The sequence below is a fragment of the Chthoniobacterales bacterium genome (genome assembly GCA_018883245.1).
Taxonomy (GTDB): Bacteria; Verrucomicrobiota; Verrucomicrobiia; order Chthoniobacterales; family JACTMZ01; genus JACTMZ01.
Window position 1 is genome coordinate 1 of the sequence record VEQL01000014.1, and the last position, 56295, is coordinate 56295.

The following is a 56295-nucleotide window of genomic DNA, read 5'->3' on the forward strand; positions in this document are numbered from 1 at the left end:
GTTTCGACTGTTTTCACACTGATCCCAAGTTTGTCGGCTGCCTCTTTGTTGGATAGGCCCTCGGCGAGCAACTGAATTAACTCCCTTTCCCGCGATGTCGGCTGCTCGTCGTTAAGCTTGGCCGCGTGCGGAAGGTTGCCCATTCTCAAGCTTTCGAAGATAACCTCGGAGATCTGCGAACTGAAGTAGTGCTTGCCTTGGAGAACGCACCTCACCGCGTCGAGCAACTGCCGACCAGCGTCGGACTTCAAAATATAGCCGTGGGCACCGGTGCGGAAGATCTCGACCACGACCTGTTCAGCATCGTGGACAGTAAAGACCAGAACTTTTGTATCTGGGCAGAGCTTGAGCACCTGCTTGGCAGCCTCAATGCCATTCAACTCGGGCATGGTCACATCGAGGATCGCCACGTCCGGTTGGAGCTGCTCAGCCATTTTAACCGCCTCCCGCCCCGTGGAAGCCTCCCCACAGCAACTGTAGCCCCCAGCCTCGATCAAATTGCGCACTCCGGCACGCACGATCTCATGGTCGTCGGCAATCAGGACGGTGGGTTTCTTCTTAGCCATGGAATCAATCTTTGACCACGGATATCACGAATTCCACCGATACCGCAGTAAGTGGGTTAGAATACTCTTGCCGAAACATTATTCCTTGCTGACCGATAGCGTTTCGACTCTCGTCCCAGAAGATCAGTGCCATCTGTGCAATCCGTGGTTAAATCTTTTCGGAATTGTGGCTATTCCTCCGCCACGGCCAGTTTTTCATCGACCGCCGAATACTCCACGCCGCGAAAAAGCCGTCCGGCCAACTTCGAAGTCGTCCGCTCGTCCTGAACTCCCCCGGCTTCGCACCACAAGCGCAGCACATCGCCTCCGTAGTCCAAACCCGTCGGGAAAACGAGCGATCCCGCCTCGAGTCTCACTTGACGAAAAACGTCCTCTTGCCGAAGTGGCTCCACCAAACACCCGGACAAACCGCGCAGATCCGGCCCCAGATCCAATACGTAGTTCGCCCCGTCAGCGAAGCACAACCTTAGCGTCGTGCCCTCGACCGGCACTGCCTCAACCAGCCGCAGAGATGATAGTTCTCTTTGCATTTCTGAGCGTTTAGTTCAAAGGCTCGATTGTGGGTAGTGGCTTCATTTCGCGAGCCGACTGCCAACAGCCAACCAATTCATCTTCGTGCAGCATAGCCCACTCCATGACCAGCGCAACAGCCCTCGGCGAAAGATCACCGTAAAGGTAGGACAAGGGCCGAATGGCAAAAACACCTTCGCACCCCGCATGCCAAGCGTGAAAGTGCGGCGGGTTGTGTTCACCCCGATAGTTGAAGGTGATCTGGATTCCAAAAAACTCCGAAACCTTGGGCATGGAGCATTTCTAAGCCACGGATGAGGGAAGATAAACGACAAGATTTTTTGGAAGCACCGTTTCCTCCCGTTGTCCAACGGGAGGAAACAATCCTTCTTAATCCGCGTCAATCCGTGGCTAAGAACCTCCGTGCCTCTGCGCGCCTCCGTGAGAGATGTCCCAGCATCCCCTCACTCCAGCGCCTTCTCGAGCGTCTTTAGAAGAGCGGGAACGTCTCGCGTCGCCGTTTCCCAGACCCTTTCGAGATCTACCTCCCCGTAGTGATGAGCGATGATGTTGCGCATTCCGCGGATCTCCCGGAAAGGAATGCTGGAGAGTTCCTTTTGGACATCAGGCGAAATCCGTCCTGCCGCCTCGCCGATGATTTCCAATCGACGAAGGACAGCATCCTGTTTTTCACCATTGTCGTAGAACGCCATCCAAGTATCTGTGTATCGCCGCAGCCGAATCCCGCATATCGACGAGCAAGCTCGTCTGAAACTTATCGCGCATACACTGGAACCGTGTGACTTAGGATAGACTCGCGACGAATAGCGTTGCGGCTTCGCTCGACGGCTTTACGACTCACAAGATCGACATCTACCCCCAGCCGTTCGACTAAATTCTCGCGGATCGAACCCAACTCGAAGAGCCCGATCTTGGCATCAGTATCGAAATCCACCAACAAGTCCACGTCACTGGACCGATGAGAAGTTCCAGCCGCACGTGAGCCGAATAATTCGACGCGCCTAATCGGGCGCCCAGCACAGGCAGCCCCAACAGCTACTCGAATTTCCTCAAGACCGATTAACTGCGAGACCATGATCTACCTCTGGAGCAAGAAGCAGGTCAGGGCAAGTCCCTATTCACACTGGGAAACACTTTTTGCTCCCGTTGTCTAACGGGAGCAAAAACATCCTCCTTAATCAGTGCTAATCGGTGGCCAGCTCTGCTGATTTATCCGCGGCCCGCACCCGACATTTCACCGACACCCCATACGGCGACGAATCCACCTCCAACTTTCCTCCCAACTGCTTCATCCGCTCGCGCATACCGGCCAAGCCGACGCCGACCGATTTCGTAAACGAGAACTCCTCGGGCAACCCCTCTCCATTGTCCCGGACCTCCAGCAACACCTCCCCGGCGTCACTGCGTTGAAGCGTGATCCATACCTTCGTCGCGCCGGCGTGGCGGTAGATGTTGCTTAGCGCCTCCTGAACGATACGAAAAAGGGCTGTTTCCTCGTCGGCCTTCAGTCGGGGAAAATCCTCGGGCAAATCAAGAATTACCGGGATGTTATTTCGCTTGGTGAAGCCGTCCGCAAACCACCGCACTGCGAACACCAAACCCTCCTCTTCCAAAAGCGGTGGGTGCAACAAATAGGAAATATTTCGTAGCTCTTGGCAAACCTGCCGGCTGATCGATGCTGTATCCGAAGCTAAGCTGCGCGTCCTCTCGTCGGTCGCCGTGGACTCCAATAAGCTGGTGTTCATCTCCAAGGCTGACAGCGCCTGCGCCGTCGAGTCGTGCAAATCGCGCGCGATGCGCCGACGCTCTTCGTCCTGAAGGCTCATGAGCCGCCCCGAAAGCTGTGCCAGTTGCTGTTGTGATTCCTGCAACTTTTTCAAGGCCAGCACTTCGGAGGTCACCTCTGCCGCGATCCATTGGCCACCGACTCTTTTACCCTTTGAATCGAAATTAGCTCTCAGCGTGTGCCGATACCAAACCGGACCAGCACCCCCTTTATTCATTGCGTAAGTGAAAGAAGTCACCGGCGATTCTGGTGTCAGACCATCCAGGGTTCTGCGGATCAAACCAAAAGTTTCGGAGTCCAGGCAGTCACGCAATTGGGGGCGGGGACCGATCGGTGAATGCACACACAGCGCCTCGAACGCACGATTGGAAAACGTGATTTTCTCAGCTGCGTCGAAACGGCAAATGCTTTCGGTCTGATCCTCGACCACGTTTCGATACTCTCGCTCTGCTTGTTGCACCAACCGCGCCAACTCTTCAATGCTTCCGGCGAGTTGGGCAATTTCGTCGTCGCCGGGGACGTCGAGTTTGACAGGCAGTCGCTCCGACCGCTTCTCGTTCTCCACTTTGTCAGCGAGCAACTGGATCCTTCCTAACACTGTGCGATCAACAACAAAGAGCACAAGAAGCAGGGCCACACCGCCGCCGATCGCCAGCGCCACCAACACAAGACGGGCGACCACAACCCCAGTTTCGTAAAAGGGTCTGGCGCCTGCGACCACAACCTCCGCGCTGCCGGACTTCACCGGAAAGACTGCTTCAACCTCCCCACCCTCGTGCTTCCGGATAAAAATCGGTGCGGCAGCATTTGTGCCATCGATCGAGCGAAATTCCCGATATTCCACCCTTCTTCCCAACAGGGTGCTCGCGTCGCCCAAGTCTTGCACAGACGGCTTCCCGGACAAGTTGCGCCCTTCAAGAAATTTCTGAACGTTGCGCGCCGTTTCCAACGCTTCCTGCCTGTCGGCCGCATCGAATTGCCGGAAAAGACCGAACCAAAGGCCGGAGATAACTAGACCACCAAGCGCAAATAGCAGGAGAGTCAGCAGCAGGATAGCCCGCGAGTAAACAGTTTCGGACCGCAAGCCAAGCAGCTTGCCCAGACTCGCAAGGGCGCGGCCCGAGGGAGACTGCGCTTCGGGAACAAAGCGGATCATTTCAGCGGCCGGGCACAGCCGGAGCCGATGCGCCCGGAGGCCCTTTTTTCTGTGGCATTAGGACCTTGCCCAAACTGAACATCGGGCCGTAAATCGCATAGATAATGCCCCCTACCATTGTTCCCAGAATAACGAGGATGAACGGCTCGAGCAATTTGTCGATTTGCGCCGCCATGGTATCGAGTTCCTCCTCGTAGTCCGTGGCCAGTTCATCAAGCACTTCGTTCATACTGCCCGTTTCGCTCGCCATCTGGACGACAGCGGCAATGTTCCGGCCGTCCGCTCCAAGCCGGTGCGACTCCATGAGGAAACTCTCGGGCATCGAGAGCCCGTCCTGAATGTGGTGTTTCACCGCGGTAAAAAACTCTTCGAATTCGACATGATTCGAACTTTTGCCTGCGATCTCGAGAGCGGTGGCTACGCGAACGTTGGCTTGCAACAAAAGAGCCAGGATACGGAAGCTGACCATTGCGGCGGTTTTGCGGATCAGGTTGCCGACCGTCGGCACCCTGATGAAAAACCGCTGCACCTGCGGAATGGCGTAGATTTTTCCCCAATTTTTGAACAGTGCAAGGAGAGCTACGATTGGAACGGCAGCCATGTAAGGTTGGTTGACCAAAAGGTCCGAAAAAGCGCTCATGACACGGGTGGCCAAAGGCAGATCGACGTTCATCGACGAGTAGAGTTTCGACATTGACGGCACGAGCGTGAAGCTCATGACGATCACGACAACCACTGCCAGCATGATGACAATCACCGGATAGATCATTCCCGAGCGGAGCTTGCGCAAAATCCGCAGAGATTTTTCGCGCCCGCTCGTGATCTGACGGAATACTTGGTTGATTTGCCCAGATTCCTCCCCAGCCCGGATGAGCGCCAAGACATCCTCGGTAAACAGATCGGGGTGCTGGGCAAAAGCGTCCCCCATTGTCTCGCCGGCCAGAATGCTTTGGTTGATATCAGCGACAGCGCCGCGATAGCGCGGGGACTTGAGACGTCCGGCCACCAGTTCAAAGCTTTTGTTCAGCGAGATATTGCGGTCCAGACACCGGGCCATGCTGCTGAAAAGAGCTACAGCCTCGTCCAGTGAGCCCTTCTTGAGACTTATACGGTGGACATACTCATCTGCACCCATGATGTCCGTGACTTCTGCCGTCTCGTTGGGTGCTTTGCCCGCGCCGAAAACAGCTTTGCCGTCGCTGTCGGTGTCGACAATAACCTCCGAGGTCTTGTCATTGTAAATATTAGTGAGCTTGACTTTCTTGAGCATGATTAGATTCGTCAGCGACTAATGCGGATAGTCGGCTGGACGATGAAAACGGAGTTCGTCAGATATGCAACTTCGGCGCCTCCGGCCGCCGACGCGTAGACCAGAGTGCATTGGGCCACCTCGTAGGCAATGGCGGCGCTCCCCCCATTGGTCAGACTCACGGAGTTGGTCACGATCGTGCTGTTGCTGAAACTCAATGACGAAGCGCCGACAGAAGGCACTACCCCTGCGCTACAGGGCTCGGGCAGGATACCGACGAGGTCCGAGACGTTGGTCACGCCAAGCCGATAGAGCGCGACTGCTTGCTCCTGTAGGTTGGCTGCGCGCAGAACCCCGGCGCTCTGCTCGCCTTGGACGACAAGAGCGCTCATCAGCACCCCAGCAGCAGCAACACCGACCGCCGCGATTGCGGCGGCGATCACTACTTCAACCAAGCTGTAACCCTCCCTATTCATTTCGCACACGCTGGTCCTCAAGCCACATGAGACGGTCGGCAACGGCGTCATAGTCGGCCGTGGGAGCCATTTCAGAAACAAAAGTTGGAGCATTGGCGGACACTTGGACAAGCTGACCGCCGGTGCGGATGCCACCAGTGATGGTAAGTAGACCCGCAATATCAAGATTAGCATTACCCTCCAGCGTCGCGCCGAATCGCCAATTCCTCGTGGAACCGCTGGTTGTCCGAATGAGGGTGTTGACGTTGGTTCCCTTGCGAAACAGATAAACCGCCCGGCGGTTGTCGCCGCTCAACGTGACATTGGTCAAATTGAAGCTGCTGGCAGGAACATAGACTTGGACCGGCGGTAAAGCGCTATTTGTGGTGCCGACCAAACGCAGCTGGTGAATGGCGTTGGCATTGGTGCCGGAGAATTCCCAGTTGGGAACTTCATAGAAAGCCAAAGTGTTGGCAATTTGCTCCAAATCCAACTGAATCTCGTTGTTTGATGTGGTCACGCCGGGCTCACCAATTTCGAGCAACTCGCCGAAAGCGGCTTCGGCCCTCGGAACATTCAAAGCACCGAGAGTGGCCATGGTCACAATCCCCGGCGCAACATTCGTATTGGTGATCGAGCTTACAGGCATCCTAGGCAGCGCGGAAAATCCGACCGCATAGTCTGCGTAGTCGTTGGTCCGCATATAGATCCGACGTTCGGGCGCCCATACATTGGTCGCAGGCAGATGATTTACAAAAGCGAAGCCGGCGACGATCGGGCTGCGCGTCCTTATTTGAAAGCCCCACGGCACGTTTTCGCTGGCCGCAACCAGTGATCCGGAGGCCCAAGCGGATTGGAATCCGCCTCTCTCGAAAATATTGAAGGGATTGATGCGGTTGGTCGCCGTCGGCTGGTCCAACGAAAGCCAGAACCCCAACTCAGGATCGACATTGGTAATGGCGAATCCGCCAAGTCCACCGGTCGCGCTTGCACTGAGCGAACCGCTAGGCAGTTCGCCGTAACCGCGCCAGCACTGGGTTAGGATATACTGCCGCGCCAACGCACGGCTGTTTTCGAGTTGCACCCGCCGCGCGACGGCATCCCACTCGCTTTGGCTCGCCCTCACATGAGTGACTGCCACTTGGGTGATGCCGCCGAGAATCGTCGCACCGACCACCAGTAACAAAAGCGCAAAGACGAGCACCGCGCCTCGAGGATGGTTGCTCTTCGTCATCATTGACCGGGAAACATAGGCACGATCGTGAATAAAGAGGTCCTGCCTGCCATATTCGTGTAGGCAGAACGCAAAGGAGGAGAGCCCGCAACTGGCACCGGCGCACCTCCGAGTCGCGTGACAAGAGGATCGGGCCACCAGAGAAAAGTAAACGGATGATTCGGAGCAACGTTGTAGGTCCCGCCTAGCGCAGCGCGTCCAAAATTCACGGCCAATGGCCGGAATCCGCCAGTCCCATTGTCTTCCCCGGGATAAAAAGAGTGGTAATAGTCCGTCGGTTTCGCGTTACCCCCGACATAGCGGCGCACCGAAGCATAGGTTCCGGGCGGACTTGTGGTTGAAACAAAATCCACCTCGTAAGTTGCCACCACGCGCAGAGAGTTGGACGCGCCGGCGAGGATACTCTGTGACTCGAGCCCTCCCAGAACAAATATCGTAGCATTGGTCGCGGTGAGCGGGCCGGTCTGGTTGGTCAGGAATGTTGCCGCCCCCGCCATCCCCTCGCTCACAAGCAACTTACGAAATCCTTCGGGAAAAGCCAGACCGCGCAGATCATTGGTGACGGTGAGGTTCAGAACGGCAATTCTGTTGTTGGTCCACTGCGCATTGCGGCCCAAGGCAAACACGGCTGTAGCGGCGGAGACGTCCTCCATGAGTTTGTCGCGCAGTAGGCGCGCCTTGGCCGCCTCCGCGTAGTTCGGGTTGGGCCACATGGTGATATAATCACCGGCGCCACCGAAAAGGTTGGCATGCGTATTCCCCGGCAATTCGACGTCAATGCGGCCCCCTCTGGTCACGGCGTTGGAGATGACGGCAAAACCGATCGCAGTCGCAGCAATTACCACCGCACCTATGGCGGCGGCCACAAGCAACTCCACCAGGGAGAACGCGGCTTCAGGGTTGGGTCTTTGTTGTTCCATCGGCACCGAGCACGGCGGGAGCGTTGAGCAATTCGACCGGGCGCTCGACCAGCGACTGCAGGTCTCGGTCACGTGCGCCCTGCAAGACATCCTGCACCGACTGCGGCATAAGGGGCGGCAACTGCACGGCCCCATCCCGTTTGACCGGCACGAGCTTGAGAAACGCTTCCCCGGGAAGAAGTGAGTCGACCCCCGGTGCCACATTGTATGGAAGCTCGATCGTGCGCGCCTCAGCCTGCTTTTCCTGCTCTACGAATTCCAAGACTACTTCGCGCTCCGTGATGGAGCGGACCAGAAGCTTTTCAGCTTGGTTGGCAAAAAGGCGCGGCAGCTCTTCTCCCACACCGACATAGACAGAGCCTATGAGGATGCGGTAATTGCCGGGGGATCCGGCCCGGCCACTCACGCGCATTGTTTTGAGCACACGGATCAATTTCTCCGCAGCCGTTTCAGGCGCCAAGCTGGCCACACTGTCGAACATTTCTGTCACCATTCCGAAAGGGCTTGGCGCGTCGGTTTTGACTTCGGCGAATCCGGCGGACTCGCGGGCTTGAGGGGTGAGCGACGAGAGGTAGGATTCCTCCGGTGCGGGACCGCGCAGGTCACGTTCTTTTTGCTGCTCCGCACTCAACTGTGCGGCGGGCGGGGCAGTCTGCAGAGTGGCCGGGGCCTGCGCGGATGCCGGACTTTTGAACCAGACAAGCAGGCATAGAAAGCAAGCCAGTTGGCGGGCGGGCGCGTGGTGCGGTCTCATTTCTTGCTTTTGTTTTTGTCGCGCAGCGGAACCTCGAGCATGAGTTCCATCCTGATGTCGTTTCCACGAGCGCCGGCCGCCATGGCCACGCGCCCAACACGCATTGTCGGACGGATTCTCTCCATCATGCCCATCCAATTGACCAACTTGCCGTAGTTATCGTCGAAGAGCAGGGTCGCGCGCACGAGCAGCGGCAGATACTCGTTGGGCTTGTTGTTCATCGTGTGCGGAAGCTGCTCGTAGCGCTGCGACAAGTTCAGCATTTCGGACGCCCGGACTTTCATACTGATGCCGGTTTCTGCTTCGTTCTGTTCCTCGATCACCGCGAAATACGGGCGCCACAAATCGGCGAACTCGACCAAGCCCTTAACATCCCTGAGCTGCCCGTTGTAGTAATCCCTCTCGGCGTTGAGTTGGGTCTCCACCGCCTCCAGTTCCTTCGACGCGTCATCCGCCTGCTTCGCGGCGGCCGTCGCTTTGCCGCGCAAGGACAGCCCGAACTGGAACATCAGCACGATGCCGATGACGACGAGCAGGGCTGCAACCTGTTTGGCATTCATAGCGGCACAATGCCCCGGCTTCGATCAGACGGCGTTTGCTCCAGCAGATCGGCGGCCGTCCTGTTGCGGAGAAGCACCGCCCGGTATTCCAAGTTACCCTTGATCTTTGTCTGAGTTGGCGAGAACTCAAGATAACCCATGTCACGGATCGCGGCCACGGTTTTGACGATTTGGTCGTCGGTCTTGCTGTTAAAAGTCAACGCAAGCTTGATCTGCGCGGGGTTGGCCGCATCTCGCTCCAGCGTAAGGTCCACGATAACTGAACCCGGATCCATGCTTTTAATGATTTTAAGCAGTAATGGCTGAAGAGGCACGGAAGATTCCACCCAAGAATAAAGCTGCGTGGCCTCCCGGTAATTTCTTTCGAGTTCGGAGCGCGCCGCCTTCGTGCTGGCGATTTCGGCCTCCAACGCCGAGCGCTGCTTCATGGTGTCTTGGTAGCGCATGGTGGCAACCCGCGCATGCCACATTGCCAGGGAACCGACGACAGCGAGAAAAACCAGGGAGAGATAAAAGACGATCGGTATCAAACGAAAAACCAGCGGCAGAGGCGGGAGCAGGTCCTTGCGCGGCGTCTTGAAGTCGTCGATTTTTTGCGCGTCGATCAGCATATTCAGCTTTTGTAGATCAACTCCGCCAGCAGACCTGGAGATGTCAGATCGTTGATTTTTTGCCCGGGAAAAACAGATGCCATCTTTTCGGGCAACCCGGGCACCGGCTCGTCGCAGGCCACGACAACATCCGCTCCTTCCGGCAAGCGTTCGGCAAATGGAGAGATCAGCTCCACCAGCGGTTGCAAGTCGTCGAAGAAGACATCGGGACGCGAACGGATCTCCACCCAATTGTCTTTGATCTGAAGGAGAGCGCAGACAGAGCCCGCGCAGGTGGCAAGGTAAAGAGCACTCACCGGATTCTCCGTTCCTTTTTTGGTATTGGTCGCACCCAGCGCGTAGCGCAAAAGCACGTAGACACCGCATAAAAGACGTCCAACTTTGAGACCGCGCTCTTTGAGCGTGGCCTCGGTCTTCTTGATGAAGTCGGCGTCGTAGCTAAGGAGAAGGCTGGAATTGGTCTCCGGATTGTGGGTCACAGCATAGATTTTCCCGCGCTCGAAACGCCCGTGCAGAATGCTCCGCGCGTCGATCTTGATCGCCTCTTCCGAGCCCTTCTTGCGCGAAAGATTTGTCTCAATACTGACCATGTAGCGGGTGTCGAGGGACACGGCGCACCATCCATCGCTGGCGTTTTCCTTCACGATGGGAAGGACGTCGACGAAAAGATCGCGCAATTCGCCGCGGCGACGGTCGGTGAATTTCACCCTTCCTTTGGGGTCGATCACGGAGAAGCCCAGGCCCGCGCGCCCGATGTTGAGCAGCACGGTGTTTTTGCCGGCAAAGCGCGCTTTCCATGCCGCCTCCGGATCGTCCGGCTCCGGCCGGAAAATGGAGAAATTCAGGATGCCTTTGACGTAGTGCAGCATTTAGACGGTGATTTCTTTTTGCGAAGCGAGGTATTCCCTCGCTTCTTCCCATCCGAAGCCCGTCCTGCTCGCCATGGATTGGCTGGAAAAGCCCTCGTTGCGTCTTGTCTCGAGGCTCGCATCGAAGTTGAACATTCCGCGCTTCCATCCGGTCTCGAGTTCTTGGTCGAGTTTTTTGAAGTCACCTTGACGGATGATGTTGACCACGCCGTCGTATTGCAGCAGGACCTCGTGAATCGGGAAGCGCTTGCCCGCGCGGTCGTCGAGCAGAAGGCGTTGGCACATGATGAGTCGCAGCGAGTCGGCGAGACTGGCCTGTGAACTGTCCAGTCGCTCGCTCGGGATGAGTTTGAGAAAACGCTGCACGGTCTGCGAAGCCGAGGACGTATGCAGGGTTGCCACCACAACGTGGCCCGTTTCGGAAGCCTGCAAGGCAATCTCCGCCGTCTCACCGTCGCGGATCTCACCGATAATGATGACGTCCGGCGCCTGGCGAAGCGCGGCGCGCAGAGCCCCGGCGAAATCCACCTCGTCCGATCCCATCTCCCGCTGAGAGATCAACGTCGGAAGATTTTCGGGATAGACGAATTCGATCGGGTCTTCAAAGGAGATAATGTGCTCGCGGCGTCGCTTGGCCCGGTGCAGAACCATCGAGGCGATGGTCGTGGACTTACCGCTGCCGGTAGCGCCGCAGATGAGGAAGAGGCCATTTTTCGCTTCGAGAAAGCCTTTCAAGGCAGGCTCCGGAACTTTGATGGACTCCGGCGCAGGAATGTCCTGGGGAAGAAGACGCAAAACCCAACGAAGCCGCCCCTTGGTCACCATCTGGCTCACGCGATAGCGTCGTCCGTGCAGGTCGAGGGCGCTGTCCACACAGCCGGGCTCGAGATGCTGCGGCACTTCAACCGTATGCACGATGTCCTCGTAAACCATCTGCCCGTTGCGCTTGTAAGCAAGCCGTTCGTTGGCCGTGAGGTAAAAGTCGCTCACGCGGCTGTCTTGGCTCAGCTCTTTGAAACGTTGGCCGATCGGCGACTCGGGTTCGAGGTGGAGGTAGTTCATGGCGTGTTTGTGCTTGTGACGGAGTTGGTGTCGCTGCCGCCCGAGACATCGATGTATCCGTTCCCCGAGACAGCCACTTCGCTGGCAAATGCACTGCCGTAAAAGGCGCCGCCATTGCCGACCGAAATCGTGCTATCGCGCGCCTCGACCTGCCCATAGACCGTGGCGCCACTTCCAATGGAAAAGCTGTAGTTGCTCATCACGACAAACCCGGTCTGGTAAATGGTGTTGCTACTTCCGAAAGTAATACCGGACATGCTGACCGCCGAGTTGAAGTAAACCTGCACCGGACCGAGGATTTCAACTTTGCCGCCGGTCCAAGTGCTCCCGGCACCGAAGACGTAAGACGTTAGTGTCCCCGGCGAGCCCATTCGCAACACGGAATTCGTGTTAGCCAAAGTGAGGGCATAGGATCCAGCAGCCAGCGTATTGGTGCCCGTGACGGTCACGGCCGCATTGCTCAAGGCGATGCCCGAGGGCAGGCCGGGTTTATTGGTGCTAACCGGCGGCGGGTCGGCACGGCGGTAAACCTTGCCATCGACGCGCGAAGTTTCCGTGGCGCGAAACTCGTAGTTGCTCGTCGTGTTCGTGCCATAAAGATCGACAATTTTGCGCCTGTCCGCCTGCGGATCGGCAAGGACTCCCTCTGTGGTGTATTCGCGGCCGGTGATACGATTCGTGTCGATTCCGGCATCGTTGGCTTGGTTGTAGGCTTTGCCCTTTTGCGCAACCAATCCCCCGGCGCCCGGGAGGAAGACCTGCGGCAACCCAGGCAAATAAACATTTCCCTCCACAACGGCACCCGCGTTGAGCACAGCAAAATCGCCAGCCTGCATGTAGATTGAACCTTTGACTGTTCCGCCGATGTTGGCTTTATACATATTCAATCCCACGTATTTGAGTGGGACGGTGGTGATCGCGATATAGGTGCGGCTGACTGGCTCGCAAGTAAACCAATGTTCCGTTCCAAGCGGACCCGTAGCTTGGGCTACAATCGTGTAGGTTTTGTCTGTGTAGAGGCTCGGTTGATTGGCGCTTGTGTTTGTTCCTCCTGACACCGGGTTAAGCGGAGCGGAACCAGCATTGCCAGGCGTGGACGTGTAAAAGATGCGGGCACTGGGATTTGTCGGATAACTTCCGACGATCTGTATGCTGACATTGTTGGTCTGAGGCAAACCGATCGGCTTGAGTGGGAGGATCTCTACCGTCAGCGGGGTGGTTTGAATTTCGGTCGTTTTATCCAGCGGATCGGCCGCAACAAGAAAGTCCGGCTGCAAAGACTGCACGCTGGCGAAAAACCTTATCCGCTTGCTCGCACCGAATCCGGCGACATCGATGGAATTTGTGACGGGCGTAAAGGTGGGCGCAGAGAATGCCGCGTTGGTCGCGACAGCCTGCACATCGGTATAGCGCGCAGTCGTTGTTCTGGTGTAAAGCGCTTGCAGGTAGTTGCTGGAGCGATATTTGGCCGGGACTTGGTCGATGTTTTCCAGCCTGACAACAATCGGTGAGCGAACCACCGGCGTCACCCCGACCATTTGCCCGCCGGCCTGCGCATAGGTCATTTGCGGTGGAATCGCGTCGCTCGCCGGAAAAATCGGCGTAACAGAAACGGGCCGCGCACGGAGAGTCGAGGCAAATGGGTCACTGTCGACATAACGACTGGTGTCAGTGCTCTTGAATTTTGCAACAACGACCGTTTCCGGATCAAGATTGCGGATGACATACGGGTCGGCGAGGTTCTGAAATTGCCCGCCATTGACCGATACCTGCACCGTATATTTCGGCAAAGCGAAGTCGCTGGCCACTCGAATTTCCAGCGGGTAATTCGTCAGGACCAACTGCTCTCCATTATAGACCGCATAACCACCCGAGCTTCCATCGGTGCGTTGGAGGAACTGGCCTTTGGGCAACTTGACTTTGTCCTTTTCCTTCCTCGCCGCTTCATCCTGCACAGCTATTGCCTGCGGGGCTGCGGCACTGGCCGGAGCAAGAGCGGGACGATCGGTGTATGCGGTCAAGTATTCACCTGTCGGGGTATGCGGCATGGGTCCCTGCCTCAATTCCGTAAGCAGCGGCGAGGCTGGACCGTTGACGAAGTCCCGTATGCCGGGATCCCCACCTCTGCGGACGTAAAAGTAGCCGGAGTTGTCCGGATAATCGGCACGCCAAGCTTCCGAGGCTGCCTCCTCAGCGTTTTGCAGGGCCATCTGCAAACCCGGATCGATGAACGGTCCGGGAAAACCCATGGCAGTCGAATCGGGCGAGGCAACTGTCTTCAACTTAGCCAGAACTTCCGCGGGTGTGGCGTTTTCCGGAATCACACCTCCGGACGCGCGATATGCGTCGATGCCGTTGTTGAGCACAGCCACGTCGTTTTTCAAACGTGCCTCACGAGCGCTTTCGCGCAGACCACCGACCGCCACGACGCCTACGCCACCCAAGGCCGCGACCACAGCAGCCGCGATCAGGATTTCCACCAGCGTGAACCCGCGCCCCTCGCGTTGCTGACGGCTCATCTGATCCGAGAGCTCCATACTGCAAAAAGATAGCACGCTTCCGCGGCGCGCCAAAAAGGCCTCAAGGGAAGCCCTCCTTCATCTGGAACTGATCCAACTGCGCGTTTGCCAAGACCTTGTTCAGTTCGACAAGAAGCGCATCGGCCCGGGCGGAATTATCCAGAAGCGCAGTGGGTGCATAGCCGGCACCTTCCATGACTTGGGCCTGAAGATCGTTAGCAAGAGCACGAGCGCGCTGGATAACGCCGCGAAGTTCCGCGTTGGTCTTGGCATCATCGCGCGCCTCTTTGTTGATCTGACGGTAATATTTCAGTTGGTATTCAAGCCAGCTGAACGCCCCGGGCAACGCCCCCGCGCCGCCGACGAGCGTGCCATCGGGAGCGAAGGTCGGCGCTGGCGGAGGAACCCCGGGCTTGATCGGAATCACAGCTTCAGGATTTTCAGAAATGCCGGGCGTGCGCGAAGGATCGGAAATCACGTAGGGCGTGATGAAAATGATCAAGTTCGAGCGACTGCGATTGCGTCCCTTGTTCTTGAAGAGGTAGCCGACACCGGGGATGTCCTTGAGAACCGGTATACCGCCGGTGCTGCGCAGATCGGTGCTTTTCTCGAGACCGCCAACCGCGAGCGTGTAGCCGGAATCAACCTGCAAAGACGCGTTGTAAACACGCTCGGCCGTCACCGGATATTGGTTGGAGCCAGTGCCTAGGTTGATTGGGACCTGATCGATGATCGACGAAATCGTGATAGCCACTGTGAGGGCGATCTGATTTTTGCCGACGGCTTTCGGAAGGATGTTGATCTGCGTTCCGGTCGGCAAATAAGAGAGCGAACCGACATTCTGGCCGCCGACATTTCCGCTCGAGACATTCTGCACGCCGGCATTGACCGGTGTGTTTTCTGCCGAAGTAATCGCAACCTCACGGTTGTTAATGGTGAGAACGCGCGGGTATTGCACCAAGGAGCCTTCACGGTCGCGGGTGAACGCCTGGATGGCAAGAGTGGCATCCTGCACCGAGAGAACTGCCGAGTAGGGTGCATTGAACGTCACCGCCCCGTTGGAACCGCTGATTTGTCCGGAGGGACTGATGCTTCCGCCTCCGGTAACGCTCAAACCATCCCCGCCGAATACCCCCTCCCAGTTGATACCGAAATCAGACTGGGGATTCTTGTTGGTCTCGAAAAATTTGACCTCGATGGCGATGAGGTCCTGCGGTTTATCCACCTTGCTAAGATAGTCGCCCACCCATTTGTGCTGCTTCCGCGTGGCCACAACCCAGAGGATGTTGGTATCGGAATTGTAGATGACCTGCGGTTTCTGCGGGGGCACGTAAACCGGAAACAACTCGGGAACTTCGGAACCCGCCGAGGCCGTTGGCGCAGCAGATTGGCCCGCAGCGGAACCACCGCCCCCAACCCCGGTTAGAAGAGAAGCCAAGGCGCCACCTCCGCCAGACTGCTGGCCGGCGGAACCACTCGACGACGCCGATGACGACGGTGCGTTCTCGCCTACACCGTCAAAAGGCGGAACACGCATACTCTGCACCTCCGATCCCGAAGCAGCGTCGGGATCAACGACCGTGCCGTCGGCGTTGTATTGCAGAGGCTTCATGCCGAGCATGACGCGGATCTCGTTCACGATACGCGGAGCCTTGGCCTCAAAAACGCGCTGTGAATATTGCAGTGGCAACTGCGGAGTGGTGGCCGAGATATTTCCCGTGCCGCCGGAGGTTCCCCCCGTGCCGCCGGTTTGCTGTGTCGTAATGCCACCTCCTGATGCATTACCGCGAAACTCAACCTGATCGACAGGATCGTGCTTCAACTGGTAGATCACGCCGATAAGTTCATTCTCTTTTTCGGCCATTCTCGCGCGGGTCAGATTGGCATCGCCGATACCCATAAACCACACGCCGTCCTCGAAGCGCAGCTTGATGTCATTCTGTCGCGCGACACTCTCGAGTGCAGCGAAGGGACTAGCGTTCATTTTGAAAGTCACCAAGCGCTGTGCCTTAGGCGAATGTTCGGGAATGCCAACGTAGGGAATTCCCGTCTCTTCGGCTAACAAGCGAAGCACATCGCGCAAAGACGAACGATCGAAGGTGAAATTTTGCGGCGGCATAGAGCGCAACTGAAGCGCGCGGCGGTTTCCCATATCGCCGTAGTTGGCACGCTCGGCCGGACGGCCGTAAAAAATCGCCGGACCTTCGGCGGGCGTCGCCTCAGGCGTGGGGAACACCACATCCGCAGCGCGGGGCGGCGGCGTTGGTGTTGCCGAAGGCTGGGATGCGGGCTGCGGAATCGCTTCGGGCGTGGGCGCCGGGACCGCGGGAGACGTTGCGGCGATTTCCTCGGCCACCGCCTTGGCTTCCTCCGCGTTGGGTGAAGCGGTAGGTTCCGACTGTTGCTGGGCCATGAGGCCGGTCGCCAGAAGCAGATAAGCCACCAACGCGAGGAAGCCCGCACCCCCGTGGGTTGCTGGCGAGCTAGACGCGCGCGACAAGCGCAAATATGGAGGAGCCTTCAGAGACACAGAGTAGCAGTAAACGGGCACTTTATTCTGCTACGAACAGAAGAAGACGTCAAAAGCCAAAAGCGGCCTGACGGGAGCCCCAATTTCAGAAGAAATCGCTCGCAGCCAAGAGCTTGAGTCCTCCGCTGGCGCCACGGCCAATGACTTCGAACCCATCGACCGCCGGGGGCTTGGGGTCGATCAAGATCCGCTTCGCGTCGGCCGGCGCAAGGAAAGCCAGACTCGCCGCGGGATAAACCTGCAGCGACGTGCCGACGACGATCAGCACGTCCGCCGATGCCGCGATTTCCGCCGCGATTGGCATCAAAGGCACTTCCTCGCCGAACCAGACGATGTGCGGACGCAATTGCGATCCCTTTTCGCAGAGGTCGCCTTCTTTCAGTTCCCAGCCCCTCATCGGATAAACCAAGTCCGGATCGGCAGTGGACCGCGCCTTCGTCAGCTCGCCATGCAAATGAATGATCCGCGTTGAGCCCGCGCGCTCGTGAAGATCGTCCACATTCTGCGTGATGACCGTGACATCATGATCCTTTTCCCATCCGGCGATGATGCGATGGCCCTCATTTGGTTCCGCCTCGAGAAGCGCCTTGCGGCGCTCGTTGTAAAAGCGCAGGACGAGCGCACGATTGCGCCGCCAGGCCTCGGGCGTGGCAACGTCCTCGACACGGTGTTTTTCCCAGAGTCCGTCGTTATCGCGGAAAGTTCGCAAACCGCTCTCGGCGCTCATCCCCGCCCCGCTCAGGACCACGATATGCCTCTTCATCGGGCGCAATCCCAAGTCTCCGGATCGGCGTTGACAGAGCCCACGATCACTCGCATATTTGGAATCTTTCGCGGGTGTAGCTCAGTTGGTAGAGCACTTCCTTGCCAAGGAAGATGTCGCGAGTTCGAGTCTCGTCACCCGCTTTCCCCCTAATCCCCAAGGGTTTACGCAAACGGCAGGGGGTCAAAAAGGCCAAAAGCATAAGAAAAGCATAACAAACTTTCCCGCGCCAATTGCGTGTGCCGGTGTTTACCCGTGTGCAAAAAAGATCCCCGTGCATGAAGGCTTCCGCACGGATTTAACCCAAGTGGCCGTCACCAGCGCGAGAATTTCGCGTGTGTCCACTAGCGCGGAACGTGTCCCGTAAGCCGGCGCGGAACGTGTCCATACCCCCGCGCATGAAGGCTTCCGCCAGCCGGCGCCGCAAGTGTGCCCGGCAGGGCACATTTTTTGCGCGAGCTATAACCGTCAAACAAAGGTTGTAGCTTATACCCCAGCAGAGAGAACGGGCATAACAACCCACAACCAAGGTTATAGTTTCGGACATTTTTCGGGGATTCGCTCATAAAATCGGGGCGGGCGACACTCCAACCGCAGGATTCAGCCCCCTTAAAAGATTGCTTCCGTCCCCCCGTGTCACCCATGAAGGCAAGGGAACCTTCTGGGGTTCTAGAGCCGGGGTCGGTAGAGACTCCCAGCGTTTGAGAGCGAATTTATTACGAATCTCCCAACTTAACTTTACAGAGTAGAAGCCCCGTTTCGGCGCCTTAACTAAACTAAAGTGCCGTGCGTTTTCTGGGCATACCCCACACCCAGAACCCCCAATACCCCCAATACCCCGTAGGGAAGCAATCTTTTGCCCACACCCCGGGGCGGGGTTTCCCTGGCCGTCGCCTTCTCTGTAAGTGTTCACCGTGCGCGCAAACGGTGAACAAGTGAACGCTCCCGCTGTCATGGTGCCCGCATTACCACCTTGGAAGGCCGGCCGCCGTGTTCGTGTGTGCGTTCTTCGATTACCAGCGCGGCCGGCCACGCTGCACACAGCGCGCGTATTTCGGCTTCGGGGTAGCTGTGGGATTTCGCCGCGTCCCGCAGGGTGAGCGTGCCGCCGGCTTTATCAATCAGCCGCACGAGCCGTTCCAGGCGTTCTAGCTGCCGTTCGGCGCGGCCGGCGTGCAGGATTGTTAGTTGTTGTGCCACGCACCAGCGCGCAATCTGTATTGCCCGTTCGGCTACTTCGGCGCCGATAATGCCCAGCGGTATGTCGGGGTCATCCCCTACGGCCAGCACAGCGCCAATCCGTATTGCGAGTTCGCGCGCGCGTCCCAGCTGTTCCTGTATGTCTGGCACCTGCCGGCGTAGCTCCACGGTTTCGTTGTGATATTCCCGGAAGGACACCCGCGCCCGATGGTCGAATTGGACGGGCAGGGGAATAGCTCCGGGATTTACCGGCCGGCGTTCGGCTACATCGGCTATGAGCGTGCCCCACCGTTCAAGTGCCGCGCGGTCTAGCTGCCGGTCATGGCCTTCATCTAGCTGAGGCGGTATGTCGCACACCACGGGCAGCAGGCGGGCACAGAATCCACGTTCTAGGAATTCCCGGTTGCCGTAGGTTTCGCGCATTACGGAAGGCTGCACCAGCAGCAGGGCCGCAAGGCAGGGGTGAGCATCCACGCTTCGCATCATGCGATCTTGTTGGATGGGTTCGCAGGAAAAGCCTTTAAGCCATATTTCGCAATCGGCTTTGCTGTCCCCGCGATACCGGCCGGCCGCTATGCGTAGAACCTCGCCGCCTTCCACTGAATAGACAAAGGCCGCGCCGTCCGGGTTGCGTCCGCATATCTCAATCAACTTTTGGCTGGTGCAATCTTCCACCATGGCGCGCGGTGGGGGTAGTTCGCGTTCTATCCGGGCTAGTTCCTGTTCTAGCTCTACTTGCCGTTGTTCATCCTCTGCCGCAGAGCGTCCGCTGTTTTCTCGCCTTTTGGGATTGGCAAAGCGGGAACGTATGCCCTTTAGCTCGGATTCCAGCCGGCCTTTTAATGCGCGAAGATCGGGCTGGGTGAATTCCCGGAAGTGCTTTGCCCGCTGTTGGCTGAATTCCACCAATGGCCGCGCCATGATGGCCGCTGTGCCTTTACCCGTGCCGATGGGTGCCCCTATGGCCGCGTAAAGATTCCCGTGTGTCTCCTGCCCGTCTTTTGCTGCCCCGGTAAATGCCCACGTGCGCCCCATCGCGCCCGAAAGCGTAGCCAGCGCGCACAGCGCCGGCATTTCCACGGGCACGTTGTGAACGTCTGCCACGGTTGCCGCCGCGTCCCGTGCCGCCGGGGGTAGCGCATCCAGGGGAAAGGTTGTGCCGTAGTTTCCAATCCAGATTGTTTCGGCGTTTTGCTGTTCGCCTTCATCGGATTGCCGCCATGTTTTTGCCTTTTGTTCAGTCATAAAATCACCTGGGGGTTGAAGTAGTAAACGCGCTGCCGCTTCCCCGTTTTGGCGTTCAGCCCTTCGGGCAGGCGCACTAGCTGGCAGCGTGTGAAGGTGTGGTAATCGGCGCCCAGCCGGCACGCGCGCCGCATGAATAGACGTAGGGATTCTTCGGGCTGGCCGGCCGCGTAGAACCAGCCGTGCACGCTCTTGCCGCCGCTGTGCAGCGCCAGGGCCAGCGGGTAGTCCTTCGCCAGGTGCAGCAGAATTGCGGCTTGCTCGTCCGCTGTGCCGGTGTCCGCTTCAATCACAATGTAGCGCCGCGCCCCGGTGTTTTGCAGACAGCGCGGGGTTTCGTCTCCGTCTTGATTCAGCCCCGTGCGCGTAATCATCGGGCTGGGCACTACGTATTGCAGCCCGTTCAGCCGGCCGCGCCATTCGCCCCGGGGTAGCGTGGCCGCGTTGCTGTTGGCCTTCGCCACGCACAGCAGAGCATCAGCAGGGAAAAGCGCATCAGCGTAGAATTCCGCATCCATGCTTTCATCGGGCCGCACGGGGCTTTCTTCCCATAAGTCGCAAAGGCCGGCGCCGCTGGCTGTGATTGCTCTCCGTGCCGTTTCGTCCGCTTCGGGCCACGGTTTGCGCTCTTGCGCGTAGGGCTGCCGCGTATTGGCTGTGCGTTGTGCGTTCTTTATCGCATCGCCAATTTCCCGCCCGGGCACATGGCGCCCGCAGGCAGCAGCCGCGTTTTCAAGAATCTGCCGTATGTCGCCTTCGTCGCGCCCGCAGGTGAATAGCGCCCTGGCGCAGCGGAAAAGCCAGCCGTGGAAGCCAGCGCCGGCCGTAGGGGGTGAAGCCAGCAAATCCCGCGCCCAGGTGGGAAGCTGTTTGACGCTGCCCCCTGTAGTAGTAGATTGGCTTCGTTCAGTCTTTACCCCCGGGGCGCCGCCTTGCGTCTCGGGGGTTTCTTTTGCCGTCATGGCGCCGTGCCTTCGTGTTTGTGCACGTGGTCTTTCAGCCGCCGCACGCTTAGTTCGTGTTCCACCAGCGCGCCCAGCGCGCGGGCGTAGGATTCGCAGCAGTTGCGCGCGAGTTCAGCCTTGCGCCTCTCATACTCCCGGCGGGCTTTGTGCCGGCCGCCCTGCAGGATTTCCGCGCGTCTCATCAGTTCGCGCCTCCCAGGGTTTCAACCTGGCTGTGCAGGTAATTCAGCAGGCTTTCCAGGTGAACGAGCCGTGCGCCTTTCGCAGCGCCAGGGCGCCGCAAGCAAACGGTTTTCACGTTCCCGCCTTCCAGCAGTTGCCACATTTTGGAACGGGAAAGCCCAGTCCAAGGGCAGAGCGTGGAAGGCTTCGGAAGCCGGATGAATTCCGGCCGAAAGCCAGCCGGCAGTTGCGAGTTATCGGCAGCGCGGATTACTTCCACGGTGCCGCCGGTGTTGCTGTGTTTAGTTGTCACGGGCATATGATTGCCCGTGCGTGTCAAAGCGACTATTTGCCGCGATTAGGTTTTGAAACTTTGTTAAGTGGCTCTTTTTTCGCCGCCAGAACCGTTCGTAATAGCCCATTTTACCGTGCTTCTGTGCTGCCCCAGCATGAAGGCTTCATGCAGATTGTCATAAAGTAAGAAAGCAAGCTGAATTCCTGCTTGTATCACTCGTTCGGCATTTTGGCAGGCGCGCGCGCGCTGAACGGGATTAGTCACCTTTCCAAGGCCACCGGCTTTTTGAAAAAAAGGGCGCATCAATTCAGCGGTTTCTTTCATCGTAAGCCCCGCGCGTCGCGCGCGTAGAGCAACCAGATCGCAAAGTAATGGTGCTTTTGATTTTGGGCCGGTGCGTTGCGGCACCTTAAAAAAAATGGGGCCACCTCTTTTTTCCTTACGTCCGTCAGCTATCCATTTCTTGAAACCATTTAAAAGGGCGCCGTCTGTTGCGTTCCAGTCCACATCAAACACCACGCGCTCCGTCCAAGGGCAGGGTTTATGAGCAAGTAGGTTTGCCGGCCGAACCTCTGAGAGCGGGAATAAGGAGCTTTGTGCCACATACTTTTTGGCTCCATTGTGGAAGGCCAATTGCGTTTTACGTATCTGGGCGTCTAACTCGCCCCACTGGGGCTGATTAAGTGGGTGGGTGTCCTTAGGTAATGCCCGGTTTTCGAAGTAGTGATGCCAAAACGCCTTAGGCAACACTCTCTCTTTTTGTGTAGCTAAGGCGGTAGAAACTTCGCGGTGATATTCATACGAGCACGCCGCCTCCCACTCGTCCATGGGCACAAGGTGAAAGGCCCACTCCCCGGGCGGCGATAGGGTTTTGGGGGTTTTGGGGGTTTTGGGTTTTGGGGATTTAGATTTCACGCTTTTTTCTTCGCCTTCCGTTTTGCTTTGCCCTTCGGGCTGGGAGCCGGCGCCCCGGGCACGGGGATAGATTCCACGGCCGCCCGCAGGGTTTCGAGTTCGTAATGCGTATAGCCTTCATGCACGCGGTCATCAGCATGCCCCGTTAGGGCCTTGCGTGTGTCTGCCGCTACGCCGGCATTTGCCAGCAGGGAAGTTGCCGTGTGCCGCAGGCTGTGAAATGACAGCGTGCTAACCGTGCGCCCCGTGCGGGCCTTGTTTTCGGCCGTGTCCTTCACTTCATCGCCGGCGCCGTGGCGAATCACCACACCCATAACGCCGGCGCGTTCCATGATTTTGCGGAAGATTTGCGACAACCCCCGGCAGCCCCCGGTTTTACGTCCGTGCAGGTGGGGGAATATCGGCGCCTTGCCTATGCCGCGCGTTTGATTTTTCAGCCATGCAATGAAGGCAGGGTGCAGCGGGGTAGTTTGCTCCGCTTCGGTTTTCGTGGCAGCCGTCCGCAGCACACGGGCCGGCATATCAATCTGCCCCCAGGTGAGCGCGGCAATATCCCCCAGCCGCAGGGCTGTAGTGAGTCCGCAGAGTATGGCGCCGTGCCAGTCCGTGCCCTTCGTGGCGTCTAGCAGGGCTTCAAGCTGTTCGTGCGTGAAAGGCTGCCGACGGGCCGTGGATTTCGGCACGGTGTCCCGCACGGGCTTAATGGCAGCGCAGGGATTTACCGTCACGTAGCCCAACTTGCGCGCCGCTTCAAACGGGGCGCCCAGGGTTTTCCGTATGGCAAGATTGATTGTGCTCGCGGCCAGCCCGCGCTGCTGCAGCGTGTCGCGATAGCGCAAGATTTCCTTGGGGGTAATGCTCGCCAGCGGGGCACCATCCCGCTTGCCCAGGAATTCGCGGAAGTCATCAATCGTCCCCCGGTATTTTTCAAACGTGCCGCCCTTCACCGTGGCCTTCGTGTTCGCCAGCCATTCGCCCAGCCAGCCGCCGGCCGTGTGGAAATTCAAAGGCTCGCCCGTTGTGCGCTCGTAAAGTTCAGCCGCTACGCGCCGGTAGTGCGCTTCCGTGCTGTGCCCCCGGGCCATGCGTTCAAACTCCATTGCCACGGCCAGGGCTTCGGCGCGGTTCTTTTTCTTCGTGCTCTTGAAAAATGCTGTGCCGTCTGCAGATCGGAACGCTGCATACCAAAACGGGGAAGATTTGCCCTCCGTGCGGTGGACTTTGTGAACGCTTGCCATAAGGAAAGCATAAGAAAAGCATAACCGATACGGGTGTCAATCGTGTTTTCCGTGACAATCCTACAGAGAAAACGCCCCGCTAAACTTGATAGACTCGTATCGCGAGTTCGAGTCTCGTCACCCGCTCTCCCCTCACCTGTCTGCGCCCCCCTCCCCGATGCGCCTGCGATTCGCATCGTGCCGCATTTGCAGCAATTCGACAGCGAGCGCGAAACCCATCGGCAGATAAATGTAAGCCTTGGCCACGGGCTGATGAATTCCTTCCAGGAAAATGGTCACGCCGATCGTGACAAGAAAGGCCAAGGCGAGAATCTTGAGCGCCGGACGGTGGAGGATGAAGTCACCGATGGCCTTGGCATAGGCGAGGATGACGAGGAACGACACGATCACGGCAAAGCCGATGATAAGCAGGTTCGGCGTGAGCCCCACCGCGGTGATCACCGAATCCAGCGAGAAAACCATGTCGAGCAAAACGATCTGCACGATGGCCGCTCCGAAAGCGGAAGCTGCATGACCTCCCGCGTGTTCGTCCTTCAACTCGACCACGTGATGGATTTCTTTCACCGCTTTCCAGAGCAGGAACAGGCCGCCGGCAATCAGCACCACATCGCGCCATGACAGCGAAAAACCCGCGACGATCGGTTGCGTGAGCTGCACGAGCCAGAACGCGCCGGCCACGAAAATCAACCTTGCGACCAGCGCAATGACCAAGCCCAGCACCCGCGCCTTGTCGCGCTGATGCTGTGGAAGCCGGGAGACCACGATGGAAATGACCAGCACATTGTCGATGCCGAGCACCAACTCGAGCCCGATGAGCAGGCACAGCGTGGCAAGCGAATTGACCGTGAAAACGTCGGCAAGAAGAGAGGCAAAATCCATGGCGAGAGAGACGACTCCTACTCGGTGGTCACATCGCGCTGCCCGTCCAGCGCGGCTTCAAGCGCGCGCCAAGGGAGCATGGCGCATTTGATGCGGGCGGGAAATTTGCGAACTCCCGACAGCGCGGCAAGATCACCGAGGCCGGGCGGCGGCGATGCCTCCGAACCGAGCAGCATGTCGCGAACTTTCCCCGAGATCCCCCTCGCCTCGGCGGTCGTGCGGCCCTTCGTTTTGCCGGTCATGAGCGAAGCCGAGGCGCGCGAGATGGCACAACCTTGTCCCTGGAAGGCCACATCCGAAAGCCTCTCACCATCGAGGCTCACAAAAACTTTCACCTCGTCGCCGCAGAGCGGATTGCGTCCTTCTGCGCAGCAGGTGCACGAAGGAATCTCGCGGTAATTCCGCGGACGCTTGTTGTGGTCCAGGATAATCTCCTGATACAGCTCGGCCAAGTCGGACATCAGGCGAACATCTTGGCGATTTTCCGGACTGAAGCAACCAAGGCATCAGCTTCCTCGACGGTATTGTAGAACGCGAATGACGCACGTGCGGTTCCGGCAATACCGTAGTGGCGCATGAGCGGCTGCGCGCAATGATGCCCGGCGCGGATTGCAATACCATCTGCATCGAGAATCGTCCCGATGTCATGCGGGTGCACTCCGTCCAAAGTGAACGAAAGCACCGGCACTTTGCGGTCCACGTCGCCGTAGAGCTTCAGCCCGGGAATTTCTTTCAAACGCGGGGTCACATGCGCGAGCAATTCTTTTTCCGCCGCTTCGATGTGGCCGCTGCCGACCCGGTCGAGATAATCGCACGCGGCGGCAAGGCCGATGGCACCCGCGATATCCGGCGTGCCGGCCTCGAACTTTTCAGGCGCATCGCGGAACGTCGTGCCATCCTCGAATGACACACGGTCCACCATGTCGCCGCCCGTCTGATAGACCGGAAGACGCGCCAGCCAGTCGCCCTTGCCGTAGAGAACACCGATACCAGTCGGCCCGAACACTTTGTGCCCCGAGAAAACCAGGAAGTCGCAACCGAGCGCCGAGACATCGATGCGGAAGTGAGGGGCTGATTGGCACGCGTCGAGCAACACGACGGCACCGGCTTGCCGCGCACGGCAAATCATCTCCTCCGCAGGATGGATCGTGCCAAGGGCGTTCGACACGTGCATGAATGCGGCAATCCGCGTGCGCGGACCCAACTTGCGGCAAAAGTCCTCGAGGTCGATGCGGCCGTCAGGAGTGACATCGGCAACCACGATCCGCGCCCCGGTTTTCCGCGCCGCCATCTGCCACGGAACAATGTTTGCGTGATGCTCCATGCGCGTGAGCAAAATCTCGTCACCTTCGCGCAGCAGACATTCCGCGAGGCCATGGGCCACAAGATTGATTCCCTCGGTAGCCCCGCGAATAAAAACGATTTCGTGCGGATCCGCGGCACCGATGAAACGCGCAACGGTCGCACGGGCACAGTCGTAGGCATCCGTCGCCGCTTGGCTCAAATGATGCACGCCGCGGTGGATGTTGCCGTTGGTCGTCCGGTAGAATCCATCAACGGCATCGATCACCGCCTGCGGCTTCTGCGACGTGGCGGCATTGTCGAGATAGACCAGCGGATTGCCGTTGATTTCGGTGCGCAGAATCGGGAAGTCGGCGCGGATGCACTCGGTGTCGAACGGGCGATGCATCGGAGGAGCATAACATACCAGTTCCCCTTCCGTCGCGCACGGCGATGATCCTGAGGCACGCGCAGTCCAAACAAACTATTAGCATTGCTAATAAAAGAGCACGCGGGCAAAATTTTTGCCGAACATGAATCAAGCGCCTACCCAAAACAAAGACCTGCTCGCGTGGGTCGAGGAAATCCGCGAACTCTGCCAACCGAAAGAGGTCGTCTGGTGCGACGGGTCCAATGCCGAGGACAAACGCCTGCGCCAGCTTATGGTCGATTCCGGTTCGGCCATCCGGCTCAACGAAGCCAAGCGCCCGAACAGCCTGCTGGTCCGCTCCGACCCACGCGACGTGGCCCGCGTGGAAAAGCGCACATTCATTTGCAGCAAATCGAAGGACGATGCCGGCCCGACCAACAATTGGGAGGATCCGGCGAAAATGAAGTCCACCATGCTCGGCCTCTACAAAGGCTGCATGCGCGGACGCACCATGTATGTGATCCCGTTCAGCATGGGACCGGTCGGATCAAAGATCGCGCGCATCGGCGTCGAGATCAGCGACTCCCCGTATGTCGTCGTCAACATGCGCATCATGACACGCATCGGGAACAAGGTGCTTGATGCCCTCGGCAAAGACGGCTTCTACGTCAAATGCCTGCACTCGGTCGGCTTTCCTCTCGCCGACGGCAAAAAAGACGTGCCGTGGCCCTGCGATCCGGCCAACACCTACATCACCCATTTCCCCGAAGAACGCCTCATCATGAGCTACGGAAGCGGCTACGGAGGCAACGCTCTCCTCGGGAAAAAATGCCTCGCCCTGCGCATCGCTTCGGCCATGGGTCGCGATGAAGGATGGATGGCCGAGCACATGCTTATCCTCGGGCTCGAAACGCCCGACGGCAAAAAAAGCTATGTCACAGCCGCGTTCCCCAGCGCCTGCGGCAAAACAAATTTCGCCATGCTGGTGCCGCCCGCCGCGTTGAAGGGCTACAAGGTCACGACGGTCGGCGATGACATCGCGTGGATCCAACCGGGACCCGATGGCAAACCGCGGGCGATCAACCCCGAGGCAGGATGGTTTGGCGTCGCACCGGGAACGTCATACAGCACGAATCCCAACGCGATGGATTCCTGCCGCCGCGACAGCATCTTCACCAACTGTGCGCTGACCGATGACGGCGACGTGTGGTGGGAAGGAATGACCGACGAACCGCCGAAACATCTCGTCAGTTGGCTCGGCGAGGATTGGACGCCGGACTGCGGCAAACCGTCCTCGCATCCCAACGCGCGCTTCACCGCTCCCGCGGCCAATTGTCCGTGCATCGACTCCGAATGGGAAAATTCCGAAGGTGTTCCGATCGACGCGTTCATTTTCGGCGGACGCCGCATGAACGACATCCCGCTGGTCTTCGAGACGCGCGACTGGAACCACGGCACCTTCGTGGGCGCCACGCTCAGCTCCGAGCAAACGGCGGCGGCCGAAGGACAAGTCGGTGCGCTGCGCCGCGACCCGATGGCCATGCTGCCATTTTGCGGATACAACATCGGCGATTACTTCGCGCACTGGCTCAAGATGGGCGAGAAATTCGGCGCCAACAAACCGCGCATATTCCACGTCAACTGGTTCCGCAAGGACCGCAACGGCAAGTTCATGTGGCCCGGCTTCGGCGAAAACCTGCGTGTGCTCGCATGGATCGTCGGCCGCTGCCGAGGCCAAGCCGGCGGCAAGGAAAGCCCGCTCGGCACCGTGCCGGAATACGGGGATTTGCAATGGGAGGGCCTCGCCTATCCGGAGGCGCGCTTCGGCGAACTCATGGCCGAGGATCGCGGCAACCTTGCCTCGCAGGTGAAGTCGCACGACGAATTCTTCGCCCAGATCGGCGACAAATTCCCGTCCGCCCTGAAAAAGGAAGAGGAAAAGTTGCTGCAAAAACTGGCCTGACGCAGATCACACTCAGGCACTGCGGCGCGACGACACTCCGCTGCAGTGTTTTACGGACCTGTGTGCGTGAATCCGTCGCAGAAAGCGCGATCGAAAGCCCCCTTTATCCGTTCAACCGCTCGGCCACTTCGCGCGCGAAGTAGGTCAGGATCATGTCCGCACCTGCGCGTTTGATCGCCAGCAAAGATTCGTCTCGGCACTTGGCGTAATCCAACCAACCGGCTTTCGAAGCCGCGTGGATTTGGGCGTATTCGCCGGAAACCTGGTAGGCGGCCAAGGGAAGCCGCGTTGTTTCGCGGACGGCGCGGATCACGTCGAGATACGGACCCGCGGGCTTGACCATCAGCATGTCCGCGCCCTCGCGCTCGTCGAGTTCGACCTCGCGCAGTGCCTCGCGGACATTGGCCGGATCGAGTTGGTAGGTCGCCTTGGATATCGGCGTCGCCTGCGTGCTGCCAACCGCATCGCGGAACGGACCGTAATAGGCCGAGGCAAACTTGGCTGCATAGGCCAGAATGCAAGTAGTGATCAGGCTTTTGCTATCCAACGCCGCGCGGATCGCACCCACACGCCCGTCCATCATGTCCGACGGCGCCACGATGTCCGCACCGGCCTCGGCTTCCTTGACCGCAAGCTCGCACAAAATTTCTACTGTGGCGTCATTGTCTACGTCGCGCCCATCCGCCGTCAGCACGCCGTCATGGCCGTGGTCCGTGTAAGGGTCGAGCGCAACATCGGCGATGAGCACCAGGTCCGGCACAGCCGATTTCACCTCCCGCAGCGCGCGGAAAAGCAGATTGTCGGCATCGAGCGCATGGGTTCCCCGTGCATTTTTGCGTCCGGTATCAATCACCGGAAAGATTGCCACCGCCGGGATCCCGAGATCGAACGCCTCGCGACACTCACGCACCAGATCCTTCACGCTCCGCCGCTCCACCCCCGGCATCGACGCCACCGACTCATTCGCCGACCCCGCGCGGACGAACAACGGATAAATCAAATCCGCCACATCCAGGCGCACCTCTCGCACCATCCGCCGCAAACCCCCCGAGGCCCGGTTCCGCCGCATTCTTGTCGTCAATTGCATACGACTATTCCTACTACACCCAGCCCAACCGACCAAGACCGCGAAATCCATCACAACCACCCTGTTGACGTAATAACATTTGTTGCTACGCTGGACCCATTGCCTACGAACTAAAAGTCTGCAGGTAGCCTGGAAAAAGCGGAGGATCAGCATCTTCATTAATATCTTCGGATTTATGCGTTGTTTTTATGCCTTTTCATTGTTAATACGCTTACCATAAGCATATTATCTGCTTTATAAGATGTTCGGATATATTTTTGGAAAATGGACGTTTGCCGCCACTTCAATGCCATGGAGCCGCTTATGCCGACGACTCACGGGGGGCGCCTGGCTGAGCTGACTTGCGAGATTTTGAAAGAGTCCGGGCGGCTAGGCGGCTTGGTGCATTGCCCCCATGTCATGAAGGCTGTGGAGGATTTGGTGCGGGAGATGAATTGCTACTACTCGAACCTGATCGAGGGCCACAAAACGACACCGCGCGACATCGAGCGGGCGCTGAAACAGGATTTCTTCGCGGACAAGACCCAGCGCGACAATCAACAGCTCGGTTTGGCGCACATCGCCGTGGACCAATTGATGGTGGAACGCGTCTCGGACAAGGCCGTCGATGTTTATGCACCGGAGTTCCTGTGCTGGATTCACCGGGAATTTTACAACCGCCTGCCAGCAGACCTGCACACGTCCAAAACGAAAAGCGGCCGCGCCTACCAGATCATTCCCGGAAAGTTGCGGGATTTTATGGTCGATGTCGGACGACACACCCCACCGCATTTTTCCGTGCTCCCGGGATTCCTCGAGCGTTTCCGGCAATTCCACGTAAGCCATACCATTTTGCCGACAGACCGGCTGGTCGCCATCGCCGCCGCACACCACCGCTTGGCTTGGATTCATCCATTCGGCGACGGCAACGGACGCGTCGCCAGACTGCATTCGCATGCGTTGCTCATGCGTCACGGCATCCCAGGCCATGGATTGTGGACGCTATCACGTGGGCTGGCGCGTTCCCGCTCGCGCTACTACGGCGCGCTCGATGCAGCTGATCAGCGGCGAAAGAGCGACCTGGACGGACGCGGAAATCTCTCAGACTCCGCCTTGGGCGAGTTTTGTGTGTTCTTTCTCGAGACCATGCTCGACCAAATCCGTTTTATGGGCAGTTTGCTTGATCTGGGCGGTCTGCGCGCGCGCGTCGAACGCTACTTCCAATTCGAGACCCGACACATCAAGCGGCACCGCGAGGCTTTGATGCGAATCGTGCGCACGCTCATCGACGAGGGGGAAATTCCCCGCGCCCGCGTGCAGGAACTAACCGGACGGCGCGCGACGGTGTGTGCTGAAATCATCAAACTCGGCCTCGCCGAAGAATACTTCACGTCGCCCAGCCCCAAAGGCCCGCTGCGCATTGGCTTTCCGGCAGAGTTGCACGAATATCTGTTCCCGCAGCTATTTCTTGAACTGCCAGTCGGGTCATAGCCCGCACGCATCGGCAATAAGGTCCACCACCATTGACGTAATAACATTTGTTGCTACGCTGGACCCATGGCCTACGAACTAAAAGTCCGCAAAATTGGCAACTCCTACGGCATTGTGTTGCCGAAGGAAGCCCTCGCCACCCTGCGCGTGAAAGAAGGCGATACGCTAACGCTGACCGAGTCTGCACATGGAAGCATGAGCCTTAGCGCTTACCAGGCGGAGGTCTCACGCCAGATGGAGGCGGCCGAGGACATCATGAAACGCTACAGGCACACATTGCGCGAACTTGCCAAATGAAAGAACCGGTCTGGGTCCTCCGCGAGGTCGTTTTTCTAGCCCACGAACAATCGCTGGCGCGATTCGGCGGCTCTACCGGATTGCGTGATGAGGGTTTGCTCGATTCCGCTCTCGGCAAACCGCTCAATCTTTTTGCTTACGGACAACCCACAATATTCGAACTGGCCGCGAGTTATGCGTTCGGACTAGTAAAAAACCATCCGTTCATTGATGGAAACAAACGAGCAGGTTTCATCGTCGCGCTGACATTTTTGCAAATCAACGGATGGCGCTTGGAAGCTGCAGAAGTGGATGCCACCTTGAGCACCCTCGCCCTCGCCGCAGGCGAAATGACCGAGGCTGCCTACGCCGACTGGCTCAAGACCAATTCGAAGAAGGCAAAGAAGTAGCATCGGCATCTTGCCGATGACCTCCTGACATCATCGGCAGGAAGCCGATGCCACCCTGCCACTACAAACCCCCGATCGCCGCCTCGAGCTTGGCGCGTTTCGCACGCCAGTCTTCACCGCGTTTTTTGAAATTCTCGATAACCTGCGGCGGGGCACCTTGGACAAACGAGGCATCGCCGAGTTTGGCTTCCACCTTGGCGATCTCGACATCCACCTTGGCGATCTCGGCCTGAAGGCGCGCACGTTCGGCGTCCACATCGATCTCCAGTTCCAGATAAACCTCACCCAGGGGCGTCAGCACGTGCGGCATCTTCTTCGACGGTCCCGCCGCGCCCACTTCAACAACCGATGAAGCTTTTGCCAGCGCGCGAAAGACCGACAGGCCGAAATCCGCAAAATCGGAATTGCGCGCCAGATGCACGACACATTCTGCATTGGACGGAACTTTGAACTCCGCCCGCAATCCGCGCACTTCGCGCACGGCGTCATAGACCGCCTGCACCGCATTCGCCGCGCGGGCTTTTTCGGTCGCATCCATGGCCGGCAACGAATCCTCCGGCGGCGGTGCGGCGAAAAGAACCATCCGCGCACTCCCCTCGCCCTGCGCGAAACCGAGGCGCTCCCAAAGCTCCTCCGTGATATGCGGCATGAACGGATGCAGCAGGCGAAGATACCCGCTCAGCACATGGTCCATCACTGCGCGCACAGCATCTGCCGATTCGCCGCCCGCCGCGAGTTCCGCCTTCGACGCCTCGACATACCAGTCGCAATACGTGCTCCAGAAAAAGTCGTAGAGGACAGTCGCCGCCTCGTGGAAGTGGAAGTCGTCGAGTGCCCGACGATAAGACGCATGCATCGCGTCGAACTCCACGAGCACCGCCACGGAATACGGCGAAAGCTTGTGCTCCGCGAGCGGCTTTACCTTGCCGGACGCGCCCTGCATTTCGCGGAAGCGGGCGGCATTCCAGAGCTTGTTGGCGAAGTTACGTCCCTCTTTGATCTGATTCTCGTCGAAACGCACGTCCTGTCCGTGCGGAGCGATGCGCATGAGTCCGAAACGCAATCCGTCCGCGCCATATTTGGCCATGAGGTCGAGCGGATCGGGCGAGTTGCCGAGGCTCTTGGACATTTTGCGTCCCTTGAGATCGCGAATGATACTCGTGAAAAACACATTTCGGAACGGGACCTGGCCGGTGAATTCCAGTCCGGCCATGATCATGCGCGCGACCCAGAAGAAAATGATGTCCGGCCCGGTGACGAGGTCGTTGGTGGGATAGAACTTTTTCCGCGTCGCCTCATCCATCGTGGCAAACGGCCACAGCCAGGAACTGAACCACGTGTCGAGAACGTCCTCGTCCTGACGCCAGTTGTCCGCATCCGCCGGCGCGTCGAGTCCGACATGCATCACCGACGCATCGTCCTTGCGATACCAGACCGGAATGCGATGCCCCCACCAGAGCTGACGACTGATGCACCAGTCCTGGATGTTGGTCATCCAATGCTCGTAGATCTTCGCCCAGCGCTCGGGCACGAAGCGGATTTTGCCGGTGGTCACGGCTTCCAGCGCCGCAGGGACCTGCGGATATTTGAGGAACCACTGCTCGCTCAGGCGCGGTTCGATCGGCACGTCGGCACGCTCGCTATAACCGACGTTGTTTTCATAATCCTCGACCCGCACAAGAAGCCCCATCTCCTCCAGCTTCTTTGCCGCTGCTTCCCGCGCGGAAAAGCGTTCCATTCCGGCGAATTCCGGCCCCGCCAGCGCATTCAGCGTGCCGTCGGGATTCATCACGTCGATGACTTCCAAACCGTGACGCTGACCGATCTCGAAGTCGGCCTTGTCATGCGCGGGCGTGACCTTGAGCACTCCGGTTCCGAAAGTCATATCGATATGCGCGTCGCCGATGATCGGGATTTCCGCGTGCGGAAACGGACGCACTGCATGCTTGCCGACGAAACGCGCGTAGCGCGGATCGTCCGGGTGCACGGCCACCGCCGTGTCGCCCATCAAAGTTTCCGGCCGTGTGGTGGCGATTTCCAGAAATGTCCCGGGTTCCTCGGCCACTTGGTAGCGCATGACGTAGAGCTTGCCCTTCGCGGGCTTCATGATGACTTCTTCGTCGCTCAGCGCGGTCTGTGAAGCAGGACACCAGTTCACCATGCGCTTTCCGCGGTAGATCAGGCCTTTTACGTGCAGCTTGACGAACACCTCCTGCACTTGGCGCGAGTAGTCATCGTCCATCGTGAACCGCTCGCGCCCCCAATCGCATGAGCATCCGAGGCGCTTCAACTGCTTGATGATGATGCCCCCGTGCTTCTCTTTCCACGTCCACACGCGTTTGAGGAATTCTTCGCGGCCCAAATCACGGCGGGTTTTGCCTTCTTCTTTTCGCAACTGGCGCTCAACCACCGTCTGGGTGGCAATGCCGGCATGATCCGTCCCCGGCAGCCATAGAACTTCCTTGCCCTGCTGGCGTGCGCGCCTTGCAAGGATGTCTTGCAGCGTATTGTTCAGCACATGCCCAAGAGTCAGAACGCCGGTGACATTCGGCGGCGGGATAACGATGGAAAAAGGAGGCTTGGGCGACGCCGGGTCCGCCGTGAAGCAACCGCGCTGCGTCCATTCTGCATACCAGCGCTCCTCAACCGCGCCGGGTTCGTAGGCTTTGGAAATTTCGGACATCGAACCGGACATCATTCAAATTCCGGCCCGCCCTGTAAATCGCTTTCCCGCCATTCAACGCCGTCGCAGGGCCATGAGCGTGATGTCATCTGATCGCTCGGCGCTGCCGGCAAAGCGCGCAACCTCTCCGGAGACAAATTCCACAACCTCGGCAGCGGATGTCGGAACCAGACCGCGCAGGACAGAAAGCAGCCGCTGACTCGTGAACAAGTTTCCCGATTCATCGAGCGCTTCCGTCACGCCGTCAGTGTAAACGAGGAGCACATCACCGCGATCTAGAGCAGGGCGCCACTCCGCGAATTTGACACCGGGATCGAGTCCCAGCGGCGCGCCACCCACGGGAGCGAATTCCGCTGCACCCGCGGATACAAGGACAGGCGGGTTGTGGCCGCCGAGACCGCAGACGACTCCCCCCGAATCAACGTCCGCGATTCCAAGTATCATGGTAACGAAAAGGCATGCCTCGTTGTCGCGGCAGAGTTCGGCGTTGAGGCGGGCCAGAATCTCCAAGGGTGACAATCCGGGACGCGCCACCGCACGGAGCAAGGTGCGGGTCATGGCCATGAAAATCCCCGCTGCAATCCCTTTGCCCGAGACATCCCCGACCACGAAGCACAGCTTGCCCGGTTCGATGAAAAAGAGATCGTAGAGGTCGCCGCTGACGACATTGGCAGCTTCAAGGGCCGCATGCAGATCGATGGCGGGAGACTCCCCGTGCGCCGGGAATTTGCGTGGAAGGAGCCCTTGCTGGAGTTCGCGGGCAAGATCGAGATCGCGCTGAAGCGCGGCACGCTCGAGCGCGGCATTCTGCGCGCGAATCCGGCCGAGAGCCGCCGCGACGAGTCCGGCGAAGTATTCGACCAGTTGCTCGTCCTCGCGGGTGAAGAACCCGCGCCCAACAGGGTTCAGAAACTCGATCACGCCCAGACATGTTTCACCATCCAGCAGCGGCGCGGCGAGCAGGGCACGCGTGGTCCATCCCGTCGCAAGATCGGCCTCCTTGTAAACACGCGGGTCGCTGGCGGCATCATCGACCCTGACCACCTGTTTGCGCGACATCGCCGCACCTGCAATGCCACGGCCGGCCGGGACCCGCAGCGCCGCAAGTTGCGGTGCGCTCTCCCCGTGCGCGGAGTGAATGAGCAGATCGCCCGTTTCTTCGTCCGGAAGAAAGATGGAACAAGCCTCGACCCGCATCCACGGAAGACTGCGGGTGAGAATTTTCATCAACAATCCCGTGAGGTCCGATTCGCGGCTGATTTCGCCGGCGAGAGACAGAAGTCCGGAGTAATCCGCGTTGGCTGGCATGGCGCAAGACCTAACGCAGGAAGCGCCGAGGGCCAGATCTATTTGGCCCCCGGTTCGACAAGCATACCGGCCAAGCGGGAGTAAAACGGCTGCGGACAGACCCAGATGCTCGCAAACCGGGCGATGAACGCGGCCAACACGAGCGGCGGAAGAAATTCCCACGCCCCGGTCATTTCGACGAGCATGACAACCGCCGTCAACGGGCTCCGGGCTAGCCCGGTGAAAAAAGCGGCGATGGACAACAGAACCACAGCGGAGGGCGCAACTCCTCCGAAGGGAAGCCACCTTGCAAGGATGTTGCCCAGCCCGGCGCCGCAGGAAAAAGCAGGATCAAACAAGCCTCCCGGCGTGCCGGTCGTGAGGACGAGCAAAGTGGCCCCTGCGCGTTGCAGCGCATACCAGGGACCGATCCGCGAATAAACTTCGGCGTCAATTTCGGAACTGACGGCGCAGGCGCCATTCGACATTCCGCGGCCAAAAATCAGCGCGCGCGACTGCAAATGCCCGGTTCCGAGCGTTGAACCGTCCGACCAGAGCGCCAAAAGCGCGCAGACAAGACCGCATACCAAACCGACACGGACAGGATGCCGAAAAGCCGCACGGGAAAACTCCGGAAGCACGCGCAGGACAATCCGGGCAAAAAGCGCGCCGGCTAATCCGGCAATCGAACCGACGGCCGCTGCCGAAAGCCAAAGTGCGCTGCAAGCGTAGCCGGACGGCAACAACTCGCTGCCTGCAACCCGGGCAAAGGAAAAGTAATCACCCAATACCCATCCGCATAAAACGCACACCAGAGCAACCGTGAGAACGACCGGCACGAGATACCTGCGCACATTCCCTCGTCCGAGTTCCTCAACGGCAAAAACGATCCCGGCAAGGGGCGTGTTGAAAGCTGCAGCCAATCCCGCCGCCGCACCGGCCAAGATGAGGTTGCGCTCCCGGACCATGCCCGTCGCTCCCCACTTTCGCCCCGCCCACCGCATCAAACCGGCACCGGCTTGGACCGAGGGCCCCTCCCTCCCGATGGAAAACAATCCAAAAAGCCCGACGATCGTGAGAAGCAACTTGCCGGCGATCGCGGGCAGGCCCAAGCAGCGCTCCCGGGCAGGATCCGCGGCAGCCTCCAGGGCCGCGATGGTTTGCGGAACCCCCGACCCGCCGCTTTCGGGAAACACATTCCGGCGCAACCACAGGACAAGCGCCCAAAAGAGCGGCATCATGACAAACAACGCCCACCGTGCGTGCTGCCAGACCAGGAGCATCCAGCCGGTCGCGAGAGAGTCACAAAAGGCAAACAACAGAACCACGGCTGCCGTCGAAACGACCCCCACAAGCACGCCGGCAATAGCGCAGATCGACGGGCGCAGATTGGGCCGGCCGCTCGTCATTTCCCGCCGATCAACGCCGCGAGCACAGCGGCTGTGTCGGCCAAGTTCCCGAAAAGAAAGTCCGGACGGTGCGCAGCCAATTCCTCGCGCGAATAGTTTCCGGTCGCGATCGCCACTGCCACGAATCCGGCCGCCCGCGCACAATCGATATCACGCGGCGTGTCACCGATGACAAAGACGTCCCTGGCATCGAAGGAAATCCCGTGCTTTTCGACCGCTCGTGCATGGGCAACGGGCCCCAGCTTGTTGCGGTCCATGTGGTCGTCCGCATAAGCGCCGAATTCGAAAAAGTCCCAAACACCGTAGTGCGTCAACTTCAACTCCGCGCCCTTTTCGATGTTGCCGGTGAGCAAACCAAGCACGCAATCCTCGCGGGCATGCAAAGCCTCGAGCAAGGCCACAATACCCGGCAGAACCCGCCCTTCACGCCGCGGCAGCTCGAGCGCCAGGTGATGCACATAACCGTCGAGCAGGTCGGCGATGTTACCGGGGGTCTCAGGTATGCCGTGCGCGGCGAACATCTGCCTGACGATGGCCGAGTCAGTTGAACCGGCAAAAGAAATGGACGAAAGGTCGTCATCGACGCCGAAGCGCTCTTTGAATCCCGACCTCAGCGCGTGTTCGCCCGCGCGTCCGGTGAGGAGCAGCGTTCCGTCGATGTCAAAAAGGAAAAGCTTCTTTCGGCTGTCAGCCACATCTTTGCCGCTCATTGCCGCGCGGCCACTTCGACCATTCCGTCGGTGATGACGTTGCCCCGACCGACGCGGGAGCCTTCGACGGTCCGGGACGGAAGTTCAAAAATCAGCGCGACGTCGCCGCCAATTTCTTCGTTTTCACCACGCAGCGAGGGACGCGTCGGGAAAAGCCCCGGACATATCGCGGTGGCAGGAATCCTTAGCATCGGACCATAAAAGCCAAGCGCGCAGCGAAATCAAGATTGCGCACCTGCGGCACCGGGCCAAATCTATCCGGCATGCCGACTGAACGCGTGCTGGCCGTGGACCCTTCTTTGCGTGGCACCGGATATGCCGTGCTGGAGCGCAGCGGCGGCAAGATCCGCGCCCTCACTTACGGCGTCGTCGTCAATCCCCCGAAACTTTCCGCCCATCTCTGCCTCCGCGAAATCCATGATGCGCTGACCGGGGTGGCGAGAGATCACTGCCCGCAGAGTTTTGCAATCGAAGGGGTGATTTATGTCCAGAATGTCCGCACGGCGATCATCATGGGCTCGGCACGCGGCGCGGCGTTGCTCGTCGCGGCGGTTCACGGGCTGGAAGTGCACGAATACGCGCCGCGCCTCGTGAAACAGGCCGTCGTCGGTCGCGGCGGCGCGCAAAAAGACCAAGTGGCATTCATGATCCGCGCGCTCCTCGGGCTCACCGAGACGCCGCCGCCCGACGCGGCGGACGCCCTGGCCATAGGCGTGACTCACTTCAACCGGCGCGCCACGGCGATACCATGAGTGCGCCGGAAGTCCGCTGGATCGGACGCATCGCTTACACGCATGCGCTCAAGCTGCAGGAGGAGGCCTCCTCGGCACGGCGTGACGGCGGAACGGGGGACCGCATTTTCCTTCTAGAGCACGATCCGGTTTACACCATCGGCCGGCAGCGCGACCGCTCCAGCCTCGGCAACACGCCTTTGCCGCATCCCGTGCAAGAAATCAACCGCGGGGGACAGGCCACATTCCACGGCCCGGGGCAATTGGTCGGGTATTTCATTTTCGACCTGCAGAAACTCACGCCGGACCTGCATTTTTTCCTGCGTTGGATCGAAGAGACCCTCATCACGCTTCTCGCGGAATACGGAATCGTCGCCCAGCGACGGGACGGTCTCACCGGCGTGTGGATAGAAGACCGCAAGATCGCCAGCATCGGTGTCGGCGTGCGGCGATGGGTCACCATGCACGGGTTCGGGCTCAACGTCGGCGGCGATCTCTCGGGTTTCGGCGCCATCACGCCGTGCGGCATCCACGGCGTGACCATGACATCCATCTCGCGCGAACTGGGACGCGAAGTCTCCGTCGAGGAGGCAGCCTCCCGCGCCGTGCGCATTTTCACCGCCGCCTACGCGCGGCTTCTTCCCCGGGATCGCCGTTGATGAAATGGCTGGTGCTCACAGTCGGCAAACCGGCGCTTCCCTATGCGAAAGCAGGCCGCGACGAATATCTCAGACGCATCGCGCTCTACGCGAAGATCAACCACGAGGCGATCAAGGCATCGGACCGCACCCGCGAGAGCGCGGAACTCCTCGAACGCAGCAGGAACAGCTTCCGGTTGGTTCTCGACGAGAAAGGCCGCGCCTTCACCAGCCGCGAGTTCGCACGTTTCGTGGACAGCCTCCAGCTCGGCGCGAGGCCGGTGACGGTGATTGTCGGGGGAGCCGACGGACACGATGAGGCTTTGACCCGTGCTGCCGATACCACGTGGTCGCTCGCCCCCCTCACCCTGCAACACGAACTGGCGCTCGTTGTCGCACTCGAGCAAATTTACCGCGCCCACACGATCATCGCCGGTCATCCCTACCACCGCGATTAGAACCTATCCCAAAACCGCACGGGGGCCGCGCCGCAGCCACGGGCGGAAAGCGCCGCTATCGCGCGATTGCAGGGTGGCTTCCGGAAGCTTGTTGCTTTGCTTGGGGGCTCCGACCGTCTAAACACGGTATTCTTCATGAGCAAAGACTTATCAGACATCGGGCTTGTCGGTTTGGCCGTGATGGGCCAGAACCTCGCTTTGAACATCGCCGATCACGGCTTCCGTATTTCCGTGTTCAACCGGACGACTGCGAAGACCGAGGAGTTCGTCAAGGATCACCCCGGAACACCCGGGGCGCTTCACCCCTCGCTGACGCTGGAAGATTTCGTGGCCTCCATCAAGCGCCCGCGCAAGATCGTCATTCTGGTCCAAGCAGGAAAGGCCACCGATGCGGTCATCGACAGTCTCATTCCGCTGCTCGACAAGGGCGACATCATCATCGACGGCGGCAATGCGCTTTGGACCGACACGGTGCGGCGCGAAAAAGAACTCACGGACAAAGGCCTGCGTTTCATCGGATCGGGAGTATCCGGCGGCGAAGAGGGCGCGCGTTTCGGCCCTTCGCTCATGCCGGGCGGGGCGGAGTCCTCGTGGAACGAACTGGCGCCGATCTGGAAAGCCATCGCGGCCAAAGTTGATGCGGATACCGGCAAGCCCCTCGAGGGCGCGAAGCCCGGCAAACCCGTCGAGGGCGGCGTGCCCTGCACTGCTTACATAGGACCGAACGGCGCGGGCCATTTCGTCAAGATGGTCCACAACGGCATCGAATACGGCGACATGCAGCTGATCGGAGAGGCCTACAACATACTGCGCCACGGGATCGGACTTTCCATCGACGAGACGCAAAAGGCCTTTGCTTCGTGGAACGACGGGGACCTTGATTCGTTTCTTGTCGAGATCACCAAGAACATCCTCGCGGTGAAAGATCCCGTGACGGGCGCGCCCATCGTCGATGTGATCATGGACCGCGCCGGGCAGAAAGGCACCGGCAAGTGGACCGTGGCAGACGGACTCAATGCCGGCATCCCGATTTCGACCATTTCGGAGGCTGTCTTCGCGCGCTGCATCAGCGCCCTCAAGGAAGAACGCGTGGCAGCGTCGAAGATCCTCAAGGGGCCCGGGGTGCGGTTCCCCGGCGACAAGAAGGAACTCGTCGATGCGGTGCGCGACTCGCTTTACGCCTCGAAGATTTGCTCCTATGCGCAGGGCTTCGCCCTGATGCGCGCGGTGGCCGCCGAGCAGAACTGGCCGCTGAATTTCGGCGAGATCGCCATGATCTGGCGCGGGGGCTGCATCATCCGCGCACGCTTTTTGCAGCGGATCAAAGAGGCCTTCGACCGCAACAGGGACCTGCCCAACCTCCTACTCGACCCTTATTTCAAGGACGTTATAGAGCGCACACAGTCCAACTGGCGCAAGATCGTCTCCGACGCGGTGCTCTCGGGCATTCCGACGCCGGCCTTCAGTGCGTCGCTGGCCTATTTCGACAGCTACCGCTCGGAGCGCCTTCCCGCGAACCTTCTCCAAGCCCAGCGCGATTATTTCGGCGCCCATACCTACGAACGCACGGACCAGCCCAAGGGGGAATTTTTCCACTACGACTGGGTCGGTGACAAACAACAGCACCAAGTCTGAGCTGCAATTCGGCGCGCCGCGCCGCTCCGGTCACAGCAACCAGACAGGCGTCTCCTCCGCCACGGGCGAGACCGAAGGCTCTTTCACCGCACGCACACGGACCGCGCGGCCCTGTGCAGGTGTGGCACCTTCCGCCTGGATCCACGCCTGAATGCGAAGCGTGTGCTCGCCTGAAGGCTCCTGCGTGCCGGCCAGCCACGCGGATACATGCGGTTGGGCGATGCCGAGATGCTTGGCAAGTTCGGTCACGCGCCCGTGCTTGGAACGGCAAAACTTTGCGAGATCGGCAATGAACGCGTCCATGAGGCGTCCGCTCCTTTTCGCTTTCATGACAAACCGCGGGGCAGGCCCGTCAAATCAACAGGCACCCTTGGATGCCCGGGCCATGAACACCCTTGATAAGGATGCCCTCGACATCGGCGGTCTTCGAAGGTCCGGTGACCCAGACAATATTCGGATCGTCGGGCATGGCGGCGATCGCGTCGGCGATCGAACGGTGGATGCTGTCCTTGCGCAGCACCGCGATATGCGTCCACGGCGCCAAAGCGGCAAGACGGTCCGGGGTGCAGTCGTCAGTCAAAATGATGGTTCCGGATTCCGCGATGCCTGCGGCTGCAGGGGTGATGGCGACATCGATTTCGTCCACGGCCGGGCGCTGGTATTCGGATGTCAGCGCGACGTCCGTCCCAAGCTGCGAGGCAATGGCGGACAATTCCGACGGGATGAAAATCTTTCCGGGTTTTTGGCCGGAAATCCACGACACCAGTTCTCCGACCGAGGAGAAGCACAGCGTGCCGACGGCAGAAGCGCGGTCTTTGAAGAGCTTCACGGTATCGGCCTCCGCCCCCATCCATTGCGCATCCGCAACACCGCGCGGGACGTCGGGGCGTGACTCGCGGTGCGGCAGCGGCGCCAAAGCACCCCGGATGGCGGAGAAGATTTGCTCGCGGGCGCTCATTGTCCATTGCCTCCGTCAGGACGGCTGCGGGCTTGGCGCGATTTCATCCAAGACCGGAATTTTCCGCCGCGCCATTCCGGCAGCGTGCGCTTTTTCAACCACGAGCTGAGATAAGGCACGGGCATTTTATCGAGCGGAAGGTAGTCTTTCGCCACGCCGAAAGTCATGGCTGCGCGCCAGACGAGCGGATGGCTGCCGAGGATGGCGAAACCGGCCATGGGCGGCGTGCCCGGCGAAGGCACATGCTCTTTGTGGGCGCGGTCCCGAAGGCGCAGAAGCAGGTCGGGGATCGGAATATCGACCGGACAAACTTCGTTGCAAGCGCCGCAAAGGCTCGACGCCTTGGGCAAATCGGCGAGTTCCTTGAATTTGTCCCCGGCCAGAAGCGGGGAAAGGACGGCGCCGACCGGGCCGGGATACACGCTGCGGTAGGCATGACCGGATGCCTGGCGATAAACGGGACAGACATTCAGGCAGGCCCCGCAGCGGATGCAGCGGAGGATTTCCCTGCAATTCGAGGCAAGGACTTCGGTGCGACGGTTGTCGACGAAGATGACATGCATTTCCTCCGGCCCGGAAGGACGGTCTTTGCGCCGGGGACCATTGATGAACTCGGTGTAAACCGTGAGCTGCTGCCCGGTGGCGGAGCGACCGAGCAAATTGAGCAGAACGGCGAGGTCCGCGTCGGACGGAACGACTTTCTCGATGCCCACGAGAGCGATATGAATTTTCGTCGGTGCGAGACAGAAGCGCGAGTTCCCTTCGTTGGTCACCAACACGAGGCGTCCGGATTCGGCCGAAACGAAATTCGCGCCCGTGATGCCCGCGCCGGCGGCGAGGTATTTCCCGCGCAAAAACTTGCGGGCGCGGCGCGTGATCGTTTCGGGATCGTCATTGTAGTCCCCCAATCCTTCCCGCTCGAAGCTCTTTGCGATATCCCCGCGGGTCTTGTGGATGATGGGGCGGACAATATGACTGGGATGATCCCCGTCGATCTGCACGATGTATTCACCGAGGTCGCTCTCGATCGATTCGACACCTTGTTCGGCAAGGTAGTCGTTGAGATGGATCTCCTCGGTGACCATGCTCTTGGATTTGACGACTTTGGTAATGCCGGCACTTTTGAGAATATCCCCGACCGCGCGCCGCGCGTCATCCGCCGTCACCGCGTAATGCACCTTGGCCCCTCGGGCAGACAGGCTTTCCTCGGCCTGCGCGAGATAACGGTCGAGGTGCTCGAGGGTATGCTGGCGGATCGAGCCCGCCAATTTGCGCAAAGAGTCCGCATCGGCGTAATCTTCGCCGAGCAACTGGTAGCGTTTGGAGGTGGTCGCCGCCGTGCTCTGGTGAACCGCGTTCCGGACCGTCGGAGCAAGCTCCGCTACGTAAGTGTCAATCGCCTGCCGTGCCATGATGTTTGTGCAGCGCGTCGCGCAGTATTTGGACGAAATGCAGCGTCTTGACCGGCCGTCCCTCGCGCTCGGCCAACCCTCCGAGGTGCATGAGGCAACTCATGTCGCCGGAGACGATGAAATCGGGGTGCGCGGCGCGGATGTTTTCCAACTTGAGTTCGCCCATGGCGGTGGAAACGTTGGGAAAGCTGACGGAAAATGTGCCACCGAAGCCGCAGCACTGCTCCCCTTCGCCGAACGGCACGATTTCGAGGCCTTTGATGGACTGCAAAAGTTGCAGGACGGCCGGACCGCTGGCCGTGCCGCGGGTGTGGCACGCGCGGTGAAAAGCAATCTTGGCGTTGAATTCACCCGGCCACTCCTTGATGCCAAGGGCATTAACGAGGTAATCGCCCAGCTCCCACGTGCGGCCGCCGACTTGCTCGATTGCCGCGCGGTCTTTCTCGCCTTCGAATTCCAGCGTCGATCCATGGAACATCATGGCCGCACACGAACCTGAAGGGACGACTATCGGGTCGGTGCCGGCGAAAACGCCTGCAGTGTGGCGCATGACACTTCGTGCGGCGGGCCACTGGCCGCAGTTGAAAGCGGGCTGGCCGCAACACGTCTGGTTCTCGGGAAAATCGACCTCGCAGCCCGCGTGCTCAAGCACCTCGACGGTTGCCTTGGCCACGTCATCGTAAAAGGCATCGCAGAGGCAGGTGGCCATCAATTGGACACGCTTTCCCTTGGGCCTGGCGGCTAGGTTGATCATGAGGCAGAGAGGACTTTGTCGAACTTCGCCGCTTTATCGTCCCAAAGCGCGGTGTCGCGCGGCGTGAATTCACCGATTTCGAAAGATCTTCCGATCAAATCCCTCCCGTCGTCCAGCGAAGCGAGATCCCCGCAGGCGATCATCTGTGCGACGACATTGCCCAGCGCCGTGGCTTCAGACGGTCCCGCCAAAACACGCAGGCCGCCGGCATCGGCGGTCATCTGGTTGAGCAGCGCGTTGCGCGATCCCCCGCCGACGATATGCAGGGTGTCGGGAAAGTCGGGCATCCACTGTTTCATCGTGCGCAAGAGCAGACGATATTTCAGCGCCAAACTCTCGAAAATAATGCGCGTCGTTTCCGCGCGGCTGCCCGGCGCATTCTGCCCGGATTTGGAAAGCCACGCGGCGATTGCAGCGGGCATGTCGCACGGACGGGAAAACTCGGGAGCGTCCGGGTCGATGAAGCCATCTGTCTTCGTGCCCGCAGCCTTGGCCACGATGGACTCGTATTCGAGCTTCTCGCCCCCGCGCTCCCAATTGCGCTTGCATTCCTGCAGAAGCCACATGCCGGCGACGTTCTTGAGGAAACGTGTTGTGCCACCCAGCCCCTGCTCGTTGGAAAACCTCGCCGCACACGTCGCTGCGGTCACGATAGGATCCGGAAGTTCGCGCCCGATCAGCGACCAAGTTCCGGAACTGATGAACAAAGGGTTCTTCCCGCGGGCCGGAACCCCGGCCACGGCGGAGGCGGTGTCATGGCTGCCGCACAGGACCACCTTGATCTTGCCGGGCTTTCCATCATCGCCGCGCAGATTGCCCGCAATGGTGCAGGGTTCGCTCACGGGCGGGAGAAGGGCAGCCGGAATACCAAGTTTTTCCGCAAGTTCTTTGTCCCACTCCGCGGCACCGGCCTTGAGCAAACCCGAGGTGCTGGCGATGGTGCGCTCGACGGTTTGCTCGCCGCCGAGCCAGTAAGTCAGCAGATCCGGAACAAAAGCGAGACGCGTTGCCGCTTTCACCGCCGCCGGGTGCTGCCGCGTCTCGGCGAACAACTGGTAAATCGAGTTGAAGAACATCGGCTGGATGCCCGTGCGACGGTAAAGTTCGTCCGCATTCACCAAGGCATCCACCGCCTCCATGGCCCCGTCGGTGCGTGAATCGCGATACATCCACGGCATTCCCAAGAGCCTTCCACCCGCATCGAGCAAGCCGTAATCGACGCCCCACGTGTCCACCGAGACGGAGACAACATCGTTGCCGTGCGCCGCCACGGCTTTCGCGATTCCCTTGCGGATGTCCGCGTAAATCCGGAGCAGATCCCAGTGCCAACCGTCGGGCAAAAGCATGCCGCCGGTCGGAAACCGCGCCATCTCCTCCAGCATGATTTTGCGGCCGTCAAAAATTCCGGCCATCACACGTCCGCTGTCCGCGCCGAGATCGGCTGCCAGGTAAACACGTTTTTTCATCGGTCAATCTTCATTTGCTGCCTGCACGCGCAGCCCCTGGGCCTTGACCACTTCGGAAACCTGCGGGGGCAAGGGGCGGTCGGTGATCCATAAATCAATTTCACCCGGGCGCGCGAAAAAGTAGCTGGATGCCAAGCCGACTTTGGAGGAATCGGCCAGCAGGATGACTTCGTCGGACCGCTCCATCACCGCATGCTTGAGGCGGGCATGCACCTCGCCCGCGTCGCTCATGCCACGCTGGGGATCCACGCCGCGGCAGGAAAGAAACGCGGCATCGAGGTGATAGATGTCCAAAGCTTTCTCGGACGCCCATCCGCCGGTGGAGAGCGAACTGGCCCTGAGACTTCCACCGAGCAAAACGCAGTCGATGTCGCTTTTTTCCGCAAGCGCCATCGCGATCTGCAGGCCGTTGGTTACCACGGTGAGCGGTTGCTCGGGCAACATGAAAGCCAGCTGGAGCACCGTGGTGCTGGCGTCGAAGTAAACCGTCTGCCCCACTTTGATCCGCGCCATGGCGGCGGCGGCGATGGCTTGCTTGGCACCGATATTCTGCTCCGCGCGATCCTGAACGGGCGATTCGCGCCGGTTGGCGTCCAATCGAACGGCTCCTCCATGCGATCGCATGAGCATTCCCTCGGCTGCGAGCTTCTCGAAATCCCTCCGCACCGTCTCTTCGGTGACCCCCAGCGCTTGGGCCACCTGGGAAGTCCGGATGCTTCCTTGGGCGTTCACCCTTTCAAGCAGCCAGCGATGACGTTCTACAGCGAGCATGGGGAAAAATGAGGCCAGTTTGTGGATAACTCCCACTATTATCCGACTCCATTATCAAACAAGAAAAAAAACAGTTGCGCAGGCAGAAACAAAGACATACACAACAAATCCTACTTTACACCGACAATAATTTTCCTTCTTCGAGCTAAACGTTAATGCCACCTCAAATTGCTTCCGAAAAGACAGTTAGCCGCCGGTTCGGCAAGTTGCCAACCATTGATCCCGAGGATATTCCCAACCGAGTTCGAGACATCGCCATGATGCGCGGCCTGGGTTATTCCTTCCGCGAGATCGCCCAGCAGTTCCACGTCACACCCCAAGCCATCTCGCTGATGCTTTCGCGGCACCGCCGCTCCCTCAAGTTGCTCAACGGCGCCACGGAACTTACAAATCTCTCCGCCCGCGCGGCCAACGCCCTCGGGCGGCACGGAATTTCCGGGCGAAGCGAGGCGCGCAGCAAAAACGTTCTGGAACTGCTCAGCAACGAGCGGAATTGCGGACGCAAAACGCTCGACGAAATCGAGCGCTGGCTATCCGAGCCCGGGGAGCAACCCGCTCACCGCATGAACGGCAATGTTTGCGGCATGAGCTGAGCCTCGCAACGCCACACCAGCATCCCCGCACCTACTTTGACAACCCACCATCCCGAGAAACCCGTGTCTCATCCCTCACGTCAGACAGTCGAATCGCTGGTCCGGGAAATTCTGCTCAAGCAATTTGCCAACGCTCCCACGGGAGGCGCTGCCCCCACGCTCTTGGTCAACAGCTCCGCACGCCACATGCACATCTCCCCGGAGAACCTCCAGGTTCTGTTCGGCCCCGGCGCGGAACTCACGGTCCACAAATGGCTCTACCAGGAGGGCCAGTTCGCCTCCGAGCAAACCGTCACGCTCATCGGCCCGCGCAAGCGAATCATCCCCAACCTTCGGATTCTCGGCCCTTGCCGCAACCTCACGCAGGTCGAGCTTGCCCTCACAGATGCCATCCAACTCGGCATCGACATACCTGTGCGGATGTCCGGCGACATTGACGGCACGCCCGGCGCCTACATCATGGGCCCCAAAGGCATGCTCGAGATGAAAAACGGCGTCATACGCGCCGCGCGGCACGTCCACATGTCCCCCGAAGACGCCAAATTCTACGGCGTGAAGCACCTCGACAAGATCGGCCTTCGCGTCACCGCTCCCGGCTGCACCACCGTTTTCGACGACTTGATCGTCCGCGTGGACCCCACCTTCAAACTGGAGGTCCATATTGACACGGACGAAGCCAACGCCTGTGATCTTGACAGGGCAAACAAGGTCGAACTAATTTCACGTTGACAACCCACACTCAATCCAACATAAAACCAACATGAACCAAGCAATCGGACTCATTGAAACCCGAGGTTACGCCGGACTGGTCGAGGCAAGTGATGCCATGGTCAAAGCCGCGAACGTCGAACTCATCAAATCTATCCCCATCGGCGGCGCCATGATCACCACGATCGTGCGCGGCGATGTGGGCAGCGTCAAAGCCGCCGTCGAGGCCGGCAAGGAAACCGCCACCCGCGTGGGCAACCTCGTGGCCGGCCACGTTATTCCCCGCCCCGCGCCGGAACTTCTCGCGTTCTTCACCGCCTAATCCAAACCAACCACACCAAAATTATGTCCGGACAAGCACTCGGAATGATCGAAACAAAGGGCCTCGTTTCCCAGTTTGAAGCAACTGACGCGATGCTCAAAGCCGCCAATGTCGAACTCGTCGGCTGGGAAAAAGTCGGCTCGGGACACGTAGCCACGTTTATTCGCGGCGAAGTCGCGGCCGTCAAAGCTGCCGTCGAAGCCGGCGCCACAGCCGCCGCCTCCATCGGCGAAGTGATCGCGGTCCACGTCATCCCCCGCCCGCACGGGGACCTCGCCAAGTTGGGCAAATTCGTTGCCGGCAAAGCCGCGAAATAATCCGCCCATGCCCGAAACCCGCCAGGTCTTGGTCGCCAACCTCGGCAGCACCTCGTTCAAGTTCCGCTTGTATGAGATGCCTAACGAGCGTTTGCTGGCCAAAGGCGGATTCGAGCGCCTCGGCTCCGACCGCGCCGCATGGAAAATCACCGTCGGCGACGGACCGGAAAAAAGCGGCCAGGGCGACGTGGTCACCCACGAGGATGCGATCCGCCTGACCGACAAGGAACTCGGCGGGCTTGCTCATCTCGCGGCCGTCGGCTTCAAACCTGTCATGGCCCGCGGAATCTCGGGCACGCAGTTCATGGACGGGCGCGTCCTTGCAGCGATGGAAGACATCGCCTCGCTGCTTCCCGCGCACAATCCGCCCTACATCCACGGCGTGCGCCTTTTCAACAAGTTGTATCCTTCCCTGCCATGCATCGGCACTTTCGAGACGGCATTTTACGACCGGGTTCCGGAGCACAATCGCCGCTTCCCCGTGCCGCTGGAGTGGAAAAACAAATACGGCGTCGCCCGCTACGGCTTCCACGGCGCCAGCCACCGCTACATAAGCGAGCGCACGGCCGAGCTGCGAGGCTCGGATAAAACGCGGCTTGTCTCCTGCCACCTCGGCGGAAGTTCGTCCATGGCCGCGGTCAAAAACGGCGTCGCCATCGACTCGACTTGGGGAATGACCGCGCAAAGCGGCCTGCCGCAGAACAACCGTGCCGGCGATTTCGATTGCTTCGCCATGATCTATCTCGCCCGCGAGTGCGGCCTCGGCTGGGATGCCGTGGAGAAAGCCCTCGCCTCGGACTCCGGCTTGAAAGGTATGTCCGGACTGCAGACCGGCGACATGCGCGACTTGAGAGAGGCGGCCAACGCGGGCAACAAGGACGCCCAAACTGCCATCGCCGTCTTTGTCGCCGCCATCCGCAAATATCTCGGACAATTTTTTGTCGAACTCGACGGACTCGACGTCCTCGTTTTCACCGCGGGCATCGGCGAGAACAACCCCGACCTGCGCGCCGAAATCTGTGCAAACCTCGACTGCCTCGGACTCAAACTCGACGCGGCCGCCAACGCTGCCTGCCGCGCGACGGAGGCCGTCATCAGCGCACCGGATTCCAAAGTCGAAGTGCGTGTCATTCCCACCAACGAGGAAATCGTGATCGCCCGCAACGCCTGGCGCCTCCTGCAGGAACATCCACAACAGCAAGCCGCCTGAATTTCTCCAACAAACCTCAAACCAACAAACCATATGCAACAAGCCCTAGGAATGATCGAAACGCGCGGCCTCGTCGCCCTTGTCGAGGCGACCGACGCCATGCTCAAATCCGCCAACGTCGAGCTGGCCGGTCCCATGACCCAAGTCGGCAACGCCATGGTCACCGTCTGCGTGACCGGCGATGTCGCCGCGGTCAAAGCAGCCACCGAAGCCGGACGCGCCGCGGCCCAGTCCCTCGGCGAAATCGTCTCCGTGAGCGTCATTGCCCGACCGAATCCCGAGACCTCGGTGATCCTGCCAAAGGCCAAATAACGCCATGATCCTGGCGCAGGTCGAAGGCAGCATCGTCGCGACGAAGAAGAACCCCAAAATGACGGGGGCGAAATTCCTCTTCGTCCGCCCGCTCGTGGTGGACAAGCCGGATGCCGTGGAATTGCGCCCAGGCAGTTCGACCCTCGTCGCCGTGGATTCACTCGGCGCCGGCGAAGGCGAAGTCGTCCTCGTAGTGCAGGGCAGCTCCGCCCGTTTGGCCGGTCCCGACAAAGACTCGCCGGTCGATGCTGTCGTCGTCGGCATCGTGGACACGGTCGATGTCGCCAAACGCAAAATCTACCAAGCCAAGTAAAGCCCAATGAGCGCCATCGACGAACAAATCGTGACCAAAGTGGTGAGCGAGGTGCTCAGCCGCCTCCGCCAACACCAGTCGGCCCCTGCATCAGCCGTCGCATCCTCCGGATCCCGCGCGTCCGGGGCATCAACCTCCGGATCCTACGGCGTTTACGAGGACATGAACGCGGCTTGCGACGCCGCACAGCACTCGTTCGAAAAGCTCCGCGCTGCCGGTGTCTCAGCGCGCAAAAAAGCCATCGCCGTCATCCGCCGCCTCTGCGTCGAGAAAGCCGACGAATGGGGCCGCATTGAATTCGAGGAGACCAAGATCGGACGCCTCGAGCACAAGATCGAAAAACTCAAAATCTGCGGCGACCTCGTGCCCGGCGTGGAAATGCTCGAGCGGATGGCTTTCAGCGGCGACTTCGGGCTCACCGTCATCGACTTCGCACCGTGGGGAGTCATTGGTGCGGTCACGCCGTCGACCCATAGTGTCCCCACCCTCACCGGCAACGCCATCAACATGATCGCGGCCGGAAACACCGTTGTCTTCAACACCCACCCGGGTGCCGCGAAGTGCGCTGCGATCGCGATCAAGGCCTACAACGAGGCAATTGCCAGAGAAACCGGCATCACCGACATGCTTTGCACGGTGACCAAGCCCACCCTCGAGACCTTCCAGCAGATGTGCGCCAACCCGCACGTCAAACTCCTCTGCGTCACCGGCGGCCCCGCCGTCGTCGCCGCGGCCATGAAGACCGGCAAGCGCGCCGTCTGCGCCGGGCCCGGCAACCCGCCGGTCGTCGTCGATGAAACGGCCGACCTTGCCCGCGCCGCCGCCTCGATCATCCAGGGCGCCGCCTATGACAACAATCTCCTCTGCATCGGCGAGAAGGAAGTGTTCGTGGTGGATTCCGTGGCGGACAAACTCATGGAGGAACTCCGCAAAGCCGGCGCCGTCCAGCTGGATGCGCGGCAAATCGAAGCTCTTGCGGACAAAGCATTCGTTTTCCCGCAGGGCAAAGGCGCCGGATGCCCGCACCCCGTGGTGAACCGCGACCTCGTCGGCCGCGACGCCGCCGTCTTGGCCAAAGCCATCGGCCTCGATGTCCCCGCCTCGACCAAGCTCCTTTTCGGCGAGACCAAGGCGGACAACATCTTCGTCGATGAAGAGCAAATGATGCCCTTTATTCCCGTGGTTCGCGTGAAAAACGTGGACGAGGCCATCAAGGAGGCAGTCAAGGCCGAGCACGGCTACAAGCACACGGCCATCATGCACTCGCGCAATATCGACGCGCTCACGAAAATGGCGCAAGTCGCCGACACCACGCTTTTCATCAAGAACGGACCCTGCATGACCGGCCTCGGGCTCGGCGGCGAAGGCTTCCTCAGCTTCAGCATCGCCACGCCGACCGGCGAAGGCGTCACCACGCCCATGACCTTCACCCGCTCCCGCCGCTGCGTGATGGTCGAAAACCTCAACCTTTATTGATGCGCACAGCCGTCATCCAGGGCCACGTCACCTCGACCGTGAAGCATCCCAGCTTCCACGGCACTCGCTTGCTCGTCGCCGTGCCCGAATCAGGTGATGTTGCGCCGCAGATCGTCCTCGACCAACTCGGCGCCGCCATCGGACAGCGTGTCATCATCTCCAGCGACGGCGCCGAAGCGCGCAAAATGGTCAATGACGAACTCAGCCCCGCGCGCTGGAACGTCACCGGCATCATCGATCCGGAGGGAGCCCTCGCCGTATGAGACTCGGCACCGTCATCGGCCGCGTCACACTCTCCGTGCGCAACCCCGCCTACAACGGCGAGCGGCTGCTGCTCACGCTGCCGTGGCGCCGTGAAACGCTGAAAGGCGAACAGAAATTCGATCCGTCGATCGTCGTTTACGACCGCCTCGGCGCCGATGTCGGACAGACCGTCGCCATCAGCGAAGGCCGCGAAGCCGCCTGCCCTTTTCCCAAACCGACGCCCGTGGACGCCTATTGCGCCGCGCTCGTCGATGAAATGTTCATCCAACCGCAATCATGAAAGTGTTCGCCCACAAAGACGCTGCCGATTTCGTCAGCACCGGAGCCAAGGAATTCCGCCACAACCGCGAGGTTCTCCTCACACCCGGAGCGCGCGATGCGTTCTCCGAGGCCGGCATCAAAATCGTCTTCCAGGAAGGGGCTGCGGGCGAAAGCTCGGCCGTCACCGCCCTGACCACATCCGGGGACGCCGCGTTGTTCAATTCGCCTCTCGCGGAAAAGCTCAAAAAGGAAATCTGCGAGATCGGGCGGCGGATTTGGATCCGAGAATATTCTGACGGCAACGGCGGCAACATTTCAGCACGGCTGACGGACAACCGCTTCATTTGCACGCCCACCGGCGTGAGCAAGGGTTTCATGACGCCCGACATGCTCTGCATGGTGGATGGCGAAGGGCGCCAGGTGGCCGGAACATGGAAGCGTTCCAGCGAGATCACAACACACCTTGCGATCTACAACACCACCCCAGAAGCCGCATCCGTGTGCCACGCGCATCCTTGCCATGCCGGAGCATTTGCCATCAAGGGCATGCAACCCCCGCCGCGGCTGATCCCCGAGCTGGAGGTGTTTGTCGGCACCGTCGCCCTTGCCGAATACAAGACGCCGGGCTCGGCCGAGATGGCCGAGTCCATCAAACCCCTCGCCCCGCAGCACCAGTCGATCATCATGGGCAACCATGGCGTCATCACCTGGGGCAAGTCGGTGGAGGATGCCTATTTCAAAATGGAAATCACCGACGCCTACTGCCGCACGGTGATTCTGGCGCAGTCCATCCCCGGCGGAGCGTCCATCCCGTGTGAAAAAATCGGCGAATTGCTCGACATCAAAAAAGGCCTCGGACTTCCCGACCCGCGTTACGGACTCAAACCCGCCGAACTTTGCGAGGTCGATCCGTGGACCCAAATGTGCGGGCAGCGCGGTTGCGCCACACCCGTCACGCCTTTCACCCCGCTCGAGGCACCTTCCTCTGCACCGGCATCCGCAGAAATCGAAGCCCTCGTGCAAAGAATCACCGACGAAATCGTCGCCAACCTGAAATAAATCATGAAAGTAGCCATCATCGGCGGCGGAGGCCGCGTCGGCAGTTGCGCAGCCTTTGCCCTGCAATGCTCGGGACTCGTCAAAGACCTCATCATCCTCGACGCCAACCAGGCTGCGGCCGAAGGCGAAGCCCTCGACCTCCTGCATGGAGCGGCCTTCTGCGCGGACCAGAACATTTACGCCGGCACCTACGCTGACTGCGCCCAAGCGGACCTCGTCTGCATCACGGCGGGACTTCGCCGCAAACCGGACGAGTCGCGACTCGACCTCATCAACCGGAACGTCGGGCTTTTCAACGGCATCCTCGACAGCCTGAAGCAGGCCGGGCTGAAAAAGAGCGCGATCATCTTCGTCGTTTCCAATCCGGTGGACATTCTCACCCAGCTCGCGGTGGAGCGCCTCGGCCTCCCGTGGCAACAGGTCCTCGGGCTCGGCACCATGCTCGACAGCTCGCGTTTCTGCTCGCTCATTGCTTCGGAACTCAAACTCCCCGCCACGCAGGTGCGTGCCATGATCCTCGGCGAACACGGCGACAGCATGCTGCCCGTGTGGTCGTCCGCCACAGTGGACGGCTTCCCGCTGTTGAAGTTCCCCGGTGTCACGCCAACGTTCCAATCGAAAGTGTTCGAGCGCACGCAGAAGAGCGGGGCCGAAGTCATTTCGCGCAAAGGCGGCGCCGGTTGGGCTGTCGGAGTGACGATCAAGGAAGTAATCGACTGCATCGCCCTCGACCGCCAACGCGTTCTTCCCGTCTCCAGCCAGATTCAGGGCTCCTACGGCATCCGCGGCATCAGCTTGAGCGTGCCCACAGTCGTCGGCCGTGCCGGCGTCGTGAAGCAACTCGAAATCGAACTCTGGCCGAAAGAGATGCAGGCGCTTCAGGCCTCCGCCCAAGCGCTCAAGGCGACCCGCGCAAAGATCAAATAGCTTGGTCCGGACCCCCGGCGGAACTGACCGATACCGCGGGTTCCCTGCCCCACACGGCCAGCACGCGGGTTTTCAGTTCCTCCACGAACGCATCGACCTGCGACCGGCCAACCAACGCGAGGATAGCGCCGCCGAATCCCCCTCCTGTGAGCCGCGCGCCGAGGCATCCGGGAATTTCCCGTGCAAGGCCCGAAAGAAAATCCAATTCCCCGCAGGAATTCTCGAAAAGAGTGCGCGAACTTTCGTGGGACTGGTTCATCAGCTTTCCCACGGAAACCAGATCGCCTTGCTCCAGGGCTGCCACAGCGGCGGCAACACGCGCATTCTCACCGACCACATGGGAGGCCCGCCGCTGGGGCGCTCCGGACAGCCGCCCCTGATTGACCGCCTCCGCAATCATGGCATCCGACGCATCGCGCAATTTGGACACCCCTAGCGCGCGGGCCGCTTGCTCGCACTCCGACCGCCGGGCATTGTAGGCGCCGTCCGACAGCGCGTGTTTCACCCCGCTTTGGACAATGACGAAGCGCGCATCCGCAGGCACCGGCACGCGGCGCACATCGAGGCTTCGACAGTCGAGGAATACGGCGTGATCCCGCGTCGCAAAGAGCGAAGTCACTTGGTCGAGCAATCCGCACCGGACGCCGGCAAATTTGTGCTCTGCTTCCTGCCCGATCCGGGCCAATTCGAGATCGTCGAAAGCGGTGCCCCAAGCCTGCTGGAAGACCCGCGCCGTGGCGCATTCCAAGGCCGCGCTGCTGCTGAGACCGGCCCCCATCGGCACGGTGCTGCGGATCTCCAACTCGAGCCCGCAGGGCTTCGCGCCCCGTGAGAGGAAGGCGGCAGCGACGCCGATCGCGTAATTCGCCCAGGATCCTTCGCCCGCTGGCTGGAGGTTGTCCAAGGAGCATCCATGACTCTCGCCAAGATCCGCCGCATGAAGACGGAGAAGGTGATCCCTGCACACACGCGCGCGCACCGTCGCACCGACATCAAGCCCGATGCCCAGAACCAGTCCGTCGTTGTAGTCGGTGTGGTTGCCCAGCCACTCCGCACGGCCGGGCGCGCTGCCTGTTATTTCTTTTTCGTGGTCCGGATCAGTAAGCATTGGGCGCGAGGCGGGGATTTGATCATTTTTAATATTATATCCGGGGAACCGGTGGCGCCGCAGAAAACCGCGTCACGCTTTGACCTGCCCCTCAAGATCGAGAATCAACCGCTTGGCGGCTTCCGGGATCACCGTGCCCGGACCGAAAATTTCCGCCGCACCGTGGCGCCGCAGAAAATCGTAATCTTGCGCGGGAATGACACCGCCAATCACGACGAGGATATCCGGGCGTCCGAGCTTTTTGAGTTCCTCGACAAGTTGGGGCAGCAGTGTCTTGTGCCCGCCGGCCAGCGAACTGAACCCGACGATGTGCACGTCGTTCTCGACCGCTTGCTTGGCGGTTTCCTCGGGCGTCTGGAAGAGCGGGCCGATATCGACGTCGAAGCCGAGGTCCGCATAAGCCGTGGCCACGACTTTAGCGCCGCGGTCGTGGCCGTCCTGTCCCATCTTGGCCACGAGGATGCGCGGACGCCGGCCGTGCCGCGTCTCGAAGTCCGCGCACATGCGCCGCACATCGCCGACGAGCTTTGTTTCGCCGTATTCGCGCCCGTAAACGCCGGAGATGGAACGGACAACCGCCATATGCCGACCATACACTTTTTCCATCGCGTCGGAAATCTCCCCGAGTGTGGCACGGGCACGGGCCGCATCCACCGCCAAAGCGAGAAGATTGCCCTTTCCGTCCTGGGCCGCCTCGGTCAGCGCCTGCAGCGCCCGAGTCACCTTCGCATTGTCCCTCTCGGCGCGCAGCTTTTTGAGCTGGGCCACTTGCTCTTCGCGGACTGCGGTGTTGTCCACTTCGAGAATTTCCAGCTCTTCCTCCTTCTCGAGCTTGTATTTGTTGACCCCTGCAATCACTTCACGGCCGGAATCGATGTGCGCCTGCCGCCGGGCTGCGGCCTCCTCGATGCGCATTTTGGGCAGACCCGTATTGATTGCTTTGGCCATGCCGCCGAGTTTCTCGACCTCGACGATGTGAGCCCATGCACGCTCCATAAGGTCGCGCGTGAGGCTCTCAACGTAGTAAGAGCCGCCCCACGGATCCACCGTGCGGCAGATGCCGGTCTCCTCCTGCAGGAAGAGTTGCGTGTTGCGGGCGATGCGCGCCGAAAAATCGGTCGGCAGAGCGATGGCTTCATCGAGCGAGTTCGTATGGAGCGATTGGGTGCCCCCAAAGGCGGCGGCCATTGCC

Annotated in this window: 58 protein-coding genes and 1 tRNA gene (1 of these 59 only partly in view); 21 read left to right on the top strand and 38 right to left on the bottom strand. The window is 59.9% G+C overall.

The features are described from left to right. The 16 genes from FGM15_06555 to FGM15_06630 form a co-directional block, all read right to left on the bottom strand. Window positions 1–566, bottom strand: a 566-nt coding sequence (locus FGM15_06555; protein MBU3665523.1) for a response regulator transcription factor, incomplete at its 3' end; no start/stop codon positions are given. 170 nt (window positions 567–736) lie between these two features. Then, window positions 737–1096, bottom strand: a complete 360-nt coding sequence (locus FGM15_06560) for a DUF2442 domain-containing protein (GenBank protein ID MBU3665524.1) — start codon at window positions 1094–1096, stop codon at window positions 737–739. 10 nt (window positions 1097–1106) lie between these two features. Next, window positions 1107–1370 (bottom strand): DUF4160 domain-containing protein, encoded by a 264-nt coding sequence (locus tag FGM15_06565; GenBank protein MBU3665525.1) that lies wholly within the window; start codon window positions 1368–1370, stop codon window positions 1107–1109. Between the two features lie 170 nt (window positions 1371–1540). Further along, entirely contained in the window at window positions 1541–1789 is a 249-nt protein-coding gene (locus FGM15_06570; protein MBU3665526.1) for a DUF86 domain-containing protein, read from the bottom strand. 62 nt (window positions 1790–1851) lie between these two features. Further along, window positions 1852–2172: a DNA polymerase subunit beta gene (locus FGM15_06575; protein ID MBU3665527.1), complete on the bottom strand. Its 321-nt coding sequence runs from the start codon at window positions 2170–2172 to the stop codon at window positions 1852–1854. Window positions 2173–2281: 109 nt separating this feature from the next. Next, on the bottom strand, window positions 2282–4039 hold the full coding sequence (locus FGM15_06580) for a sensor histidine kinase (GenBank protein MBU3665528.1): 1758 nt from the start codon (window positions 4037–4039) through the stop codon (window positions 2282–2284). 1 nt (window position 4040) lies between these two features. Then, the gene (locus FGM15_06585) at window positions 4041–5309 is read right to left on the bottom strand and encodes a type II secretion system F family protein (GenBank protein ID MBU3665529.1); all 1269 of its coding nucleotides are present in this window, start codon (window positions 5307–5309) and stop codon (window positions 4041–4043) included. 11 nt (window positions 5310–5320) lie between these two features. After that, window positions 5321–5938 carry a hypothetical protein gene (locus FGM15_06590; protein ID MBU3665530.1) on the bottom strand — a complete coding sequence of 206 codons (618 nt, stop codon included), beginning with the start codon at window positions 5936–5938 and terminating at the stop codon, window positions 5321–5323. A 1038-nt stretch (window positions 5939–6976) separates the two neighbouring features. Then, window positions 6977–8101, bottom strand: a complete 1125-nt coding sequence (locus tag FGM15_06595; protein ID MBU3665531.1) for a hypothetical protein — start codon at window positions 8099–8101, stop codon at window positions 6977–6979. Between the two features lie 546 nt (window positions 8102–8647). Then, window positions 8648–9211: a hypothetical protein gene (locus FGM15_06600; GenBank protein ID MBU3665532.1), complete on the bottom strand. Its 564-nt coding sequence runs from the start codon at window positions 9209–9211 to the stop codon at window positions 8648–8650. Next, complete coding sequence (locus FGM15_06605) at window positions 9208–9822, bottom strand: hypothetical protein (GenBank protein ID MBU3665533.1); 615 nt, start codon at window positions 9820–9822, stop codon at window positions 9208–9210. The genes FGM15_06600 and FGM15_06605 overlap by 4 nt, the downstream gene beginning before the upstream one ends. Window positions 9823–9824: 2 nt before the next feature. Then, the gene (locus FGM15_06610) at window positions 9825–10691 is read right to left on the bottom strand and encodes a hypothetical protein (GenBank protein ID MBU3665534.1); all 867 of its coding nucleotides are present in this window, start codon (window positions 10689–10691) and stop codon (window positions 9825–9827) included. Continuing rightward, window positions 10692–11753 (bottom strand): twitching motility protein PilT, encoded by a 1062-nt coding sequence (locus FGM15_06615; GenBank protein ID MBU3665535.1) that lies wholly within the window; start codon window positions 11751–11753, stop codon window positions 10692–10694. Further along, a complete protein-coding gene (locus FGM15_06620) occupies window positions 11750–14290 on the bottom strand; it encodes a prepilin-type N-terminal cleavage/methylation domain-containing protein (GenBank protein MBU3665536.1) in 2541 nt (846 codons plus the stop codon). Before FGM15_06620 ends, FGM15_06615 begins: the two co-directional genes overlap by 4 nt. A gap of 43 nt (window positions 14291–14333) precedes the next feature. Continuing rightward, the gene (locus tag FGM15_06625; GenBank protein MBU3665537.1) at window positions 14334–16772 is read right to left on the bottom strand and encodes a hypothetical protein; all 2439 of its coding nucleotides are present in this window, start codon (window positions 16770–16772) and stop codon (window positions 14334–14336) included. Between the two features lie 115 nt (window positions 16773–16887). Beyond that, the gene (locus FGM15_06630) at window positions 16888–17565 is read right to left on the bottom strand and encodes an NAD-dependent deacylase (GenBank protein ID MBU3665538.1); all 678 of its coding nucleotides are present in this window, start codon (window positions 17563–17565) and stop codon (window positions 16888–16890) included. 70 nt (window positions 17566–17635) lie between these two features. Between FGM15_06630 and FGM15_06635 the strand changes: the two genes are divergently transcribed. After that, a tRNA-Gly gene (locus tag FGM15_06635) sits at window positions 17636–17708 on the top strand. Between the two features lie 808 nt (window positions 17709–18516). Here FGM15_06635 and FGM15_06640 read toward each other — a convergent pair. The 8 genes from FGM15_06640 to sufS form a co-directional block, all read right to left on the bottom strand. Then, complete coding sequence (locus FGM15_06640; GenBank protein ID MBU3665539.1) at window positions 18517–20010, bottom strand: DUF3987 domain-containing protein; 1494 nt, start codon at window positions 20008–20010, stop codon at window positions 18517–18519. Continuing rightward, window positions 20007–20972: a hypothetical protein gene (locus FGM15_06645; GenBank protein MBU3665540.1), complete on the bottom strand. Its 966-nt coding sequence runs from the start codon at window positions 20970–20972 to the stop codon at window positions 20007–20009. Before FGM15_06645 ends, FGM15_06640 begins: the two co-directional genes overlap by 4 nt. Further along, a complete protein-coding gene (locus tag FGM15_06650) occupies window positions 20969–21157 on the bottom strand; it encodes a hypothetical protein (GenBank protein ID MBU3665541.1) in 189 nt (62 codons plus the stop codon). Before FGM15_06650 ends, FGM15_06645 begins: the two co-directional genes overlap by 4 nt. Window positions 21158–21513: 356 nt before the next feature. Beyond that, window positions 21514–22260, bottom strand: a complete 747-nt coding sequence (locus FGM15_06655) for a hypothetical protein (GenBank protein MBU3665542.1) — start codon at window positions 22258–22260, stop codon at window positions 21514–21516. An 83-nt stretch (window positions 22261–22343) separates the two neighbouring features. Further along, complete coding sequence (locus FGM15_06660) at window positions 22344–23585, bottom strand: hypothetical protein (GenBank protein MBU3665543.1); 1242 nt, start codon at window positions 23583–23585, stop codon at window positions 22344–22346. Window positions 23586–23717: 132 nt separating this feature from the next. Further along, window positions 23718–24464, bottom strand: coding sequence for a TerC family protein (locus FGM15_06665; GenBank protein MBU3665544.1), 747 nt, complete (start codon window positions 24462–24464; stop codon window positions 23718–23720). Window positions 24465–24481: 17 nt separating this feature from the next. Further along, complete coding sequence (locus tag FGM15_06670; protein ID MBU3665545.1) at window positions 24482–24925, bottom strand: SUF system NifU family Fe-S cluster assembly protein; 444 nt, start codon at window positions 24923–24925, stop codon at window positions 24482–24484. After that, on the bottom strand, window positions 24925–26154 hold the full coding sequence (gene sufS / locus FGM15_06675; GenBank protein MBU3665546.1) for a SufS family cysteine desulfurase: 1230 nt from the start codon (window positions 26152–26154) through the stop codon (window positions 24925–24927). The genes FGM15_06670 and sufS overlap by 1 nt, the downstream gene beginning before the upstream one ends. Window positions 26155–26278: 124 nt before the next feature. Here sufS and FGM15_06680 point away from each other — a divergent pair, with 124 nt between their 5' ends. Continuing rightward, window positions 26279–28078 (top strand): phosphoenolpyruvate carboxykinase (GTP), encoded by a 1800-nt coding sequence (locus FGM15_06680; protein MBU3665547.1) that lies wholly within the window; start codon window positions 26279–26281, stop codon window positions 28076–28078. 103 nt (window positions 28079–28181) lie between these two features. On the opposite strand, the gene hemB is transcribed toward FGM15_06680, so the two are convergent. After that, complete coding sequence (gene hemB, locus FGM15_06685) at window positions 28182–29165, bottom strand: porphobilinogen synthase (protein ID MBU3665548.1); 984 nt, start codon at window positions 29163–29165, stop codon at window positions 28182–28184. A 264-nt stretch (window positions 29166–29429) separates the two neighbouring features. On the opposite strand from hemB, the gene FGM15_06690 reads away from it, so the two are divergent. The 3 genes from FGM15_06690 to FGM15_06700 all read left to right on the top strand — a co-directional run bounded on the left by FGM15_06690 (window position 29430) and on the right by FGM15_06700 (window position 31321). Further along, on the top strand, window positions 29430–30635 hold the full coding sequence (locus FGM15_06690; GenBank protein ID MBU3665549.1) for a Fic family protein: 1206 nt from the start codon (window positions 29430–29432) through the stop codon (window positions 30633–30635). 66 nt (window positions 30636–30701) lie between these two features. After that, window positions 30702–30932, top strand: a complete 231-nt coding sequence (locus FGM15_06695; protein MBU3665550.1) for an AbrB/MazE/SpoVT family DNA-binding domain-containing protein — start codon at window positions 30702–30704, stop codon at window positions 30930–30932. Then, window positions 30929–31321: a type II toxin-antitoxin system death-on-curing family toxin gene (locus tag FGM15_06700; GenBank protein ID MBU3665551.1), complete on the top strand. Its 393-nt coding sequence runs from the start codon at window positions 30929–30931 to the stop codon at window positions 31319–31321. Before FGM15_06695 ends, FGM15_06700 begins: the two co-directional genes overlap by 4 nt. 61 nt (window positions 31322–31382) lie before the next feature. Here the strand turns inward: FGM15_06700 and FGM15_06705 are convergent, their stop codons facing one another. From FGM15_06705 to FGM15_06725, 5 genes are read right to left on the bottom strand one after another with little or no spacing between them, the layout of a single operon-like run. Continuing rightward, the gene (locus FGM15_06705; GenBank protein MBU3665552.1) at window positions 31383–34004 is read right to left on the bottom strand and encodes a valine--tRNA ligase; all 2622 of its coding nucleotides are present in this window, start codon (window positions 34002–34004) and stop codon (window positions 31383–31385) included. A gap of 54 nt (window positions 34005–34058) precedes the next feature. Continuing rightward, on the bottom strand, window positions 34059–35312 hold the full coding sequence (locus tag FGM15_06710; protein ID MBU3665553.1) for a GAF domain-containing protein: 1254 nt from the start codon (window positions 35310–35312) through the stop codon (window positions 34059–34061). 38 nt (window positions 35313–35350) lie between these two features. After that, the gene (locus FGM15_06715; protein MBU3665554.1) at window positions 35351–36700 is read right to left on the bottom strand and encodes a chloride channel protein; all 1350 of its coding nucleotides are present in this window, start codon (window positions 36698–36700) and stop codon (window positions 35351–35353) included. Further along, window positions 36697–37410 (bottom strand): HAD family hydrolase, encoded by a 714-nt coding sequence (locus FGM15_06720; GenBank protein MBU3665555.1) that lies wholly within the window; start codon window positions 37408–37410, stop codon window positions 36697–36699. Before FGM15_06720 ends, FGM15_06715 begins: the two co-directional genes overlap by 4 nt. Further along, entirely contained in the window at window positions 37407–37601 is a 195-nt protein-coding gene (locus tag FGM15_06725) for a hypothetical protein (protein ID MBU3665556.1), read from the bottom strand. Before FGM15_06725 ends, FGM15_06720 begins: the two co-directional genes overlap by 4 nt. A 72-nt stretch (window positions 37602–37673) precedes the next feature. On the opposite strand from FGM15_06725, the gene ruvC reads away from it, so the two are divergent. The 4 genes from ruvC to gndA all read left to right on the top strand — a co-directional run bounded on the left by ruvC (window position 37674) and on the right by gndA (window position 40872). Then, window positions 37674–38162: a crossover junction endodeoxyribonuclease RuvC gene (ruvC, locus tag FGM15_06730; protein ID MBU3665557.1), complete on the top strand. Its 489-nt coding sequence runs from the start codon at window positions 37674–37676 to the stop codon at window positions 38160–38162. Beyond that, entirely contained in the window at window positions 38159–38800 is a 642-nt protein-coding gene (gene lipB, locus FGM15_06735; protein ID MBU3665558.1) for a lipoyl(octanoyl) transferase LipB, read from the top strand. Before ruvC ends, lipB begins: the two co-directional genes overlap by 4 nt. Further along, the gene (locus FGM15_06740) at window positions 38800–39237 is read left to right on the top strand and encodes a 23S rRNA (pseudouridine(1915)-N(3))-methyltransferase RlmH (GenBank protein MBU3665559.1); all 438 of its coding nucleotides are present in this window, start codon (window positions 38800–38802) and stop codon (window positions 39235–39237) included. Before lipB ends, FGM15_06740 begins: the two co-directional genes overlap by 1 nt. Before the next feature lie 135 nt (window positions 39238–39372). Further along, complete coding sequence (gndA, locus tag FGM15_06745; protein ID MBU3665560.1) at window positions 39373–40872, top strand: NADP-dependent phosphogluconate dehydrogenase; 1500 nt, start codon at window positions 39373–39375, stop codon at window positions 40870–40872. A gap of 30 nt (window positions 40873–40902) precedes the next feature. Here the strand turns inward: gndA and FGM15_06750 are convergent, their stop codons facing one another. Genes FGM15_06750 through FGM15_06775 form a run of 6 tightly spaced genes read right to left on the bottom strand, consistent with a single transcriptional unit; the run spans window position 40903 to window position 46233 of the window. Further along, window positions 40903–41202 carry a helix-turn-helix domain-containing protein gene (locus FGM15_06750; protein ID MBU3665561.1) on the bottom strand — a complete coding sequence of 100 codons (300 nt, stop codon included), beginning with the start codon at window positions 41200–41202 and terminating at the stop codon, window positions 40903–40905. A gap of 22 nt (window positions 41203–41224) precedes the next feature. Next, the gene (locus FGM15_06755; GenBank protein ID MBU3665562.1) at window positions 41225–41830 is read right to left on the bottom strand and encodes a hypothetical protein; all 606 of its coding nucleotides are present in this window, start codon (window positions 41828–41830) and stop codon (window positions 41225–41227) included. Continuing rightward, a complete protein-coding gene (locus tag FGM15_06760) occupies window positions 41827–43242 on the bottom strand; it encodes an iron-sulfur cluster-binding protein (GenBank protein MBU3665563.1) in 1416 nt (471 codons plus the stop codon). The genes FGM15_06755 and FGM15_06760 overlap by 4 nt, the downstream gene beginning before the upstream one ends. Then, a complete protein-coding gene (locus tag FGM15_06765) occupies window positions 43223–43996 on the bottom strand; it encodes a (Fe-S)-binding protein (protein MBU3665564.1) in 774 nt (257 codons plus the stop codon). Before FGM15_06765 ends, FGM15_06760 begins: the two co-directional genes overlap by 20 nt. After that, window positions 43993–45462, bottom strand: coding sequence for a rhamnulokinase (locus FGM15_06770; protein MBU3665565.1), 1470 nt, complete (start codon window positions 45460–45462; stop codon window positions 43993–43995). Before FGM15_06770 ends, FGM15_06765 begins: the two co-directional genes overlap by 4 nt. Before the next feature lie 3 nt (window positions 45463–45465). Beyond that, the gene (locus tag FGM15_06775) at window positions 45466–46233 is read right to left on the bottom strand and encodes a DeoR/GlpR transcriptional regulator (protein ID MBU3665566.1); all 768 of its coding nucleotides are present in this window, start codon (window positions 46231–46233) and stop codon (window positions 45466–45468) included. Window positions 46234–46388: 155 nt separating this feature from the next. Between FGM15_06775 and FGM15_06780 the strand changes: the two genes are divergently transcribed. From FGM15_06780 to FGM15_06835, 12 genes are all read left to right on the top strand, one after another. Beyond that, window positions 46389–46826 carry a hypothetical protein gene (locus FGM15_06780; protein ID MBU3665567.1) on the top strand — a complete coding sequence of 146 codons (438 nt, stop codon included), beginning with the start codon at window positions 46389–46391 and terminating at the stop codon, window positions 46824–46826. A gap of 63 nt (window positions 46827–46889) precedes the next feature. Beyond that, window positions 46890–47555, top strand: coding sequence for a phosphate propanoyltransferase (locus tag FGM15_06785; protein MBU3665568.1), 666 nt, complete (start codon window positions 46890–46892; stop codon window positions 47553–47555). A gap of 31 nt (window positions 47556–47586) precedes the next feature. After that, window positions 47587–47856 carry a BMC domain-containing protein gene (locus tag FGM15_06790; GenBank protein ID MBU3665569.1) on the top strand — a complete coding sequence of 90 codons (270 nt, stop codon included), beginning with the start codon at window positions 47587–47589 and terminating at the stop codon, window positions 47854–47856. A gap of 23 nt (window positions 47857–47879) precedes the next feature. Then, window positions 47880–48173, top strand: coding sequence for a BMC domain-containing protein (locus FGM15_06795; GenBank protein MBU3665570.1), 294 nt, complete (start codon window positions 47880–47882; stop codon window positions 48171–48173). Window positions 48174–48180: 7 nt separating this feature from the next. Next, on the top strand, window positions 48181–49383 hold the full coding sequence (locus tag FGM15_06800; protein MBU3665571.1) for an acetate/propionate family kinase: 1203 nt from the start codon (window positions 48181–48183) through the stop codon (window positions 49381–49383). 33 nt (window positions 49384–49416) lie between these two features. Beyond that, window positions 49417–49695: a BMC domain-containing protein gene (locus tag FGM15_06805; protein ID MBU3665572.1), complete on the top strand. Its 279-nt coding sequence runs from the start codon at window positions 49417–49419 to the stop codon at window positions 49693–49695. Window positions 49696–49699: 4 nt separating this feature from the next. Further along, window positions 49700–50008, top strand: coding sequence for an ethanolamine utilization protein EutN (locus FGM15_06810; GenBank protein MBU3665573.1), 309 nt, complete (start codon window positions 49700–49702; stop codon window positions 50006–50008). 6 nt (window positions 50009–50014) lie between these two features. After that, the gene (locus FGM15_06815; protein MBU3665574.1) at window positions 50015–51484 is read left to right on the top strand and encodes an aldehyde dehydrogenase EutE; all 1470 of its coding nucleotides are present in this window, start codon (window positions 50015–50017) and stop codon (window positions 51482–51484) included. After that, entirely contained in the window at window positions 51484–51747 is a 264-nt protein-coding gene (locus FGM15_06820) for an ethanolamine utilization protein EutN (GenBank protein ID MBU3665575.1), read from the top strand. The genes FGM15_06815 and FGM15_06820 overlap by 1 nt, the downstream gene beginning before the upstream one ends. Further along, window positions 51744–52028 carry a hypothetical protein gene (locus FGM15_06825; protein MBU3665576.1) on the top strand — a complete coding sequence of 95 codons (285 nt, stop codon included), beginning with the start codon at window positions 51744–51746 and terminating at the stop codon, window positions 52026–52028. Before FGM15_06820 ends, FGM15_06825 begins: the two co-directional genes overlap by 4 nt. Then, window positions 52025–53068 (top strand): class II aldolase/adducin family protein, encoded by a 1044-nt coding sequence (locus FGM15_06830; protein ID MBU3665577.1) that lies wholly within the window; start codon window positions 52025–52027, stop codon window positions 53066–53068. The genes FGM15_06825 and FGM15_06830 overlap by 4 nt, the downstream gene beginning before the upstream one ends. 3 nt (window positions 53069–53071) lie before the next feature. Further along, on the top strand, window positions 53072–53995 hold the full coding sequence (locus tag FGM15_06835) for a lactate dehydrogenase (protein ID MBU3665578.1): 924 nt from the start codon (window positions 53072–53074) through the stop codon (window positions 53993–53995). On the opposite strand, the gene galK is transcribed toward FGM15_06835, so the two are convergent. Beyond that, entirely contained in the window at window positions 53988–55103 is a 1116-nt protein-coding gene (gene galK / locus FGM15_06840) for a galactokinase (protein ID MBU3665579.1), read from the bottom strand. The genes FGM15_06835 and galK overlap by 8 nt on opposite strands. Before the next feature lie 72 nt (window positions 55104–55175). Continuing rightward, on the bottom strand, window positions 55176–56295 hold the 3' portion of the coding sequence (gene scpA, locus FGM15_06845; protein ID MBU3665580.1) for a methylmalonyl-CoA mutase. It continues 1025 nt past the right edge of the window; 1120 of the gene's 2145 nt are visible here — the last part of the coding sequence; its start codon lies off the right edge, out of view; it ends in the stop codon at window positions 55176–55178.

Excerpts from the sequence above, each read along its gene's own strand:
- FGM15_06700 (MBU3665551.1), top strand. The coding sequence starts at position 30,929 with ATGAAAGAACCGGTCTGGGTCCTCCGCGAGGTCGTTTTTCTAGCCCAC.
- FGM15_06565 (MBU3665525.1), bottom strand. The coding sequence starts at position 1,370 with ATGCCCAAGGTTTCGGAGTTTTTTGGAATCCAGATCACCTTCAACTAT.
- FGM15_06580 (MBU3665528.1), bottom strand. The coding sequence starts at position 4,039 with ATGATCCGCTTTGTTCCCGAAGCGCAGTCTCCCTCGGGCCGCGCCCTT.
- galK (MBU3665579.1), bottom strand. The coding sequence starts at position 55,103 with ATGCTTACTGATCCGGACCACGAAAAAGAAATAACAGGCAGCGCGCCC.
- FGM15_06725 (MBU3665556.1), bottom strand. The coding sequence starts at position 37,601 with ATGCTAAGGATTCCTGCCACCGCGATATGTCCGGGGCTTTTCCCGACG.
- FGM15_06805 (MBU3665572.1), top strand. The coding sequence starts at position 49,417 with ATGCAACAAGCCCTAGGAATGATCGAAACGCGCGGCCTCGTCGCCCTT.
- FGM15_06630 (MBU3665538.1), bottom strand. The coding sequence starts at position 17,565 with ATGAAGAGGCATATCGTGGTCCTGAGCGGGGCGGGGATGAGCGCCGAG.
- FGM15_06600 (MBU3665532.1), bottom strand. The coding sequence starts at position 9,211 with ATGAATGCCAAACAGGTTGCAGCCCTGCTCGTCGTCATCGGCATCGTG.
- FGM15_06640 (MBU3665539.1), bottom strand. The coding sequence starts at position 20,010 with ATGACTGAACAAAAGGCAAAAACATGGCGGCAATCCGATGAAGGCGAA.
- gndA (MBU3665560.1), top strand. The coding sequence starts at position 39,373 with ATGAGCAAAGACTTATCAGACATCGGGCTTGTCGGTTTGGCCGTGATG.
- FGM15_06815 (MBU3665574.1), top strand. The coding sequence starts at position 50,015 with ATGAGCGCCATCGACGAACAAATCGTGACCAAAGTGGTGAGCGAGGTG.
- FGM15_06650 (MBU3665541.1), bottom strand. The coding sequence starts at position 21,157 with ATGAGACGCGCGGAAATCCTGCAGGGCGGCCGGCACAAAGCCCGCCGG.
- FGM15_06795 (MBU3665570.1), top strand. The coding sequence starts at position 47,880 with ATGTCCGGACAAGCACTCGGAATGATCGAAACAAAGGGCCTCGTTTCC.
- FGM15_06585 (MBU3665529.1), bottom strand. The coding sequence starts at position 5,309 with ATGCTCAAGAAAGTCAAGCTCACTAATATTTACAATGACAAGACCTCG.
- FGM15_06715 (MBU3665554.1), bottom strand. The coding sequence starts at position 36,700 with ATGACGAGCGGCCGGCCCAATCTGCGCCCGTCGATCTGCGCTATTGCC.
- FGM15_06610 (MBU3665534.1), bottom strand. The coding sequence starts at position 10,691 with ATGCTGCACTACGTCAAAGGCATCCTGAATTTCTCCATTTTCCGGCCG.
- FGM15_06770 (MBU3665565.1), bottom strand. The coding sequence starts at position 45,462 with ATGAAAAAACGTGTTTACCTGGCAGCCGATCTCGGCGCGGACAGCGGA.
- FGM15_06720 (MBU3665555.1), bottom strand. The coding sequence starts at position 37,410 with ATGAGCGGCAAAGATGTGGCTGACAGCCGAAAGAAGCTTTTCCTTTTT.
- FGM15_06560 (MBU3665524.1), bottom strand. The coding sequence starts at position 1,096 with ATGCAAAGAGAACTATCATCTCTGCGGCTGGTTGAGGCAGTGCCGGTC.
- FGM15_06670 (MBU3665545.1), bottom strand. The coding sequence starts at position 24,925 with ATGTCCGACTTGGCCGAGCTGTATCAGGAGATTATCCTGGACCACAAC.
- FGM15_06790 (MBU3665569.1), top strand. The coding sequence starts at position 47,587 with ATGAACCAAGCAATCGGACTCATTGAAACCCGAGGTTACGCCGGACTG.
- FGM15_06695 (MBU3665550.1), top strand. The coding sequence starts at position 30,702 with ATGGCCTACGAACTAAAAGTCCGCAAAATTGGCAACTCCTACGGCATT.
- FGM15_06780 (MBU3665567.1), top strand. The coding sequence starts at position 46,389 with ATGCCACCTCAAATTGCTTCCGAAAAGACAGTTAGCCGCCGGTTCGGC.
- FGM15_06705 (MBU3665552.1), bottom strand. The coding sequence starts at position 34,004 with ATGTCCGAAATTTCCAAAGCCTACGAACCCGGCGCGGTTGAGGAGCGC.
- FGM15_06765 (MBU3665564.1), bottom strand. The coding sequence starts at position 43,996 with ATGATCAACCTAGCCGCCAGGCCCAAGGGAAAGCGTGTCCAATTGATG.
- FGM15_06775 (MBU3665566.1), bottom strand. The coding sequence starts at position 46,233 with ATGCTCGCTGTAGAACGTCATCGCTGGCTGCTTGAAAGGGTGAACGCC.
- FGM15_06570 (MBU3665526.1), bottom strand. The coding sequence starts at position 1,789 with ATGGCGTTCTACGACAATGGTGAAAAACAGGATGCTGTCCTTCGTCGA.
- FGM15_06830 (MBU3665577.1), top strand. The coding sequence starts at position 52,025 with ATGAAAGTGTTCGCCCACAAAGACGCTGCCGATTTCGTCAGCACCGGA.
- FGM15_06645 (MBU3665540.1), bottom strand. The coding sequence starts at position 20,972 with ATGACGGCAAAAGAAACCCCCGAGACGCAAGGCGGCGCCCCGGGGGTA.
- hemB (MBU3665548.1), bottom strand. The coding sequence starts at position 29,165 with ATGCAATTGACGACAAGAATGCGGCGGAACCGGGCCTCGGGGGGTTTG.
- FGM15_06755 (MBU3665562.1), bottom strand. The coding sequence starts at position 41,830 with ATGAGCGCCCGCGAGCAAATCTTCTCCGCCATCCGGGGTGCTTTGGCG.
- FGM15_06575 (MBU3665527.1), bottom strand. The coding sequence starts at position 2,172 with ATGGTCTCGCAGTTAATCGGTCTTGAGGAAATTCGAGTAGCTGTTGGG.
- FGM15_06660 (MBU3665543.1), bottom strand. The coding sequence starts at position 23,585 with ATGGCAAGCGTTCACAAAGTCCACCGCACGGAGGGCAAATCTTCCCCG.
- FGM15_06750 (MBU3665561.1), bottom strand. The coding sequence starts at position 41,202 with ATGAAAGCGAAAAGGAGCGGACGCCTCATGGACGCGTTCATTGCCGAT.
- FGM15_06665 (MBU3665544.1), bottom strand. The coding sequence starts at position 24,464 with ATGGATTTTGCCTCTCTTCTTGCCGACGTTTTCACGGTCAATTCGCTT.
- FGM15_06620 (MBU3665536.1), bottom strand. The coding sequence starts at position 14,290 with ATGGAGCTCTCGGATCAGATGAGCCGTCAGCAACGCGAGGGGCGCGGG.
- FGM15_06825 (MBU3665576.1), top strand. The coding sequence starts at position 51,744 with ATGAGACTCGGCACCGTCATCGGCCGCGTCACACTCTCCGTGCGCAAC.
- ruvC (MBU3665557.1), top strand. The coding sequence starts at position 37,674 with ATGCCGACTGAACGCGTGCTGGCCGTGGACCCTTCTTTGCGTGGCACC.
- FGM15_06615 (MBU3665535.1), bottom strand. The coding sequence starts at position 11,753 with ATGAACTACCTCCACCTCGAACCCGAGTCGCCGATCGGCCAACGTTTC.
- FGM15_06710 (MBU3665553.1), bottom strand. The coding sequence starts at position 35,312 with ATGCCAGCCAACGCGGATTACTCCGGACTTCTGTCTCTCGCCGGCGAA.
- FGM15_06655 (MBU3665542.1), bottom strand. The coding sequence starts at position 22,260 with ATGGACGAGTGGGAGGCGGCGTGCTCGTATGAATATCACCGCGAAGTT.
- lipB (MBU3665558.1), top strand. The coding sequence starts at position 38,159 with ATGAGTGCGCCGGAAGTCCGCTGGATCGGACGCATCGCTTACACGCAT.
- FGM15_06800 (MBU3665571.1), top strand. The coding sequence starts at position 48,181 with ATGCCCGAAACCCGCCAGGTCTTGGTCGCCAACCTCGGCAGCACCTCG.
- FGM15_06690 (MBU3665549.1), top strand. The coding sequence starts at position 29,430 with ATGGACGTTTGCCGCCACTTCAATGCCATGGAGCCGCTTATGCCGACG.
- FGM15_06680 (MBU3665547.1), top strand. The coding sequence starts at position 26,279 with ATGAATCAAGCGCCTACCCAAAACAAAGACCTGCTCGCGTGGGTCGAG.
- FGM15_06820 (MBU3665575.1), top strand. The coding sequence starts at position 51,484 with ATGCGCACAGCCGTCATCCAGGGCCACGTCACCTCGACCGTGAAGCAT.
- FGM15_06810 (MBU3665573.1), top strand. The coding sequence starts at position 49,700 with ATGATCCTGGCGCAGGTCGAAGGCAGCATCGTCGCGACGAAGAAGAAC.
- FGM15_06740 (MBU3665559.1), top strand. The coding sequence starts at position 38,800 with ATGAAATGGCTGGTGCTCACAGTCGGCAAACCGGCGCTTCCCTATGCG.
- FGM15_06605 (MBU3665533.1), bottom strand. The coding sequence starts at position 9,822 with ATGCTGATCGACGCGCAAAAAATCGACGACTTCAAGACGCCGCGCAAG.
- sufS (MBU3665546.1), bottom strand. The coding sequence starts at position 26,154 with ATGCATCGCCCGTTCGACACCGAGTGCATCCGCGCCGACTTCCCGATT.
- FGM15_06760 (MBU3665563.1), bottom strand. The coding sequence starts at position 43,242 with ATGGCACGGCAGGCGATTGACACTTACGTAGCGGAGCTTGCTCCGACG.
- FGM15_06835 (MBU3665578.1), top strand. The coding sequence starts at position 53,072 with ATGAAAGTAGCCATCATCGGCGGCGGAGGCCGCGTCGGCAGTTGCGCA.
- FGM15_06595 (MBU3665531.1), bottom strand. The coding sequence starts at position 8,101 with ATGTGGCACCGGGGGTCGACTCACTTCTTCCCGGGGAAGCGTTTCTCA.
- FGM15_06590 (MBU3665530.1), bottom strand. The coding sequence starts at position 5,938 with ATGCTAATCTTGATATTGCGGGTCTACTTACCATCACTGGTGGCATCC.